The organism is Methylobacterium sp. AC315, from assembly GCF_979253755.1.
In genome coordinates, this window is record NZ_CEEDEA010000001.1 from 59,361 (window position 1) to 114,210 (window position 54,850).

The following is a 54,850-nucleotide window of genomic DNA, read 5'->3' on the forward strand; positions in this document are numbered from 1 at the left end:
TCATTACGGTGAGGAGCGGCGCTCGCGGGCCGTGGCCCGGACCATCCACGAGGCCCGCCGCCGCGGCCGGATCGAGACCACCGCCCAGCTCGCCGAGCTGGTCGCCAGCGTGGTGTGGGTCGAGCCCGGCAGCCACATCCATCCCGCGACCCGGACCTTCCAGGGCCTCCGGATCGCCGTGAACGACGAACTCGGCGAGTTGGTGCGGGCGCTCCACGCCGCCGAGCGGGTCCTGGCCCCGGGCGGACGGCTCGCGGTGGTGACGTTCCATTCCCTCGAGGATCGGATCGTCAAGCAGTTCTTCGCCGCCCGCAGCGGCCGGGCCGCCCAGGGCTCGCGGCACCTGCCGGTCGGCCAAGCGGAGACGATCCGCAGCTTCCGCCTCGTCACCAAGGGTCCGGTCCTGCCGGGCGAGGCCGAGATCGCCCGCAACCCGCGCGCCCGCTCGGCCAAGCTCCGGGCCGCGGAGCGCACCGAATCCGATCTGCCCGAACCGCTCGCGGCGCTCCACGCGCTCGCGAGCCTGCCAGACGCCGCCCGCGGGGGCCATCGCCGATGATCCGCCTGCTGAACCTCCTGGCGGTCGCCGGCCTCGTGGCCTCGGCGATCTACGCCTACTCGATCAAGTACGACACGCTCTACCAGGGCGGTCAGGTCTCGAAGCTGCAGACCGCCCTGCACAAGGAGCGGCAGGCGATCGCGGTGCTGCGCGCCGAGTGGCAGCTCCTGACCCGGCCGGACCGGCTCCAGGCCGCGGTGGACAAGCACCTCGCGCTGGAGCCGATCGGGACCAGCCACCTGGCCCGCCTGTCGGACCTGCCCGCCCGCCCGGAGCGCGGCGACGAGATCGGCCGGCTGCTCGCCGCGACCGCGACACCCAAGGACAAGGGCGGGATCGAGCCGCGCACCACCGGCTCGATCACCCGCACCGTCACCACGACCCGCACCCCGAATACCGCTTCGAGGTAATCACCCGTGTCCGAAGACGCCGACCAGATCAGAGACGCGGCTGCCGAGGCGCAGATCTCGGAGCACGCTGTGCGGGAGACCGACGCACCGGCCCACGAGGCGGCGCACTACGCCGTGTCGGAGCAGGATGCGTCGGCACTCGAGGCCGCCGCCCGGGCGCTGCACCCGGACATGCGTGCCGTCCGCGCCAAGGCGTTCGTGCGGAGCATGTTCCGGCTCGCCATCGAGCGCTCGCACATGCGCGTCGCTTTAGTCGGGCTGGTGTTCGTCGGGGTGTTCGGGACGATTTCGGCCAAGCTGCTGATGATGGCCGTGTTCGGCGATCCGCCGAGCCAGGAGCACCGGGTCGCGGCCGCGTCCTCGACGGCGTTCCGGCCCGACATCGTCGACCGCAACGGCGAGATCCTGGCCACCGACATCCGCACCGTCTCGGTCTTCGCCGAGCCCGGAAACATCTACGACAAGGACGAGGCGGTGGAGCTGCTGACCGCGGTCCTGCCGGAACTCAACGCCTCCGAGCTGCGCGCCAAGCTGTCCTCGCGCAAGGACAAGAAGGGCGCGGGCTTCGTCTGGGTGAAGCGCGAGCTCACTCCGAAGCAACAAGCCGAGGTCCACCGCCTGGGCATCCCCGGCATCGGCTTTCTGCCGGACCACAAGCGGGTCTACCCGAACGGTGTCGCCGCCGCCCACATCCTGGGCGCGACCAATCTCGACGGCGTCGGCATCGCCGGCATGGAGAAGTACATCGACTCGACCGGCCTCCAGGCGCTCAACAGCTTCGGGCTGGTCAGCAAGCAGGCCGACCTGAAGCCGGTGCAGCTGTCCATCGATCTGCGCGCCCAGTTCGCCGTGCGCGACGAGCTGGCCTGGGGCATCGACCACTTCAAGGCCAAGGCCGGCGCCTCGATGATCCTCGACGTCAAGACCGGCGAGGTCATCGCGCTGGTCTCGATGCCGGACTTTGACCCGAACGACCCGAAGGACGCGCTCTCGCCCGACCGCATCAACCGCATGAATGTCGGCGTCTACGAGATGGGCTCGACCTTCAAGGCGATGACGCTGGCCATGGCCCTCGATTCCGGCAAGTACAACGTCAACTCGACCTTCGACACCCGCGGCGGCGTGCTGAACTGGGGCCGGCAGAAGATCCACGAGTATCACGGCACCAACCGGGTCATCACCATGCCGGAAGTGTTCACGCACTCGTCGAACATCGGCTCGGCCAAGATGGCGCTCGGCGTCGGCGTGCCCGGCCACAAGGCCTTCCTGAAGAAGATGGGCCTGCTCGACCGGCTCCGCACCGAGCTGCCCGAGAGCGCCGCCCCGATCGTCCCATCCCGCTGGACCGAGATCAACACGATCACGATCGCATTCGGCCACGGCATCGCGGTGGCACCGATCCAGGCCGCGGCCGCGGTCGCGGCCATCGCCAACGGTGGCGACCTGATCACCCCGACCTTCCTGAAGGCGGCGCCCGAAGACAAGGCCCGCGCCACGCACGTCCTCTCCGGCCAGACCTCCGAGGCGATGCGCTACATCATGCGCCTCAACGCGGCCGAGGGCTCTGCCAAGAAGGCGGCGGTCCCGTACTACTTCGTCGGCGGCAAGACCGGCACGGCCGAGAAGGTGATCGGCGGGCGGTACATCCACAACCGCCTCTTCACCACCTTCATGGCGGCGGCGCCGATGAACGACCCGAAATACCTCTTCATCACCATCATGGACGAGCCACAGGGCCTGCCGGAATCGGGCGGCTACGCCACGGCGGCGTGGAACTCGGGCGTCGTCACCGGCAAGGTGATCGAGCGGGTCGCCCCGATCCTGGGGTTGCCGCCGCAATTCGAGCCGCCGGTGCGACCGTTCCCCCAGATGGTCAAGCTCAATGCCTACCACATCAACCAGTTGGGCGGCCCATGATGGTGCTGCTATGATCGCCCGGCTTGCGGACCTTTTCCCGGAGATCGCCGGCCCATCCGCCGACCAGACCGTGTCGGCGTTGACCGCCGACAGCCGGCAGGTCGCGCCGGGCGTCGTGTTCGTCGCGGTGCCCGGCACGAAGGCCGACGGCCGCCTGTTCGCCGCGCAGGCCGCCGCACGCGGCGCCGTCGCGGTGGCCGGGGAGGGGGACCGCCCCGCGGACCTGCCCGAGGCGGTCGCCTGGATCGCCGTGGCGGATGCCCGCCGCGCGCTGGCGCTCGCCGCCGCGCGACTTGCGGGTGCACAGCCCGCCACCGTCCTGGCGGTCACCGGCACCGCGGGGAAAAGTTCGGTTGCCGACTTCGTCCGTCAGATCCTGTCCCGGCTCGGCCGCGACGCCGCGAGCCTCGGCACCGTCGGGATCGTCACCGATCGCGGTGCGGAATACGGCTCGCTGACGACCCCTGACCCGGTGACGCTGCACCAGACCCTGGCCAGGCTCACCCGCGAGGGCGTCACGGACCTCGCCATGGAAGCGTCCTCCCATGGGATCGAGCAACGCCGCCTCGACGGCGTGCGTCTCGCGGCAGCCGGCTTCACCAATCTCGGCCGCGACCACCTCGATTATCACGCCAGCATCGAGGAGTACCTGGCGGCCAAGCTGCACCTGTTCACCGACTTGCTGCCGCAAGGCTGCCCGGCGATCGTCAACGCCGACGGCGCCTATGCCGAGCGGGTGATCGCGGCGGCTGAGGGCGCAGGGCGGTCGGTACGCACGGTCGGACGGGCGGGAACGGATATCCGCCTCGTCTCAACGGGGACCGACGGCTTCACCCAGGCGATCACGCTTCTGCATGAGGGTGTGACCCGCACGGTGCGCCTTCCTCTCGTCGGCGACTTCCAGGTCGAGAACGCCCTGGTGGCGGCCGGCCTGGCACTCGCGACCCCGGCCGGCGCCGCCGACCCGGACGGCGTGTTCGCGGCCCTCAGCCACCTCACCGGCGTACCCGGCCGGATGGAGCGGATCGGCGAGGCGGGGGGCGGCCTGTGCCTGGTCGACTATGCCCACAAGCCCGAGGCACTAGAGAGCGTGCTGACCGCGTTGCGGCCGTTCGCGTCCGGCCGGCTCATGGTGGTGTTCGGCTGCGGCGGCGACCGCGACCGGGGCAAGCGCCCGCTGATGGGGGCGATCGCAGAGCGCCTGGCGGATGTCGTGATCGTCACCGACGACAATCCCCGCACAGAGGAACCCCACGCGATCCGGCGGGCGATCCTGGCGGCGGCGCCCAATGCGGAAGAAATCGGCGACCGGGCCGAGGCGATTGGCTCGGCCGTGCGGCGGCTCGGACCCGGCGACGTGCTGGTCGTCGCCGGCAAAGGCCATGAAACCGGCCAGATCGTGGGAGATCGGACGCTGCCGTTCTCGGACCACGAGGTCCTGCGCGCCGCCATCGCCGAGGCCGCACGCTGATGGCGCGGCCAGATGGTGACCGGGGGCTGACATGACTGCACTCTGGACCCGCGACGAACTCGAAACCGCCACAGGCGGGCGCTTGCTCGGCGAAGGGCGCCCGATCGGCGGCGCGTCGATCGACACCCGCACGCTGCAGCCGGGCGACCTGTTCTTCGCCATCAGAGGCGAAGCGCGCGACGGCCACGACTTCGTCGCGAGCGCCCTCGGGCGCGGCGCCGGCGCCGCCGTGGTCAGCGAGGCCCGCGCCACGGATCTGACCGCCCACGGCCCGGTGCTGGCGGTCCCGGAATCGGGGGCGGACCCGGTCCTGACCGCCATGACCCGTCTGGGCGAAGCCGCCCGGGCGCGCACCGACGCAAAGGTCGTGGCGGTGACCGGCTCAGTCGGCAAGACCGGGACCAAGGAGGCCCTTCGCCACGTGCTGGCGGGGCAGGGCGAGACCCACGCCTCGGCAGCCTCCTACAACAACCATTGGGGCGTGCCCCTTACGCTCGCCCGGATGCCGCGTGCCACCCGCTACGGCGTGTTCGAGATCGGCATGAACCACCCGGCCGAGATCGTGCCGCTGACCGCCCAGGTCCGGCCCGACATCGCGCTGATCACCACGGTCGAGCCGGTGCATATCGAGCATTTCGCCTCGGTCGCAGCCATCGCGGACGCCAAGGGCGAGATCTTCTCCGGCATCGAACCCGGCGGCGTGGCGATCATCAATCGCGACGGCGAGCATTACGACCGCTTGATCGCCCATGCGCGGGCGTCGCGCGCGGGCCGGGTCGTCAGCTTCGGCGAGCATCCGGACGCGGACGTGCGCGCCCAGACCATCGTGCTGCGCCCCGACCTGTCGGTGGTCGACGCCGTCGTGATGGGGCAGCCCGTCACCTACAAGCTCGGAACCGCCGGGCGGCATGCGGCGCTGAACTCGCTGGGCGTGATGGCGGTGGTCCACGTGCTCGGCGCCGATCTCGCAGAGGCGGCCCTGGCGCTCGCCGGGTTGAGTCCGCCAGTTGGGCGCGGCGAGCGCACCGCCCTCGAGATCGACGGCGGCACCGCCTACCTGGTCGATGAGAGCTACAACGCCAACCCGGCTTCGGTCCGAGCCGCGATCGCGACGCTCGCCGGCATCGAGACCGGCCCGCGCGGCCGCCGCATCGCGGTGCTGGGCGACATGCTGGAACTCGGCGCGACCTCCCACGACCTGCATCGCGGCCTCGCCGAGGCGATCGAGGCCGCCCGGATCGACCTGGTCTTCGCCTCCGGGCCGCTGATGCGCCACCTGTTCGAAGCGCTGCCGGTGAGCCGCCGCGGCGGCGTCGCCGACACCGCAGCCGACTTGATCGAGCCGCTGACCCGCAACCTCCGGTCCGGCGATGCCGTGATGGTCAAGGGATCGAACGGCAGCCGCATGGGGCGGATTGTCGATGTGCTGAAAGCCCGCTACGCGGTCGACCCGGCGCGGCGCGGAATGGCCGCCGCCCCGTGATCCGTCCGTGATCCGCCCCATGATCGGCACGCCCGAGCGTTCGCGACGATCGGTGCCGCTCCCCGAAACCCGCGCCTGAACAAAGGGGCCGAGCGCCCGGATGCTGTACCTTCTCTCGGAACTGAGCGGCACGTTCTCGCCGCTCAACGTCTTCCGCTACATCACTTTCCGCACCGGCGGCGCGCTGTTCACGGCGGGCCTGTTCGTGTTCTGGTTCGGGCCGTGGATCATCTCCCTTCTGCGCCTGCGCCAGGGCAAGGGCCAGCCGATCCGGGAGGACGGGCCGCAGACGCACCTGCTGACCAAGCGCGGCACGCCGACCATGGGCGGGCTGATGATCCTGGCTGGCGCCGTCGTGGCGATCCTGCTCTGGGCCAACCCGCGCAATCACTACGTGTGGGTGACCCTGACCGTCACCCTCGGCTTCGGGGCGATCGGCTTCTATGACGACTACCTCAAGGTGACGAAGCAGTCGCACAAGGGCTTTTCCGGCAAGTTCCGGCTGTCGCTGGAAGCGATGATCGCCATCGCGGCGTGCACGATCGTCTCCGTCTATTCGCCGGCCGCCCTGCAGAACCAGCTCGCCTTTCCCGTGTTCAAGGACGCGCTGCTGAATCTCGGCTGGTTCTACGCCCTGTTCGGCGCCTTCGTGATCGTCGGCGCCGGCAACGCCGTGAACATGACCGATGGCCTCGACGGCCTGGCGATCGTGCCGGTGATGATTGCGTGCGGCACCTTCGGAATCATCGCGTATCTCGTCGGCAACTCGTTCACCGCGAGCTATCTCCAGGTGAACTATGTCCGCGACAGCGGCGAACTCGCAGTCGTCTGCGGCGCAGTGATCGGCGCCGGCCTCGGCTTCCTCTGGTTCAACGCGCCGCCCGCCCAGATCTTCATGGGCGACACCGGCTCGCTGGCGCTGGGCGGCCTACTCGGCACCATCGCGGTGGCGACCAAGCACGAGATCGTCCTGGCCATCGTCGGCGGCCTGTTCGTCCTGGAAATGATGTCGGTGATCATCCAGGTCGCGTCGTTCAAGCTCACCGGCAAGCGCGTCTTCCGGATGGCGCCGATCCACCACCATTTCGAGCAGAAGGGCTGGAAAGAGCCGCAGGTCGTGATCCGGTTCTGGATCATCGCGGTCATCCTGGCGCTCGCGGGCCTCGCGACCCTGAAGCTGCGCTGAGAAATTGTGCTAGACTATGTACCACTACGGCCGATCCCAATCGGGCCCTCATCCTGAGGTGCGGCCGCGAAGCGGGCGCCTCGAAGGAGCCCTCCAGCCGGCCGCGTGACCCCTGGAGGGCTCCTTCGAGGCCCGCTGGCGCAGGCACCTCAGGATGAGGGGGGTTGGGTGGGATCGGCGATGTTTCCACGTTGAATTGAGTTTCCCATGACACCCGTCACCGTCTTCGCGGGCCAGAAGGTCGCTCTGTTCGGGCTCGGCGGCTCGGGGCTGGCCACGGCCAACGCGCTGAAGGCCGGCGGCGCCGAGGTGATCGCCTGGGACGACAACGCCGACAGCGTGGCGCGCGCGCAGGATGCGGGCCTGGGCACACAGGATCTGCGCGAGGCCGACTGGTCCGACTTCATGGCCCTGGTGCTCAGCCCCGGCGTGCCGCTGACCCATCCGGAGCCACACTGGACCGTCCGGCTCGCCCGCGAGGCCGGGGTCGAGATCATCGGTGATATCGAGCTGTTCTGCCGGGAGCGCCGGGCGCAGTCGCCCGAGGCGCCGTTGGTGGCGATCACCGGCACCAACGGCAAGTCGACCACCACGGCGCTGATCGCCCACGTGCTCGCGCAAGCCGGGCGCGACGTGCAGATGGGCGGCAACATCGGCACCGCGATCCTGTCGCTGGCGCCGCCGGATGCCGGCCGCGTCCACGTGATCGAGATGTCGTCGTTTCAGATCGACCTGACCCCGGGTCTCGACCCCACGGTCGGGGTGCTGATGAACATCACGCCGGACCATCTCGACCGCCACGGCACCATGGAGCAGTACGCCGCCATCAAGGAGCGCCTGATCGCCGGCGCCGGACTGGCGGTGGTCGGGATCGACGACGGCCCGAGCCGGGCGATCGCCGAGCGGCGCGCCGGTGACCTCGTGCGGGTCCACGTACCCGCCGGCGACGCGCTCTGCGCCGACGCCGTGACGGTGCGCGACGGCATCGTCCGCGATCCCGACGGGACGGCTTTGGCCGACGTCAACGGCATCGGGTCGCTGCGCGGTGCCCACAACTGGCAGAACGCGGCGGTGGCGGTGGCGGTGGCCCGGGCGCTCGGGCTGACGCCCGAGGCGATCCAGGCCGGCCTGTCCTCGTTCCCGGGGCTGCCGCACCGGATGGAGGAGGTCGGGCGGCGCGGCGCCGTGCTGTTCGTCAACGATTCCAAGGCGACCAACGCGGATTCCACCGAGAAGGCGCTGACCGCTTTCCGGGACATCCACTGGATCCTCGGCGGCAAGGCCAAGGAGGGCGGCATCTTCCCGCTGGTGCCGTATTTCCAGCGGGTCGCCCATGCCTACCTGATCGGCGCGGCCTCGGACGCCTTCGCGGCCACCCTGGAAGGGGTCGTGCCCTACACGCGCTGCGAGACCCTCGACGTCGCGGTCCCCAGGGCCGCCGAGAACGCCGCCGCTTCGGGCGCCCCGGAGCCGGTGGTGCTGCTCTCGCCAGCCTGCGCCTCCTACGACCAGTTCCGCAACTTCGAGATCCGCGGTGACAGGTTCCGGGCGTTGGTGCAGGCGCTGCCCTGAGGGCATCGATCAGCAGGGTTTCGAAAGGTCGGGTACCGTTTGCGAGTGCGGAGCCCCACCGAAGGGATGAGCCCTTTGTAAACCCGGTCCGGGTCGGTCAGCGCGCCAACACCCTGGCGGCGTCCCGCGTGGTCGCCACCGCCTCGGAGACGTCGGCCACGGCTTGCGCGATCGCCCCGATATTGCCGGTTATCGCCGTGACCGCGCCGGCGGCACTCTGCATGCTCTCGGCGAGGTCGCGGGTTACCGCGCTCTGCTCTTCAATGGCCGCTGCGGTGGACACCACGGTCTCGCGCATCACCGAGACCGAGGCCCCGATCGAGCCGAGCGCGACGACGACCTCCTGCGAGACCTGCTGGACGCTGGCGATCTCACTGTTGATCTGCCCGGTGGCGCGGGCCGCTTGGTCGGCGAGCGCCTTCACCTCGCTTGCCACCACTGCGAAGCCGCGGCCGGCCTCGCCGGCTCGCGCTGCCTCGATGGTGGCGTTGAGCGCCAGCAGGTTGATCTGGCCGGCGATGCTCTGGATCAGGCCGACGATGCTGGACATCGCAGTCGCGCTGTCGGCGAGCCTCTTGGTGTGGCCGTCCGCCTCGCGCACGCAGGTATAGGCGGTATCGGTGGCGCCCTGAGAGCGCACGATGCTCTGGGACATCTCGGCGACGGAGGCGGCGAGTTCCTCGGCCGCCGCCGCCACGGTCTGGACATTGCCGGAGGTCGAGTCCGCCGCCGAGGAGGCCAGGCGGGCGGCATCCGTGGAATGCAGGACCGCGTGCTCGATTGCGCCGAAATTGGTGTCGATCAGCCTGCGGAGGTCGGCCAGCAGGCGGACCTGATCGGTGATGTCGGTGGCGAACTTCACCACCTTGTAGGGTCGGCCCCCGGCGTCGAGGATCGGGTTGTAGGACGCCTGAATCCAGATCTCCCGACCGTCCTTGCCGAGGCGGCGGAACTGCGCGGCCTGATAGGTACCGTTGCGCAAAGCCGCCCAGAACGCCCGGTAGGCCTCGCTGTCCCGGTAGCCCGCCTCGACGAACAGGCTGTGGTGCTGCCCGACCACCTCGTCGCGGCCGTAGCCCATCGCGGTAAGGAAGTTGTCGTTGGCTTCGAGGACCATGCCATCGAGGTCGAAGGCGATCACCGCCTGGACCTTGTGGATCGCGGCGATCTGACCGGCGCGGTCGGCCTCCTCGGTGCGCTGCCGGGTGATGTCGGTGGCGAACTTCACCACCTTGTAGGGCCGGCCACGGGCGTCGAGCATCGGGTTGTAGGACGCCTGGATCCAGATCGGCCGCCCGCCGCGGCCGACCCGACGGAACTGGCCGGATTCGAACCCGCCGCCGCGCAGGCGCTCCCAGAACGCCCGGTAATCCGCCGAATCACGATATTCCGGGTCCACGAACAGGCTGTGATGCTGCCCGACCACCTCCGGCAGGGTGTATCCGACCGCGTCGAGGAAATTGCCGTTCGCCGACAGGATGCGGCCGTCGAGATCGAACTCGATGAGCCCCTGGACGCGGTCGAGGGCCGCCAGCTTGGCCTGCGCTTCACGGACCTTCAGAGCAGCGAACATCTCGAACCGACTTCTGCTGTGCGGATCGGGCCTGGCAAAGCGGCGCATGCAACACGCCGGTCTCCGATCCTGGTGGGGATACACCTCCAAGTTGCACAACGAGAATTAACATTCGATGACATCGTCCACAGTATACCTCGGACGAATACGGTACTTCTTCCGCGCTGGGGAATCCCGGGCCGCACCAGGCTCAGCCGGCCATAAGGCTCCGTTTACCATTCCCCCACAGGATCGACTCGACCGACGCGGACCGGCCTCCGCGCGGCCTGGAGTCGTTGCCCGGCATGATCTCACGCGCGGAACGCACACCCCTCACCGACTGGTGGTGGACGGTGGACCGCGGGCTGCTCGCGGCGCTGTTCGCGCTGATGGTGGCCGGCCTAGTCTTCCTGATGGGCGGCGGCCCACCGGTCGCCGAGCGCATCGGCCTGCCGACCTTCTACTTCCTCAACCGGCAGGCGCTATACCTTGCGCCAACCATCCTGCTGATCTGCGCCGTGTCATTCCTGTCCCTGCGCGGGGTCCGGCGGTTGGCGCTGGTCACCTGGATCTGCGGCGTCGCGCTCTGCCTGCTCGCCGGCAAGTTCGGCCCGGAGATCAAGGGCGCGCATCGCTGGATCCAGTTCGGACCGATCGGCCTGCAGCCGTCGGAATTCGTCAAGCCGGCCTTCGTGGTCGTGGCGGCCTGGGCCTTCTCGGAGGGCGCGCAACGCCGCGACATGCCGGGCGGCTTCCTGGCGATGCTGCTCCTGCCGATCACCATCGTGCCGCTGCTGCTGCAGCCCGATTTCGGCCAGACCATGCTGATCACCATGGTGTGGTGCGCGCTGTTCTTCGTCGCCGGCCTGCACCTGATCTGGGTCGCGCTGCTCGGCGTGCTCGGGCTCGGCGGCGTGTTCGCGGCCTACCTGTTCTTCCATCACGTCCGCGAGCGCTTCAACAAGTTCCTCGACCGCGATTCCGGCGGCGGCTTCCAGGATTTCTGGTCGCGGGAATCGTTCCGCTCGGGCGGCTGGTTCGGCACCGGCCCGGGGGAGGGGGTGGCCAAGCGGCACCTACCGGACGCACATACCGACTTCATCTTCTCCGTAACGGGCGAGGAATTCGGCGTGATCGTCTGCCTGTGCCTCGTCGGCCTGTTCGCTTTCATCGTGCTGCGCGGCCTCAAGCTCGCCCGGCGCACAGACGACACCTTCTCGCGCCTTGCGATCACCGGGCTGACCACCCTGTTCGGGCTCCAGGCCTGCATCAACATGGCGGTGAACACCCAGCTGATGCCGGCCAAGGGCATGACCCTGCCGTTCGTCTCCTTCGGCGGCTCGTCGATGATCTCCCTGGCGCTCGGCACGGGCTTTCTGGTTGCGCTGACCCGCAAACGCCCACGCACCGTCCTGCTCAGCCAGAAGCCACCCGGCACCGCCTCGGCCACCGTCGCCGGAGTGATGCGATGACGGTCTTCACACCCACGATCCTGCTCTGCGCGGGCGGCACCGGCGGCCACCTGTTCCCGGCCGAGAGTCTCGCCCACGCCCTGCGCGCCCGCGGCATCCGAGTGGCGCTCGCCACAGACGCCCGGGTCGACGCGATCTCGGGCGAGTTCCCGGCCTCGGAGGTGATCACGATCGCCTCGGCGACACCCTCGGGCCGCTCGCCCCTGAAGCGGGCCGGTGCCGTGCTGACGCTCGGCCGCGGCTTCGGCATCGCCGCCCGGGAGATCCGGCGGATCAACCCGGCCGCAATCGTCGGCTTCGGCGGCTACCCGACCGTACCGCCGGTCCTCGCCGGCCAGATCCTGCGGGTGCCGACGGTGCTGCACGAGCAGAACGCCGTGATGGGCCGGGCCAACGCCTTCCTGGCGCGGGGCGCGCGGACCATCGCCACCGGCTTCAAGGATGTCCGCGGCGTGCCCGACAAGGCGCGCGCCCCCCGCATCCACACCGGCAACCCGCTCCGCCCGGCGGTGATCGAGGCGGCCAAGGTTCCATACCCGCCGCTCGGCGACCGCGATGCCCTCCGGCTCCTGGTGTTCGGCGGCAGCCAGGGCGCCCGGGTCATGGGCGAGGTCGTGCCCGAGGCGATCGAGCGCCTGCCCGCCGACCTGCGCGGCCGCCTGCACCTCGTCCAGCAGGTCCGGCCAGAGGACTTGACCGCGGTGCAGAACCGCTACCTCGCCCTCGGACTCGCCGGGCTCGAGGCCGCTCCGTTCTTCAAGGATCTGCCGGCCCGGATGGCGGCGAGCCACCTCGTGGTCTCGCGATCGGGCGCCTCCACCGTGTCGGAGCTCGCGGCGATCGGCCGGCCCTCGATCCTGGTGCCGCTGCCCGGCTCCCTCGATCAGGACCAGGCCGCCAACGCCGCGACCCTCGACGCGATCGGCGCGGCGCTCGCCCTGAAGCAGACCGCGTTCACACCGGATCGCCTCGCGGCCGAGCTGGTCGCCTGCTTCGAGACGCCGGCAAAATTGACCGCGGCGGCCGATGCGGCCAGAAGCGCCGGCATTCACGATGCCGCCGAGCGGTTGGCCGAGGTCGTCATCGAGACGGCCACCCGTGGGTAGCAATGGGGTTTCCGAAGGGCTCAGCCCTCTGGCGGGGTATCGGGGCGAAGCCCGACGGCGGGGCTCCACCCTGCACCCGCAAAAGGTCCCAGACCTTTTGAAACCATGACGTTACGGAAGGCACGAAACAGATGAAGCTGCCCGACAAGCTCGGCCCCATCCACTTCATCGGCATCGGCGGCATCGGCATGTCCGGCATCGCCGAGGTGATGAGCAACCTCGGCTACACGGTCCAGGGCTCCGACGCCTCGGACAACGCCAACGTCCGCCGGCTGGCCGAGAAGGGAATCCGCACCTTCGTCGGCCACCAGGCCGAGAACGTGGACGCGGCCGCCCTGGTGGTGGTCTCGACCGCGATCCGCCGGGACAACCCGGAGCTGCAGGCCGCCCGCGAGCGCCGGCTGCCCGTGGTCCGGCGCGCCGAGATGCTGGCCGAGCTGATGCGCTTCAAGTCCTGCGTCGCCATCGCGGGCACCCACGGCAAGACCACCACGACCTCGCTGGTCGCGACTCTGCTCGACGCCGGCAGCCTGGACCCGACCGTGATCAACGGCGGCATCATCAACGCCTACGGGACCAACGCCCGCATGGGCGAGGGCGACTGGATGGTGGTGGAGGCCGACGAGTCCGACGGGACCTTCCTCAAGCTGCCCGCCGATGTCGCCATCGTCACCAACATCGACCCTGAGCATCTCGACCATTTCGGTTCGTTCGAGGCGGTGAAGGACGCGTTCCGGCGCTTCATCGACAACATCCCGTTCTACGGCTTCGCGGTGATGTGCACCGATCATCCGGTGGTGCAGGACATGGTCGGCCACATCGAGGACCGGCGCATCATCACGTACGGCGAGAATCCCCAGGCCGACGTGCGCCTGCTGGATGTGGATCTGAAGGGCGGCCAGAGCCGCTTCCGCGTGATGATCCGAGACCGGCGTCCGGGCTTCCGCATGGAGATGGAAGATCTCGTCCTGCCGATGCCGGGCAAGCACAACGCGCTGAACGCCACCGCGGCGCTCGCCGTCGCCAACGAGCTCGGCGTCTCGCACGACGCCATCCGTCGGGCGCTGGCGGGCTTCGGCGGGGTCAAGCGTCGCTTCACCCGCACCGGCGAGTGGAACGGCGCCACGATCTTCGACGATTACGGGCACCATCCGGTGGAGATCAAGGCGGTGCTCAAGGCGGCCCGTGCCTCAACCGACGGCAACGTCATCGCGGTGGTGCAGCCGCACCGCTACACCCGCCTCGCCTCGCTGTTCGACGATTTCTGCACCTGCTTCAACGACGCCGACACCGTGATCGTCGCCCCGGTCTACACGGCCGGCGAGTCGCCGATCGAAGGCGCCGACCGGGACGCGCTCGTCGCGGGCCTGCGCTCCCGCGGCCACCGCGACGCCCGCCCCCTGGAGCGGCCCGAGGAGCTGGCCGGCATCGTGGCCGAACTCGCCAAGCCCACCGACTACGTCGTGTGCCTCGGCGCCGGCACCATCACGCAATGGGCCTACGCGCTGCCGGGCGAACTCGCCGCGCGGGGGAAGTGAGCGGGATGGGCGTCGATCAGGCTGAGTCCGGCATGAGGTCTTCGACATCGATGTCGAGCGCCCGTGCCAGCCGTTCGTAGACGGCAGGATCGGCCGTGCCCGCGCCAGTTTCGAGATCGATGAGTTTCACCTCGGGCACCGACCCGTCGCGCGACAGCACCGCAATCGTCATGCCCCGCCGGGCACGCCAGAACGCCAGGGGACACGGTGCCGCGCGCAGGGCTTCGAGATCGGCCTCGTCCAGAAGCTCGTTCTCGCCGCCGTCCAGGCGCCGCTGCGACTCGTCGATGACGCGTGCGTCGAGGGTGTCTTCCGCCAGCTCGCGCAACCGCTCGAGTCTCGCCTCCGGCAGGATCACGATGGCTTCTCCGGAGGGCGTCCGGGTTCTGACGATGGTCACGGGCAGCATCCTAGCCCTAGATCGAGCCGCGCGGGCCGACGGCGTGGACAATGATCCGATCCGCCTCGGTCGTGAAGACCGCACGCCAATCCCCGACTCGCAATCGGTACCGCTCTCCTGCGCCTTTCAGTGCCTCCACGTTGGTGGCGAGGCTGTCGGGATCCTGCGCATAGAGTTGAAGCTTCTGCCGGGTCAGGTCTTCGGTCGGCTTCGGCATCCGATTGAGGCTACGGGCGGCCGCACGGGTGAAGCTCAGGCTTCTGCCGGTATCGTTCGCCATCCCGCCCCGATTCCCTCAAGCGAGCCGGTTGATCCGGTCCAAAGCTTAGCATGACCGCATCGCTCCACGATCGAATCCGCGCCGCCGCGCCGGCCCTGCGCGGGCGCCTGCTGGCCGACCAGCCGCTGGCCGACCTCACCTGGTTCCGCGTCGGTGGCCCGGCGGAGGTGCTGTTCACCCCGGCGGACGAGGAGGATCTCGCGCACCTCCTCGCAGCCCTGGAGCCCGACGTGCCGGTCACGGTGATCGGCCTCGGCTCCAACCTGATCGTCCGCGACGGCGGGGTGCCGGGCGTGGTCATCCGGCTCGGCGGCAAGGCGTTCGGCGGGATCGCGATCGACGGCGACGCCCTGCAGGTCGGTACCGCCGTTCCGGACATGCGCCTCGCGAAGGCGGCGGCCGAGGCCGGGCTCGACGGGCTCGCGTTCTACCGGGGCATTCCGGGCTCGATCGGGGGCGCCCTGCGGATGAATGCGGGTGCCCATGGCGGCGAGACCACGGACGTCCTGGTCGAGGCGCACGGCGTCGACAGGAGCGGAGCGCTACGCCGCTTCAGCCACGCCGAGATGGGTTTTTCCTACCGGCATTCCGACGCGCCCGAGGACGTCGTTTTTACTCGTGCGTTGTTGCGCGGAACACCCGGGGACCGCACCGCGATCGAGGCCGAGATGGAGCGGGTCACCGCGGCCCGCGAGGCCGCGCAACCGATCCGCGAGCGCACCGGCGGCTCGACCTTCGCCAATCCGGAGGGCGGCAAGGATCCGACGATGAAGGCCTGGCAACTCGTCGATGCCGCCGGCTGCCGCGGCCTGACGCGGGGCGGTGCCCAGGTCTCGCCGATGCATTGCAACTTCCTGATCAACACCGGTGGCGCCACCGCTGCCGATATCGAGGGGCTGGGCGAGGAGGTCCGGCGTCGGGTGCGGGAGACCAGCGGTGTCGCTCTGCGCTGGGAGATCCGGCGGATCGGCGTGGCCTCTGAGCCGGTAAGCCAGTAAGTTGTAAGTCGCGGCGAGGAACCGATGCGATGCCGGACACGAGCGCCCGCACCGCCTACTCGAAGATGTCGGTGACGAGTCAGACCGTGCTGCCCGCAGAGGTGCGCGAGCGCCTCGCCCTCGGACCCGGTGATCGCGTGCGCTACCGGATCACGCCGGAGGGTATCCAGATCGACAAGGCTCCCCCGGCGGGCGAGGATCCGTTCGTGGCGTTCACACAATGGGGCGGCGCCATCGACGACGAAGATTATGCCGACCGCTAACGCCTTGGATTTCCCCGCCGGCTCGGTCGTGGTTGTCCCGTTACCCTCTTCGGACCGGCTGGCCGAGAAGCGGCACCCCGCCGTCGTCGTCTCTGGAGCCGCGGTGGCGCGGGCCGGTTATGTTTGGATCGCGATGATCACGAGCGCCCGAAACGCCGGCATGGCCGGCGACATCCCGATCGCGGATCTCGGTGCGGCCGGGCTCGGCGTCGCCTCCACGGTCCGCCTCTTCAAGATCGCCTGCATCGAACCCGGCCGCGTCCTTCGCGGCATCGGCGATCTGCCACCGGTCACCGCGAAGGCGGTCTTTGCCGCGATCCATGACTGGGTCGGCCCAGCGTGACTCGATCCTCGACCCAGACTTCCCCGGAGCCCACCATGTCCAAGCACGTCGCCGTCCTCCTGGGCGGCACCTCCGCCGAGCGCGAGGTCTCGCTCAGCTCCGGCGCGGCCTGCGCCACAGCGCTCGAAGGGGAGGGGTACCGGGTCACCCGGGTCGATGTCGGGCCGGACATCGCTTCGGTGCTCACCGAGTTGCGGCCGGACGTGGCCTTCAACGCCCTGCACGGCCCAGACGGGGAGGACGGCACGATCCAGGGCCTGCTGGAGATCCTGAAGATTCCGTACACCCATTCGGGCGTGCTCGCCTCGGCGCTCGCCATGAACAAGGAGCGGGCAAAGACGGTGCTGCACGCCGCCGGCGTGGACGTGCCGGCGGGTCGGATCGTTAACCGCTTCGAGGCCGCGAAAAACCACCCCCTGCCGCCGCCCTACGTGGTCAAGCCGATCGCGGAGGGCTCGTCCGTGGGGGTCATCATCGTCCGCGACGGCCGGTCGCACCCGCCTCAGATCCTCGCCTCCGAGGACTGGACCTTCGGCGAGCAAGTCCTTGCAGAACCTTACATAGCGGGTCGCGAACTCACCTGCGGGGTGATGGGCGACAAGGCACTCGGGGTGATCGAGGTGAAGGCCGCCACGGGGGACTGGTACGACTACGACGCGAAGTACGCTCCGGGGGGCTCGGTGCACGTGCTGCCGGCCGAACTTAAACCAAATGTTTACCAGCGTGTCCAAGAGTTGTCGTTAACGGCGCATCAAGCACTGGGCTGCCGGGGCGTCAGCCGTGCCGACCTTCGCTACGACGACACACCGGGTGGAACCGGTTTGCTCGTCGTGCTGGAGGTCAACACGCAACCCGGCATGACCCAGACGAGCCTTGTGCCGGAGATGGCGGCCCATGCGGGTCTTGGTTTCGGTGAGCTCGTCCGATGGATGGTGGAGGACGCTTCTCTGAATCGCTGAGCGGCGGTGACGCGGCCGGTCGAAGCCTTCCCGCGCGCCTCGTCGGCGCCGCGTTGGACCGGCTCACCGGACGCGCTCCCAACCGCTCTCTCTCGGTGCGCCGGTCCCGCAAGGGCCAGCTCCTGAGTGAGCGCTTGCCCCGCGGCGTCGGTACCGTGGGCGTCTCCGTGTCCCTCGCTGCCGTGGCCTTCGCCGGCTTCGTGGCGAGCGGGCGCTACGAGTCCTTCGTTGCCGAGCAGGGCCGCCCCCTGGACATCGCCGCACGGGTCCTCGGCTTCGGCGTCGAGCGCGTGACCATCTCGGGCATCTCCCGGATGTACGAGCGCGAGGTGCTATCGGCGGCCGGCATCGACTGGCGCTCCTCGGTCCCGTTCCTGGACGTCGTGGCGGTGCGCGAGAAGCTGCTCGCCGTGCCGCTGATCGCCCAGGCTTCGGTCCGCAAGATCTATCCGAACGAGATCGCGATCACCCAGGTCGAGCGCGAGCCCGCTGCCCTCTGGCAGAAGAACGGCGAGATCAACGTGATCGCCGCCGACGGGACCGTGATCGACGCGATGCGGGACGACCGCTACGCCAGCCTGCCGCTCGTGGTCGGCGACGACGCCAACAACAAGCTGCCCGAATATCTCGCCCTCATCGCCGCCGCCGGTCCGCTCTCCGAGCGGATCAAGGCCGGGACCTACGTCTCGGGCCGGCGCTGGACTCTCAAGCTCGACGGCGTGGACGTGCGCCTGCCCGAGATCGATCCGGCCGCGGCGCTCGCCCGCCTCGTCCGGTTCGAGCGCGAGGCCGGCCTGCTCGAAAAGGACATCATCGCGGTGGATCTGCGCATGCCCGACCGCCTGGTGGTGCGCCTGACCGAGGAGGCCGCCGCCGCCCGTGCGGAAGCCCAGAAGGCGAAGAAGAAGGGCGCAGCCAGCTGATGCCCTCAACCGCGATCTCCGCCCGTCCCGCCTTCTGCGTCCGGTAGTGTCAATGCACAGCCAACACGGCCTCACGCCGCGCCTGAAGCCGCTCTCCGCCCGGCGCTCGACCACCCTGTCGGTGCTCGATATCGGCACCAGCAAGGTCGTCTGCCTCATCGCCGAGCTGCAGCCGGCCGAGGCGCTCTCGACCCTGCGCGGCCGGACGCACCTCGCCCGCATCATCGGCATCGGCCACCAGCGCTCGCTGGGGCTGAAGGGCGGGGCGATCGTCGATCTCGCCGCCGCCGAGGGTGCGATCCGCCAGGCGGTCCACGCCGCCGAGCGGATGGCCAAAGTCGAGGTCCAGTCGGTCATCGTCAACATGTCGGGCGGCCGGCTCGCCTCGCAGCATTTCCAGGCCCGGGTGAACACCCGCTCCGGCACCGTCACCGGCAGCGATGTCGAGCGGGTGCTGGAGACGGCGAGCGCCCACGGCGTCAGCCCCGGCCGGGCCGTGCTTCATGCGCTGCCCACCGGCTACGCACTGGACGGGCAGGGCGCAGTGATCGATCCGTCGGGCATGATCGGGGAGGCCCTCGGGGTCGACCTGCATGTCGTGACGAGCGAGCTCGCCGCCGCCCGCAACGTCATGCTGGCGGTCGAGCATTGCCATCTCGGGGTCGAGGCGGTGATCGCGACGCCCTACGCCGCCGGGCTCTCGGCCCTGGTGGACGACGAGGCGGAGATGGGCGTGTGCGTCGTCGACATGGGCGGCGGCACGACCAGCGTCGGAGTGTTCTCGGGCGGCCACCTCGTCCACGTGGACGCGGTGGCGGTCGGCGGGCACCACGTCACCATGGATATCGCCCGGGGGCTCTCCACCCGCATGGCCGCGGCCGAGCGGCTGAAGACCCTCTACGGCTCGGCCCTCTCCACCCCGTCCGACGATCGCGACATGATCGCCGTGCACGGGGTCGGCGAGGACGAGGGCGAGGCCCCGGCCCACATCCCGCGCTCGCAGCTGGTGCGGATCATCAAGCCGCGGGTCGAGGAGGTGGTCGAACTGGTCCGCGACCGCCTGCGGGATGCCGGCTTTGCGGCCCAGGCCGGACGCCGGGTGGTGCTGACGGGGGGCGCCAGCCAGCTCGTCGGCCTGCCGGAGGTCGCCCGGCGCGTCCTCCAGGGTCAGGTCCGCATCGGCCGGCCGCTGGGGATCCGCGGCCTGCCCGAGGCGGCCAAGGGACCGGCCTTCTCGGCCGCCGTCGGCCTGCTGGTCTACCCGCAGGTGGCGCACGCCGAGCACTTCGAGCCGCGGGGGCACGGCGCCTTCGCGGCCACGGGATCGGACCGGTACATCAGCCGGGTCGGGCGCTGGCTCCGAGAGAGCTTCTAGAGTTTCACCGCCGCCTTCACGGGCGGGGGATCGAAAAAATATCGGCGCCGCAGCGCCGCACGGAAAGCAGAGTAAGCGAGAGGCTCGACACCATGGCCATTACCCTCCAGGCGCCGGACATCCGGGAACTCAAGCCCCGCATCACCGTCTTCGGTGTCGGCGGCGCAGGCGGCAACGCAGTCAACAACATGATCGAGTCGGGGCTGCTCGGCTGCGAGTTCGTGGTCGCCAACACCGACGCGCAGGCGCTCACCTCCTCGAAGGCGGAGCGGGTGATCCAGATGGGCCTGGGCGTGACCCAGGGCCTCGGCGCCGGCTCACACCCGGAGGTCGGCTCGGCCGCCGCCGACGAGGTGATCGACGAGATCCGGGACCAGCTCTCGGGCGCCCACATGTGCTTCATCACCGCCGGCATGGGCGGCGGCACCGGAACCGGCGCCGCGCCGGTCATCGCGCGGACTGCCCGCGACATGGGCATCCTCACGGTCGGCGTTGTCACCAAGCCGTTCCAGTTCGAGGGGGTGCGCCGCATGCGCACCGCGGAGAGCGGCATCCAGGAGTTGCAGGCCGCGGTCGACACCCTGATCGTGATCCCGAACCAGAACCTGTTCCGGGTCGCCAACGAGAAGACCACCTTCGCCGACGCCTTCGCGATGGCCGACCAGGTGCTCTACTCGGGCGTCGCCTGCATCACCGACCTGATGGTCAAGGAAGGCCTGATCAACCTCGACTTCGCCGACGTCCGGGCGATCATGCGCGGCATGGGCAAGGCCATGATGGGCACCGGCGAGGCGTCGGGCGAGAAGCGCGCCAACCGCGCCGCCGAGGCAGCCATCGCCAACCCGCTCCTCGACGACGTCTCCATGAAGGGCGCCCGCGGCCTGCTGATCTCGATCACCGGCGGCTCCGACCTGACCCTGTACGAGCTCGACGAGGCCGCCACCCGCATCCGCGAGGAGGTCGATCAGGACGCCAACATCATCCTGGGCGCCACCTTCGACGAGAGCCTCGACGGCATTATCCGGGTGTCTGTCGTCGCCACCGGCATCGAGCCGCTGCTGATCTCGGCCAACTCGCCGAACAACCCGGCGATCGCCGAGACCGAGCAGCGTATCGCCGAAGTCGCCGAGCGCCTGCGGGCCGAGGCCCGTGCCCGCGCGACCTCGCCGATTCCGAGCATCCGCACGGACTCGATCGCCCAGGCCCCCATACAGCATCAGGCGCCGGCCGCCCCGCAGCCGGCTCCCGAGATGCGCGCCGAGACCCGCTTCGAGGCTCCCGCTCCGGTCGCCCGCGACGAGGTCGTCCTCGCCCCGTCCCAGCCGCGGGCCGCCGCGCCGTTCGTCCCGGCCCCCGCCCAGCAGCAGGCCGAGCCGGCTCCGCAGTTCCAGGCCGGCCCGTTCGTCCCGCCGCGTCCGGCCGCCCCCGCGGCCGCGCCGCTCGCCCGCGCCCCGCGCATGCCGCAGATCCACGAGCTGCCGCCGATCGCCCAGAACCAGATCCTGGCGAACCGGGCCGCCGAGGAAGCCGCACCGGAATCCAAGCGGACCTCGCTGCTGCGCCGCCTCGCCACCGTCGGCTTCGGCGGACGGCGCGAAGACATGGACGGCGTGCCTGCTCCCCGGGCCGCCGGCCCGGTGGCGCCGCAGCCCCACCAGGGTCAGCAGCATATGGCCCAGCCCCAGCTGGCGCAGCCCCAGCTGAACCAGCCCCAGCTGAACCAGCCCCACGTGCCGGCGGCCCCGCGCGCTCCGCTTCCGGCGGCGCCGCAATACCGGCCGGCGCAGGGCGGCCTCGATGCCCAGGGACGCGTTGCGCCCCAGTCCCGGATGATGGACGACGATCAGCTCGAGATTCCGGCCTTCCTCCGCCGTCAGGCGAACTGAACGCGCGAGGCGCGCGATGACGAAAGAGGGGCCGGCGGGAAACCGCTGGCCCTTCGCGCTGCAGCGAAGCAACCCTTGGTTGCGAAGAACAAGGACTGGGGTCTCAGCGGGGTTAACGATTGAGTCGCTATCCCCAGGCGCGTGATGCATACACGCCACAGAACGGCCACCGGTTAGCCACGCATTAACCAAGCTTTAAGCCTTTGTGCCGTCAGCTTTTTAACCGCTCCCAACAGCAAGCGTGTCTGTAACAGAGCGTAAGAATCCGTGATTTGGCTGCCCTGTGCGGTGCAGCTATAGACACTTCCAGACCAATGAGACGCGCTCCGGGACACAACCTGATAGCGCGGGTAGGGGCTTCAAGCAGCGGACGGATCGGACAGTTTCCTCACCATCCCTGGTCGGGATGGCGGACCTGATCGCGGCCGGGGGCTAATGAATGCGAACGCATAAACAGACGACCCTGAAGGGGCCGGTAACGCTCTCGGGAGTCGGGGTCCATTCCGGGAACCCGGCCGAGATCACCATCCGCCCAGCTCCGGCCAATCACGGCATCGCGTTTCTTCGGACCAGCACCACCCACGGCAACGACCGCCTGATCAAGGCCCATCACGCCCTGGTCTCCGCCACCGAACTCTGCACCGTCATCGGTGACGTCGAGACCGGTGCCGTCGCCACCATCGAGCATCTGATGTCGGCCCTCTACGGACTGGGTGTCGACAACGCCCTGGTCGAGATCGACGGGCCGGAGATGCCGATCCTCGACGGTTCAGCCCTCCAATTCGTACAGGCCATCGACACGGCTGGGATCGCCTCCTGCGGCACCCCGCGCCGCTGGCTGAAGATCCTGCGCCACGTCCGCATCGAGACCGGCCGTGCCTTCGCCGAGCTGCGCCCGATCGACCGGGGCTTCCGCCTCGATGTGGAGATCGATTTCGACAGCCCGGTGATCGGCCGCTCGCGCAAGGCGATGGACCTGTCTTCCGCCACCTACCGCCGGGAGATCGCCGGCGCCCGCACCTTCGGGATGATGAAGGATGTGGAGCGCTACTGGAAGGCCGGGTTCGCGCTGGGCGCGTCGCTGGAGAACACCGTCGCGGTCGGCGAGACGGCGGTTGTCAATCCCGAGGGTCTGCGCTTTCCGGACGAGTTCGTCCGCCACAAGATCCTCGATGCGGTCGGCGACCTCGCGCTGGCCGGCCTGCCGATCCAGGGCGCCTACCGCTCCTATTGCGGCGGCCACCGGATGAATGTCGGGGTGCTCTCTGCCCTCTTCGCCGACCGGTCCAACTACGCCATCATCGAGGCGCAGGGCTCGCGCCGCGAAGCCGTCCTGTCGGAACTCGGCGTCGGCCTCGGCATCGCCGCCTTCGCGGGCGATCTCTGAGCCCAAGTCTGTGACCTGCGGGACACAGCTGGCAACCGATACGGTCTGCCGCGGCCTTGCCGCTTTCGTGCCCGAATCAAGCGTCAGGGTTTAACGGTCCGTGAACGACGGGCACGGCCCGGTCGGGCCGGATCCATTCACGCGATGGCACGACGGCGCGGGACGTGCGCCGGTCCCGGGAAAGAGCGCCAGATGCCTGTCACCATTCGTCATCGCCGGGCGGCTGCCTTCATGGCGCCCTTCGTGGCCGTTCTCGGCCTGGGCCTCGGCGGCTGCGACTTCGACCCGACCAACCTCTTCGCCGAAAAGTACAAGCCCGAAGTCGTGCCGGATGTCCCCGCGGACAAGCTCTACAGCGAAGGCTTGGCCAAGCTGGAGGACAGCGACTACGAGGGCGCGGTCAAGAAATTCGACAGTCTCGACAAGCAGTACCAGTATTCCGAGTGGTCCCGGAAGGCGCTGCTCATGACGGCCTACGCCAATTACGAGGGCCAGAAGTACGACGACGCGATCAGCGCGGCGAAGCGGTACCTGCAGCGCCACCCGGCCAGTAAGGATGCTGCCTACGCGCAGTATCTGATGGCGATGTCGAACTACAAGCAGATCCCGGACGTGACCCGCGACCAGGACCGCTCCGAGAAGGCGCTGGTCGCCCTGCAGGAGCTGGTCCAGAAGTACCCGACGTCCGAGTACTCGACCGATGCCCGCTCGAAGATCCAGATCACCCGCGACCAGCTCGCCGGCAAGGAGATGGAGGTCGGCCGTTATTACCTGGAGCGGCGCAACTTCCCGGCCGCGATCAACCGGTTCCGCGACGTCGTTGCCAAGTACCAGACCACCCGCCATGCGGAAGAGGCGCTGGAGCGCCTGACCGAGGCGTACTGGGCGCTCGGGATTACCCAGGAGGCGCAGAACTCCGCGGCGGTGCTGGGGCACAACTTCCCGGACAGCCCCTGGTACAAGGATGCGCACGCGCTCCTGGCCAAGGGCGGCCTCGAGCCCCGCGAGGAGAAGACCTCGTTCCTGTCCAAGATCTACCGGACCGTGACGGGCAAGACCGCCTCGGCCGAGTGACCGATCCGGCAGGCTTCGGCCTGCCGCCGGCGGGCTTCGGCTTGCCTCAAGACGCCCCAGGGCCCGGAGCCGCCGCTCCGGGCCTTTCTCGTCGGCGCGGCCCCGCGGCATCGCAATTGGGGCGCGACGCATTTTTGGGGTGAATCCGCGCCGCGGCGGCCTTATGTCTGCGGTCCCGCCCTCAGGAATCCCCGCCGCCGCATGCTGGCGCAGCTCGCGATCCGCGACATCGTTCTGATCGACAGGCTCGAACTGAATTTCCGGACAGGCCTCAGCGTCCTGACCGGGGAGACGGGTGCGGGCAAATCGATCCTGCTCGATGCCTTCGCCCTGGCCCTCGGCGGCCGCGGCGACGGTCGACTCGTGCGCCATGGGGAGCCGCAGGGCGGCGTCACCGCGGTGTTCGATCTCCCCCTTGATCATCCGGCCCGCCGGATCGCGGCCGAGGCCGAGATCGACACCGAGGGCGACCTGATCCTGCGCCGGACCCAGATGGCCGACGGCCGTACCCGTGCCTTCGTCAACGACCAGCCGGTGGGCGTGCAGGTTCTACGGGCGATCGGCGCTGCGCTCGTGGAAATCCACGGCCAGCACGACGACCGCGCGCTGGCCGACCCGGCCTCCCACCGGGCGATCCTCGATGCCTTCGGGGGCCTCCAATCCCAGCTTGGCAAGGTTGCGACGGCCGCCAAGGCCGTGCGCACGGCGCGCTCGGAACTTGCCGAGCACCGGGCTCGCATCGAGGCGGCCCGCAAGGAGGCCGACTTCCTGCGCCACGCCGTGGAGGAACTCGCCACGTTGGCGCCCCAGCACGGCGAGGAGGCCCAGCTCGCCGAACGCCGCAGCGTCATGCAGCAATCGGAGAAGGTCGCCCGCGAGCTGAACGAGGCGCTCGACGCCGTCGGCGGACCGCATTCCGGCGTGCCGCACATATCGGCCGCCCTGCGCAAGCTGGAGCGCCGGGCCGGACAGCTCCCGGCCCTGATCGATCCCTGCGTCAACGCCCTAGACGCCGCCATGGTCGCCCTCGACGAGGCACGCGCGGTCCTGGACGCCGCTGTCACGGAAACCGAGTTCGACCCGCGCGACCTGGAGCGAGCGGAGGAGCGGCTCTTTGCGCTGCGTGCCGCCTCTCGGAAATACGACGTTCCAGCCGACGACCTCGCCGCCCTGGCGGAGCGCTACGCCGGCGAGGTTGCGAGCCTCGATGCCGGTGAGGCGGCCCTGGAGGGCCTGGAGCAAGCAAGGGCGAAGGCCGAATCGCAATACGCGGAGGCGGCCGAGAAGCTCAGTGCCGGGCGCCGGAAGGCGGCCAAGCACTTGGATGCGGCCGTGAAGGCCGAGTTGCCGCCGCTGAAGCTGGAACGCGCCCGGTTCATCACCGAGATCGTCACCGACCCGGAGGCGCGCGATCCCGCCGGCATCGACCGGGTCGAGTTCTGGGCGCAGACCAACCCCGGCACGAAACCCGGCCCGATGATGAAGGTCGCCTCCGGCGGCGAGTTGTCGCGTTTCATGCTCGCCCTGAAAGTCGTGCTCGCCGACAAGGGCTCCGCCCCGACCCTGATCTTCGACGAGATCGACACCGGGGTCGGGGGCGCGGTGGCCGACGCGATCGGCCTGCGCCTCGCCCGGCTCGCCGCCACCGTCCAGGTGGTGGCCGTGACCCACGCCCCCCAGGTCGCGGCCCGCGCGAGCACACATTTCCTGATCGCCAAGGCCCCCGTGAAGGGCGCCGGCCGGGTCGCGACCCGGGTGGCGAGCCTACCGGTGGCGGAGCGCCGCGAGGAGATCGCGCGGATGCTGGCCGGCGCCACGGTGACCGACGAGGCCCGTGCTGCGGCGGCCAAGCTTCTGCAAGGCGCGGATGCATGAACGCGCAACAACCTTAACCGTTAGTTGCGCGTAACGTTTTGTTAACCATTCCTGGCGAGACTGATCCCATCCCGGGACCGTGGTTCAGGAGCACGCGGTTGAAGGGCGGGAGGAAAACATGAAGCCGTCCATCGTCGCGTCCGAGGGGCGCGGGCATTCGGGTCGGGCCCTCAAGCAGGCGATCGACACGCACCAGCTCGGGCTGACGCTCCGCACGGTCTATGAAGGCAGCGTCGACACGCAGCCGATCACCGACACGCACGTGGAACTGCTCCTGCGCTTGCGTCAGAAGGAGCGGGAGCTGCGCCGGGTCGGCTGAAGCCGCGCCCCGACCGGACCCGTATTAGCCCGAACCAAGATTGCTTTCGCCCGGCGCTACCAGCGCCGCGAGCCGGGCCGCCGACGGTACTCCGCCGCCCGGATCTGCGTCAGAATCCTGTCGAGATCCACCAGAAGTTCGACCTCCTCGTGGCGCGCCTGAGCGATCGCCTCGGCGTCGGTGCCGTAGCGCTGACGGGCCTGAGCCAGGGTCAGCGCGCGCTCTACGGCCTCGCGGTCGGCGTGCAGGGCAAGCCATGCCGCATCGGGACCTTCCTGTGCGTCGGTCCCCTGATCATCCACGATCCGACTGCCTTCCTGGTCTCACGGGCAGCACCGCCGAGATGCCGCCACCGGGCTTGAACGCGCCAGCGCGCCAAACCGTGCCTTCGTCTCTGCGGCGCGATGTCATGCCGATGTCATCTCCCTGTCGTAACGCCCGGCCCATCGGGCGGCCGGCGCCGGGTCTCTTGGAAGACCGGCCGCACAGCTCTGCCGCGGGCATGGGCTTGCCGGCGGAGAGGCGCAGGCTCTCGCCCGACGGCAATGGAGATACCCTTGAGACCCTTTGCTTACGCGCTCGCCGTCGGCCTCGCCACGGTTCAGCTGGCGTCCGCGGCACTCGCTGCCGACATCACGGGAGCCGGTGCCACCTTCCCGTTCCCGGTCTACTCGAAGTGGGCCGAAGCCTACCGCAAGGAGACCGGCTCCGGACTGAATTACCAGTCCATCGGCTCCGGCGGCGGCATCAAGCAGATTCAGGCCAAGACCGTTGATTTCGGCGCCACCGACGCGCCACTCAAGGGCGAGCAGCTGGCCAAGGATGGCCTCGTCCAGTTCCCCACCGTGATGGGCGGTGTCGTGCCGGTGGTGAACATCGCCGGCCTCGAGCCCGGGAAGCTGAAGCTCACCGGCGACATCCTGGCGGACATCTACGCCGGCAAGATCTCCAAGTGGAGCGACCCGCGGATCGCGAAGCTCAACGACGGCGTGAAGCTCCCGGACGCCACCATCACCCCGGTCTACCGGTCGGACGCCTCGGGCACGACCAACATCTTCACCACCTACCTGTCCCAGGCGTCCGAGACCTGGAAGAAGGAATACGGCGCGGCCACGACGATCTCCTGGCCGGTCGGGCAGGGCGGCAAGGGCAACGAGGGCGTGACCGCCACCGTCAAGCAGGTGCCGAACGCCATCGGCTACGTCGAATCCGCCTACGCCAAGCAGAACAAGCTCGCTTACGCCCTGCTGCAGAACAAGGCCGGCAAGTATCCGCAGCCGGACGACAAGGCGTTCCAGGCCGCCGCCGCCAGCGCCGATTGGAAGTCGGCCCCGGGCTTCGGTATCTCGCTGACCAACCAGCCGGGCGACGATGCGTGGCCGATCACGGCGGCGACCTTCATCCTGGTCCACAAGGAATCGGCCGATGCAGCCAAGGCCGCAGATACGCTGAAGTTCTTCGATTGGGCCTATAAGAACGGCGATAAGCTCGCCTCAGACCTCGATTACGTGCCGCTGCCGGATAACGTCGTCGCTCTGATCCACGAAGAGTGGAAAACCGTGAAGGGCAAGGACGGTAAGCCCGTCTTCAACATGTGAGTGAGATGGGGAGGGGGTCGCGGCCCCCTCCCTCGCATCGCGGCCCGCACCGCGCTACCACGCCTCCCTTCGCAGAGAATCGCGGATGTCCGCTTTGACCGAGACGATTGCCCTCGCCCGACCTCGCGCCGCCGCCGCGCGCAAGGGACCGAGCCGGAACCTCGACACCCTGTTCCGGGTCTGCTCCTACGGCGCGGCCCTGTTCGTGCTCGTGGTGCTCGCCGGAATCCTGGGCTCGATCCTCTACGGCGGCTGGCCCGCCTTCCGGGAATTCGGGTTCGCCTTCCTGACCTCCAGCGCCTGGAACGTCGGGACGGAGCAGTACGGCTCCCTGGTCGCCGTCATCGGGACCGTGGCCTCCGCCACGCTGGCACTCCTGATCGGCGTCCCGGTCTCCCTGGGGATCGCCGTCTACCTTACGCAGCTCTGCCCAGGCTGGGCCCGCAAGCCAGTGGCGATGACGATCGAGCTGCTCGCCGCGGTGCCGAGCATCATCTACGGCATGTGGGGCCTGTTCGTGTTCGCGCCGCTCTTCGCGCGCTTCGTCCAGATCCCGGTATCGAACATCGTCGAGGGCCTGCCGATCGTCGGCACGCTGTTCTACGCCCGGGTCCCGTCCGGGGTCGGCGTGTTCACCGCCGGCATCATCCTGGCGATCATGATCGTGCCGTTCATCGCCTCGATCGCCCGCGACATGCTCGACCAGATCCCGACCGTTCTGCGCGAGAGCGCCTACGGCATCGGCTGCACGACCTGGGAGGTGGTCCGCCACGTGCTGGTGCCGCAGGCTTCCGTCTCGATCATCGGCGCGATCATGCTCGGCCTCGGCCGCGCCCTCGGCGAGACGATGGCGGTGACTTTCGTGATCGGCAACGCCAACCGCCTCTCAGCCTCGATCTTCGACCCGAGCTCGACCATCGCATCGCGCATCGCCAACGAGTTCAACGAGGCCGACGGTCTCCAGCTCAACGCCCTGATGGCCCTGGGCTGCATCCTCTTCATCATCACCTTCGTGGTGCTCATCATCGCCCGGCTGCTGACGCGCCGCGTCAAAGCTGCCTGAGGAGGGCTCTCGATGGACGCGTCCAACCCCATGGCCTTCAACACCGCCGCGCCGCGCCGCTCCGGACGGGTCCGCCCCAGCCGGCGGATCGCCGACCGCGTGCTGCGCACCGCCTGCCTGGTCGCCACGATCGTGGGCGCCGTGGTGCTCGGCTCGATCCTGCTGATGCTGATCATCCAGGGCGTGCAGGGCTTCACGCCCGCCATGTTCATGCACCCGACCCCGGGCCCCGGCTCCGAGGGCGGCGGCATCGCCAACGCGATCCTGGGTAGCCTGGTGCTCACCGGGATCGGGATAACGATCGCGACGCCGGTCGGCGTCATGGCCGGGACCTACCTGGCCGAGTACGGCCGGTTCTCGAAGATCGCCGGGCTGATCCGCTTCCTCAACGACATCCTGCTCTCGGCGCCGTCGATCCTGATCGGCCTGTTCGTCTACACCCTGATGGTGCGGCCGATGGGGACCTATTCTGGCTGGGCCGGCGGCGTGGCGCTCGCCATCATCGCCGTGCCCGTGATCGTACGCACCACCGAGGACATGATGCGCCTGGTGCCCGGCACCCTGCGCGAGGCCGGGGCCGCTCTCGGGGCCCCACCCTCGACGGTGATCATCAGCGTCACCTGGCGGGCGGCCTCGGCCGGCATCGTCACGGGGATCATCCTGGCGCTGGCCCGCATCGCCGGCGAGACCGCGCCGCTCCTGTTCACCGCGCTCAACAACAATTCGTGGTTCTCGCCCGACCTCATGGGCGGCGTCGCGAACCTTCCGGTCATGATCTACCAGTTCGCCCTCTCACCCTATCCGAACTGGCAGAGCCTCGCCTGGGCCGGGGCGCTCCTCATCACCGCGACGATCCTGGTGCTGTCGATCATCGCCCGTCTCGTCATCAAGCCGCAGATGTCGCGCTAAGACCCTTCTCGAGGACACGACGATGAACGCCGCTTCCGCGATCCCCACGGTCGATCTCACCCGCAACCACGCCAACGAGGGCGGTGCGGTCCGGATCGCCGTGAAGGGTCTGAACTTCTACTACGGCAGCTTCCACGGGCTGAAGAACGTGGACATCAACTTCCACGACCGCCAGGTCACGGCCCTGATCGGGCCGTCCGGCTGCGGCAAGTCCACGCTGCTGCGCTGCTTCAACCGGATCTACAGCCTCTACCCGGAGCAGCGGGCCGAAGGTCAGATCATGCTCGACGGCGAGAACATCCTCGACCCGTCCGTCGACCTGAACGACCTGCGCTCGCGGATCGGCATGGTCTTCCAGAAGCCCACCCCGTTCCCGATGTCGATCTACGACAACGTGGCCTTCGGGCTGCGCCTCTACGAGAAGCTGCCGAAATCCGAACTCGACGGGCGGGTGGAGCAGTCCCTGCGCAAGGCCGCCCTCTGGGACGAGGTGAAGGACAAGCTGCGCCAGGCGGGCACCGGGCTCTCCGGCGGCCAGCAGCAGCGCCTGTGCATCGCCCGCACCGTGGCCCAGAGCCCGGAGGTGATCCTGTTCGACGAGCCGACCTCGGCGCTCGACCCGATCTCCACGGGCCGCATCGAGGAACTGATCGAGCAGCTGCGCGACGAGTTCACCATCGTGATCGTCACGCACAACATGCAGCAGGCTGCCCGCATCTCGCAGTTCACCGCCTTCATGTACCTGGGTGAATTGATCGAGTTCGGCCCCACCAACCGCATGTTCATGAACCCTGTGGAGCAGCGGACCCAGGATTACATCACCGGGCGGTTCGGTTAAGCCAATCGCGGAAGTTTCGCGGAAGAGTTGATGACCGGATCGGCACATGTTTGCGCGTCGATCTCAAGACGCGGAGCCGCGCCCGATCGGAATTCGACCGGGCGCTACTCCGAGGCATGTTGCGTTGACCTGGGAACATCGGCCTATTCCGGTTGTTTTTGTCGCGTGCCGAAATCTGCTCCGCTCCGCATCATGACGTGAACTATCCAAGGGACTGGGTACCGGGAAACGTACAACGGTATCCGTGATCGCAGCGGCGGGTTTCCGCCAGACCTCGCGGATCAAGGTTTGCGGGACGCCATCGAAGGATCCACCATGCCCGGCCATATCGTCAGTTCCTACGACACCGACCTGGATGACCTGCGTCGCTCAATTTCCGAGATGGGCGGCGTCGCCGAGAAGATGGCCGCCGAGGCGACCGATGCCCTCGTCCGCCGGGACGATACGCTCGCCCAGGCGGTGATCCTCGCCGACAAGCGCCTCGATGCGCTCCAGCGTGACATCGAAGAGCGGGCAGTGCTGCTCATCGCCCGGCGTCAGCCGCTGGCGATCGACCTGCGCGAGACCATCTCGGCAATCCGCGTGTCCGGCGATCTGGAGCGGATCGGCGACCTCGCCAAGAACGTCGCCAAGCGGGTCGTCGCGATCTCCGATCAGGCGCCTGCGCAGAAGATCGTGCTCGGCGTGCGCCACATGAGCGACCTCGCGGAAGCTCAGCTCAAGGATATCCTCGACGCCTATGCCAGCCGCGACATCAAGGCGGCCTACGATGTCTGGGAGCGGGATGGCGAGATCGATGCCCTGTACAATTCGCTGTTCCGCGAGCTCCTCACCTACATGATGGAGGATCCGCGCAACATCTCGTTCTGCACGCATCTGCTCTTCTGCGCGAAGAACGTCGAACGCATCGGCGACCACACTACCAATATCGCCGAGACGATCCATTACCTCGCCACCGGTGAGACGCTGGCGGGCGAGCGGCCGAAGAACGACGCGTCGAACTACGCGACGGTCGGGCCTGCCGCCACGGCCCCGTGACATGCGGTTCGCGGTTCCTCCGCAGCGCGCACTCCCACCTGCGGGACAAAGCCCCGGTGGGAGTGCGCGTGGGTTGAGGAATCGCGGCCCCTGCCGCACCATCGGCGCGTCCGGGCCCTCCGGCGCGGTTGATTCGATGCGTGCCGAATTCGGAACAGGTTATCGAACGTGAGCATGCAAGTCCTGATCGTCGAGGACGAGGAGGCGCTGACTACCCTGCTGCGCTACAACCTGGAGGCCGAAGGATTCCTGGTGGATTCGGCCAGTCGCGGTGACGACGCCGAACTGCTCCTGGCCGAGCGCACGCCCGATCTGGTCCTGCTCGACTGGATGCTGCCCGGCCTCTCGGGCATCGAGTTGTGCCGCCGCATCCGGGCCCGACGCGAGACCGAGCGTCTGCCGGTGATCATGCTCACCGCCCGCGGCGAGGAAGGCGACCGGGTCCGCGGGCTCGGGACCGGCGCCGACGACTACATCGTCAAGCCGTTCTCGGTGCCGGAACTGCTGGCCCGCGTTCGGGCGCTGCTGCGTCGGGCCAAGCCGGCCCACGTCGCCGACCGTCTGGCGGCGGGCGACATCGAGCTCGACCGCTCCGGCCACCGGGTCCGGCGCGCCGGCGAGGAACTCCATCTCGGGCCAACCGAATTCAGGCTGCTCGAATTCCTGATGCTGGCGCCGGGCCGGGTTTTTTCCCGTGAACAGCTCCTCGACGGGGTCTGGGGCCACGACGTCTACATCGACGAGCGCACCGTGGACGTGCATGTCGGGCGGCTGCGTAAGGCGCTCAACGCCCCCCGGCAGGCCGACCCGATCCGCACCGTGCGGGGCTCGGGATACGCCTTCGACGAGACGTTTTCCCTCGAAGCCTGAAGACCTCCAGCCCGTCGGGGCGGAACGGCGCGCCTGCCTCCTCGGTCAGCGTGCCAGCGCTGCGCTCTTACCGGAGGCGGCCGGTACCGCCTTCAAGGCCGCCAGCACCGTTCCCTCGGTGAGGATCTGCGGCAGCACCTGTGCCTCCCCAGTGCCCGTGTAGAGCAGGTACAGCGGGACGCCGCTGCGCCCATGCGCCTCCAGCAAGCGGGTGATCTCGGGGTTCTGGTTGGTCCAGTCGCCCTTCAGGTAGGTCACACCCCGATCCTTCATGGCGGCCCGCACGGCCTTCGTGGACAACGAGGTCGTCTCGTTGACCGCGCATGTGATGCACCAGGCGGCGGTCATGTTCACGAAGACCGGCCGCCGCGCGTTCACCAAGGCGTCGAGACGCGCCTGCGTGAAGGGCTCGACGCCCTCTGCGGCGGCCTGGGCGACGGGCACGGCCCGGTCGCGATCGAGGGTCAGGGTCAGTGCCCCGACGGCGACGACCGTCAGCAGCGCGACGCCCTGGACGACGGGTCCGACCCGCGAAGCGGCGACGCGCCCGTGCTCCCAGGCCCAGGCCGCGAAGCCCACCAGCACGAGGCCGATCAGCCCCACCAGAAGCCCCTGCGGGCCGACCTGCTGGGCCAGGACCCAGATCAGCCACGCCACCGTTGCGTAGACCGGGAAAGCCAGAACCTGCTTCAGGGTTTCCATCCAGGCGCCCGGCCGCGGCAGCGCCCGCAGCGCCGGCGGCCACAGGGTCAGCGCCAGGAAGGGCAGGGCGAGGCCCAAGCCCAGGCTTGCGAACACCGCGAGCGCGACGCCGGCGCTCTGGGTCAGCGCGAAGCCCACGGCCGAGCCCATGAACGGTGCCGTGCAGGGGGTCGCCACCAGGGTCGCGAGAACGCCCGTGAAGAAAGAGCCGCTGAGACCCGAGCGCCGGGCGAGCCCGTCGCCGATGGCGGTGAGCCGACCGCCGACATGGACAACCCCCGACAGGCTCAGGCCCATGGCGAGCAGCAGATAGGCGAGCCCGGCCACCACGGCCGGCGATTGCAGCTGGAAGCCCCAGCCGATCGCGGCCCCGCCGCCCTTGAGGGCGAGCAGCAAGCCTGCAAGGCCTAGGAAGCTCGCCATCACCCCAGCCGTGTAGGCGAGGCCGTGCAGGCGCACGCGCGCCGCGCTCTCGCCGGCATGCCGGACGAGGCCGAGCACTTTGATCGACAGGACGGGAAAGACGCAGGGCATCAGGTTGAGGATCAGCCCGCCCAGGAAGGCCAGGCCCGCCGCGGTCGCCAGGGTCAGCGCGTCGAAGGCCGGGGCGACCGGTTGGGCTGCGGCGGAGGCCTCGGGTGCAGCCACTGGGACCGGTGCAACCGGCTCGTCCCCGTACGCGAAGGCCAGGCGATGCGTTTCGGCGCCGGTCGTCTCCTCCACGGTGAGCACGCCCGGCAGGGCGGCCGGTGCCGGGTCCGTCGGGGTGCTCCGCGCGAGGGTGAGGTGCAGGCCGGATGCGTCGACGCGCATCACCTGGACGGCGGCGTTGTCGATGGCGGTCTCGGAATAGGGGAAGAACGATGCGGCCTTGATAGACTCGGGCTTTAGGCCGGCCGCGGCGAAGTCGAGTTGCAGCGTGTCGCCCTGACTCGAGAGTTGCAGCGGCCAGAGCGCAGGGGCGGGCAATGCGGTGCGAGCCCGCTCGAACAGGGCAGCCTGCCCGGCATCTGGCCGGGGCTCGCCCACCGGCAGGGTCAAGGCGAGGTCGGCGGAGCCCGGGACGCATTCGGTCTCGCAGACCAGGTAGGTCAGCTTGGCCTGGATCCGCACCGGATCGGCCGGGTCGAGGCTCGGCGGCGGCGTGACCGGCACGAGCAGGGTGACCTCGCCCTCGTAGCCGTAGTTCATCAGCGTCGCGATCGCGATGCGCTCGGGGGCGGGCCACCGGATCGCGCCGGCGTTGAAGCCCGCCGGCAAGGTCCAGGTCACTTCGGGGGGCAGACCGGAATCGCCCGGGTTGCGCCAGTAGACGTGCCAGCCCGGCTTCACCTGCATCCGCACCGCCAGGGTGAACGGCTGCGCCCCGGCCACCGCGATCGGCTCGGCCACGAGGCTCGACCGCACCAAGTCGGGTGGCGTGCGGAAGCCTTGCGCTGACGCGGCCGACAGGCTTGCGGTAAGGGCCAGGACAAGGAATGCGAGGCGGCGGATCATGCTGTCCCTTCGCGCGCGGGTCGGCCGCGGTTTCACCCGCGTCATCTCCGAGACGCAGGCGGGTCGTCTCGTGACGGGCCTTATAGCGCGCCGGTTCGGGCCCTGTCCTGCGCTCCAGCCCATGAGCCATCGGCCACGACGCCGCTGAGGCGCTCAGCGGGGCTCGAACAGGATGAGGGAGAGGACGACCCTTCACTGAGTTCGTGGAGCTCGCGCTGTTCGGCGTGCTCGGCGATGACGCGCAGCGTTTCGCCGGCCGTCTAGAGAGCGTTGCGTATCGCCAAGCCGACGTCGCACAGCTTGTCACCGTCGAGCGGGCCGGTGGCGTCGTCGGAGACGATCAGCTGGACCCGCCGGACATCGTCACCATCCGATCCTTGCGTGTGGCCGAGGCGCACGTTCTGCACCGGGGCGCACTCGAAGGCGCCCGGATCAGAGCGCCAGCGGCGCGGTGGCGCGGTCCAACCAGCCGCGGGTTCCGGCATCGACGAGCGGCGCCAGGGTGTCGCGCACCCGGGTGTGGTAGGCGTCGATCCAGGCCCGCTCTTCCGGCTCGAGCAGGTCCGGGCGGATCAGCCGCCGATCGTAGGGTGCGAGCGTCAGGGTCTCGAAGCCGAGCATCGGGCGTTCGCCTTCAGGGATCTCACGGGGCTCGACGAGGACGAGGTTTTCGATCCGGATGCCGTAGGCGCCCGGGGCGTAGTAGCCCGGCTCGTTCGACAGGATCATGCCGGGCTCCAGCGCCACGGTCCCGGTCTTAGCGATGCGCTGCGGACCCTCATGCACCGACAGGAAGGCGCCGACGCCATGACCGGTGCCGTGGTCGAAATCGAGCCCGGCCTGCCACAGCGGAGCGCGGGCGAACGCGTCGATCTGGGCGCCGGTCGTGCCCTTTGGGAACACCGCCCGGGCGATGGCGATATGTCCCTTCAGCACCCGGGTGAAGCGGTCGCGCATCGCATCCGTCGGCGCGCCGACCGCGACCGTCCGGGTGATGTCGGTGGTGCCGTCCGGGTATTGAGCCCCGGAATCGATCAGGAACAGCTCGCCGGCCCGCACGGTCCGGTCGCTGGTGCGCGTAACCCGGTAATGCACGATCGCCCCGTTCGGGCCGGAGCCCGAGATTGTCGGGAACGACACGTCGCGCAGGTCGCCGCCGGCCGCGCGGAAATCCTCCAGGGCCTCCACGGCGGCAATCTCGCTCAAGCCCCCCGTGGCGGCGGCGCCGTCGAGCCAAGCCAGGAAGCGCACGACGCTGGCGCCGTCGCGGGTGTGAGCGGCGCGCGCGCCGGCGATCTCGGCGGTGTTCTTGACCGCCTTCATGCCGGTGATCGGGTCCTTGCCGATATCGGCGGTCCCGCCCGCGGCCTCGATCTTCTCCTTCAGGGCCACGGCGCCCGTCGCGGCATCGACCCGCACGCGCACACCGCTGAGCGAGCCGAGCCCGTCATCGAGGTCGGCTCGCGACAGGATCTCGGCGACCGGCGCCAGCGCCGTGCGCAGGGCCGGATCGACCTTGGGCGAGACCAGGAACAGCCGCGCCCGCCCTTCGCGTGGCAGGATCGCGTAGCCCAGCGCCAGCGGCGTATGGCCGACATCGGAGCCGCGCAGGTTGAACGCCCAGGCGAGATTGTGCGGGTCGGAGATCACCAGGGCATCGCAGCCGCCCTCAGCCAGGGCCGTGCGCACACGGGTGAGCTTGTCGGCGACCGACTCACCCGCGAACGCCTCGGGATGGGGAACCACCGGCCCGGCCGGCGGCTTCGGACGGCCGGCCCAGACGGCGTCGACGAGGTTCGGCATGGGCCCTAGCGATCCGCCGGCCTTGACCGCGGCCCGTTCCAGGCGGGCGACGCCGTCCGGCGTGTGCAGCCAGGGATCATAGCCGAGAACCTGATCGCGCTTGAGGTTGTCGGCGATCCAGGCCTCCGCGGTCGATTCGGCCAGCGGCACCACGGTGACGATCCCGGTATCGACCTGCTCCGGCGCCTGCAGGGTGTAGCGCCCATCGACGACCAGGGCCGCCGACTCGATCAGGATCAGGGCGGTTCCGGCCGAGCCCGTGAAGCCGGTGAGCCAGGCCAGCCGCTCCGCGTCGGCCGGCACGTACTCCGACTGGTGCTCGTCGGCCCGGGGCACCACGAAACCATCGACGGCGGTCTCGCGCAGGGCCGCGCGCAAGGCCTCGATCCGCTCCACGCCCTTGCGATGGCTCGGATCGTCGAAGGTCTGGAACCGGTGGCGGGGCGGACTTGGCTCTGTCATGCGCGGACCCTATCGCCGGGCGGTCCCTCGTCGCAACCGGGCGGAATCGACGCGTGGACCGCGCGCAGCGCGGTTTTTCGAGCCATCCGCCCACCTTTCGGATGATGCTCGCGGGCGTAACCTATGGTTTAGAGTCGCGCGCAATCTTATCACGCCAGATCTTTGCCCTATCTCCCAGGTCATGCCACGCCGCGTCTTCTACCGAATCAGCGACAGAGCCGACGGTCTCTTCGACGCCATCACCACGATCGAGCCGGATACGGTGATCCGGCGCGACGGCTTCGCTTCGCTTGCGGAGGCGGAGGAGTGGGTCGAGGGTCTGCGCGTCCTGATGGCTGCGCTCGGCGCCCCGGTCGCACACGCGGACGATGCGGAAAGCCCGGTCGTCGAGGCGTTGTCGGAAGGATCGACGGGGCCTGGACGGCTCCGGACCGCGCGTTAGTACACGGACGGTTTGGGATTCCCGGCGGTACGACGGAATCAGGCGTCGGCGATCGGCAGATCCGGGGCTTTGCCGGATGGCACGCCATCATAACCCTCGAGCCAGGCGATGCGGTCGGGTGAGTCGGCCGGATAGGGACAGGAATCCTTGGGACGGCCCCGGGCCCGGGCCTGCGCGCCCTCGGTGATGGGATCGGACGGCGGATTGGGGCGCGGCGTCTGGCTCATGCCCGGGCAATGCGCGGCCCGGGTCCCGGTTCAGCGCCGGGGCCGCTTCGCCGCACCGCCGCGGGCCAGCACCAAGGCGACCCAGCCCTCGATCAAGCCGCTTCTCACGAGATGGAAGCCCTGGTGGCGGTAGGCTGAGAGCACACCCGCCACGTCACGCTCGATCAGGCCTGACAGGACCAGCACGCCCGCAGGCGCGACCACGCGCGACAGGGTCGGAGCGAGGCGGCGCAGGGGCCGCGCGAGGATGTTGGCGAAGACGAGGTCGAAGTGCCGCGTCCGGTCCGCGAGCCGGTGGCGTACGCCGGGACCCTCGTAGAGTTTGAGATAGGGCCCAAGGCCGTTGAGGCGGGCGTTCTCCCGGGCGGTCCGGACCGCCTCGCCGTCGAGGTCGCCCGCCACAACCGGCTGCCGCAAAACCTTGGCGGCCGCGAAGGCCAGGATTCCGGTTCCGGTGCCCACATCCAGCACATGCGCCGGACGCCGTCGCTTCAACTCCGAGACCAGCGCCCGCAGGCAGCCGAGGGTCGTACCGTGATGGCCCGTGCCGAACGCCAGGGCCGCCTCGATCTCGATCGGCAGATCGTTGCCGCGCACCGCGTCGCGGTCATGTGCGCCGTGCACGAGGAAGCGGCCGGCCCGGACCGGCTTCAGCCCCTCCAGGGAGGTGCGGACCCAATCCTGCTGCTCGATGGTGCGGAACTCGGCGACGTCGGCCTCGTCTCCGATCACCGGGCGGATCAGGTCGCGGACGTACGCCTCGTCCGGCGCGTCGGCGAAGTAGGCCTCGAGCCGCCAGGTGAAGCCATCCGCATCCTCGAACGCCGCCACGGCGGTCTCGGTGGGATCGAACATCTCGCCCAGCAGATCCGTCATGGCCCGGGCCGACCGCTCATCGGTCGTCAGGCGCAGGATGTGAGTCGGGCGGTGGGGCGGCAGACCTTCGAGCATGGTGCCGGGCTGTAGCCCCGGAGCGCGCCGCATTACAGGGGCAGATGCGAAAAAACCGTATCCGACGCTACGATCTCATCGCGTCGGAGACCAGGATTGCCGATTTGTTGCTGCTTCGACACATCTGACAATCACCGGACAGAAATCGATTTAAATCAGTTTCCGCGCAGGATTTCGCTGATTACAACAGTCTCGGCTTTCCCAAGGCCAGACCCTCAACTCTGGCGCGCCGCGCTTCGTGAGCCGGCGCGCCCGTTTTGACAGATGACAGCGTCGCCATGAACTCACCCCTGCTCGTCAGCGTCGCCGTCACGCTCGCGACGACCCTTGTGGCCACGCTGTGGGCCATCCTGGTCGCGGCCGGGATGGGTCCGGTGCCCGAGGGCGAGCAGCACGAGCGGCGCGACATTCGGACCTGGTGAGACGGAGCGCGCAGCTGGATTCGCAGCGGATCGCGCCCAGGAATGCGGCACGGTGTCTAAGCGTTAACCACAGAATCCATGGATCGCCCGCGGAACTGGCGACGTGTGCCGACGTTTTTGCCAGCTTTCGCCAGACGCGTGACCAAGCAGGGTGCGTACAGCGTGACCAAGTCCAGGCGTTCCGGACCGCGCAGCCCCGCCATCGTCAACGATGGGGCTGTCCCTCCCTCACCCCGTGAACGGATCTTCGGCGGGCCGGCGCCGGACGGCCCGCTTCCAGGTCATCTCCTGGTCCTGCTGAGCCGGCTGCACCGGGCCGAGGCGGCGCCACGGGAGCGCCGGGACACACCGCGCGGCTGAACGGCGCTTGGCCCGCCGGGGCACCGCATTTAAGGTCCCGGGCGCAGGCGGCCGGTTCACGGGGCCCGCCACGGGATCCCCGAGCCGATGCGACCCACAAGACGGATCTTGACGCTCATCGCCGTGCTGGCCGTCGTCCCGGTTGCCGGGACGGCGAGGGCCGCCGATCCGGTGGTCGTCTTCGCCGCGGCGAGCCTGAAGAACGCGCTGGACGACGCGGCGGCAGGCTGGACGAAGGAAACCGGCACGATCACCCGGATCTCGTATGCCGGCTCGAATGCCCTGGCCAAGCAGATCGAGGCGGGGGCGCCGGCCGACCTGTTCATTTCAGCCGACCAGGCCTGGATGGACTACGCCGAGAAGGCCGGCAGCTTGAAGCCCGACACGCGCGTCGATCTCCTGCGCAACGCCCTGGTGCTGATCGCGTCCGGGCCGAAAGAGGGCGGGTCCGACCCGGAGGTCGCCCTGGCGCCGGATCTCGGTTCTACGCTCACCCGGATCCTCAACGGTGGCAAGCTGGCGATGGCGACCATCGACGCCGTCCCGGCCGGCAAGTATGGCAAGGCCGCCCTCGAGAAGCTCGGGGCCTGGGACGCCGTGAAGGGGCAGGTTGCCCAGGCCGAGAACGTGCGCGCGGCGCTGCTGCTGGTGGCCCGCGGCGAGGCGCCGCTGGGCATCGTCTACGCCACGGACGCGGCCGCCGAGCCGGGCGTCCACGTGGTCGCGACCTTCCCGTCCGACAGCCATCCGCCGATCGTCTATCCAGCCGCACTGATCAAGGATTCGCGCAACCCCGATGCCGCCACCCTGCTGGCGTATCTGCGCGGCCCGGCGGCAAGGGCCTCCTTCGAGCGCCAGGGCTTCAGGGTGGTGGGCAAGCCTGGCGCGAGCCGGTAGCCGTCCGCGCCCGCGGCCGTGTTCGGCCTCCCCCCCGACGCCTGGAACGCCGTCACGTTGAGCCTGCGGGTGGCCAGCGTGGCGACCCTCGCGAGCCTGCTGCCGGGGCTCGCGGTGGCGTGGCTGCTGGCGCGACGCCGGTTCCCCGGGCGTGCGCTGCTCGACGGTCTGGTCCACCTTCCGCTGATCCTGCCGCCGGTGGTGACCGGATACCTGCTGCTGCTGGCGCTCGGCCGGCGCGGCTTCCTCGGCAGCGCCCTTGCGGAGATCGGCATCGTCTTCGCCTTCCGCTGGACCGGGGCGGCACTCGCCTGCGCGGTGATGGGGTTCCCCCTGATGGTGCGGGCGATGCGGCTGTCGATCGAGGCGGTCGATCCCAGGCTCGAGCAGGCGGCCGGCACCCTCGGGGCGAGCCCGCTCGCGGTATTCCTCACCGTCACGCTGCCCCTCAGCCTGCCGGGCTGCATCGCGGGTGCCGTGCTGGCCTTCGCCAAGGCGATGGGCGAGTTCGGGGCGACGATCACCTTCGTGTCAAACATCCCCGGGGAGACCCAGACCCTGCCCTCGGCGATCTACACGCTGACCCAGGTCCCGGGCGGGGAGGGGCCGGCGCTGCGCCTCACCCTGATCTCGGTCGCCCTGTCGGTGGCGGCCCTGCTGGTTTCGGAGTTCCTGGCGTCCCGCGCCGCGCGCCGGTTGCAGGCGGGCTGATGGCGGGACGCCCCACCGTCGCCCGATGCGACCGCCGCTCAGGCGTACGCGTAGGGACCACCCCGCTCCAACGCCGCGGCGTAGGCCGGGCGGGCATGGATGCGCGCGAGCCAGGCCGTGACCCGCGGCCCGGTCCCGGTTCCGCGGGCCGCGAAGGCCTCCAGCGGGAAGCTCATCATGATGTCGGCCGCGGTGAACTCCGCGCCGCAGAAGAACGGCCTGTCGGCAAGCTCCCCCTCCCAGAACGCCGCGTGCCGCCGCAGATCCGGATCGACGAAACTCTTGAGCACCGTGTCGGCGATCCCGCGGACCAGGGGCCGCAAGGCCCAGGGACTCTGCGGAGCCAAGCGACCGAAGACCAACTTCAGCAGCAGCGGCGGCATGGCCGAGCCCTCGGCGTAGTGCAGCCAATAGGTGTAGCGCGCGCGCTCGGGCGTTCCCGGAGCGGGCACCAGGGCGCCGCCGGCCCGGTCGGTCAGGTAGGTGACGATGGCGCCGGTCTCGGCCACCACCGTTTCGTCCTCCGTGATGATCGGCGCCTTGCCCAGGGGATGGATAGCGATGAGGTCCGGGGGCGCCCGCATGGTTTGCGGATCCCGATCGTACCGCTTCACCGTATAGGGGAGGGCAAGTTCCTCCAGCAGCCACAGCACGCGCTGCGAACGGCTGTTCTCGAGGTGGTGGACCGTGATCATCGTGGAGGCTCCGTGGCGGGTGCCAACGCGCCGCGCCGCCGCCCGTGCCACGGCGGGTATGCGCCATGAGCATCGCCGTCGACGTCCAGCTCCGGCGGGGCGCCTTCGCGCTCGATGCGGCGTTCACGGCGGGCCCGGGACTGACCGCTTTGTTCGGGCGCTCGGGATCGGGGAAGACGACGCTGATCGACCTGATCGCCGGGCTGGCCCGGCCGGATCGCGGCCGGATCGACGCCGGCGGGGCGACGCTGGTCGATACCGCGGCGGGCATCTTCCTGCCGCCCCACCGGCGGCGGGTCGGTGTGGTGTTCCAGGACGCGCGGCTGTTCCCGCATCTCAGCGTGCGGAGCAATCTCGGCTACGGTCGCGTGTTCGGGCGCCGGCCCGCCGACCCGGCCGGCTTCGCGGCGGTGACCGAGATGCTGGGGATCGGCCACCTCCTCGACCGCCGCCCCGCCGGCCTGTCGGGGGGCGAGCGCCAGCGGGTGGCGATCGGGCGGGCGCTGCTCGCCAAGCCGCGCTTGCTGCTGATGGACGAACCACTGGCGGCCCTCGATGAGGCCCGGAAGGCCGAGATCCTCCCGTATATCGAGCGCCTGCGTGACGAGGCCGGCGTGCCGGTCGTCTACGTCAGCCACGCGGTGGCCGAGGTGGCACGGCTCGCGACCACGGTGATCGTGCTGGAGGAGGGGAGCGTGGCCGCGTCCGGTCCCGCCGAGGCGATTCTGCGCCGGGCCGATCTGGTGCCTGTCCACGAGGCGGAAGCCGGCGCGCTCCTCGACATGGTCGTAGAGGGGACTGATCCGGAGACCGGGCTGACCCGCCTGACCGGCACGGCCGGTCAGCTGCTGGTACCCGGCCTGGCGGCGCGCCCGCCCGGAACGCGGCTGCGCGTGCGGATCCCGGCCCGTGACGTGCTGGTGGCGACCGAGCGGCCCCGGGGCCTGAGCGCCCGCAATATCCTCCCCGGCCAGGTCGCGACCGTGACCATGAGCGGCGCCGAGGTCGCGGTGGAGATCGATTGCAACGGCGCACTGGTGGCCGCGCGGGTCACCGCGGCGGCATACCGCGAACTGGGGTTAACCCCCGGACGCCCCGTTCACGTCGTGATCAAAAGTGCAGCGTTCGACCCGTCGGGAATTGGAACGCTGCGACCGACGGTAGAAATCTAATCGACCGTATTCGCCTGGAAACACTGGAATTCGGATGGTGATCACAACCTTTGATTAGAGGATCGATGCCACCATGGGTTGTGCAGCCGCCGCGGCGGCTCGGCACCCGGAGGGCGTTTCGATGGGCTGGGTCCAGAGGCTTCGGTGTGGCGGTCGGCCCGGTCTGGCCTGCCGGAGCGGCAGTTCGGCGGTGGAGTTCGCGCTCGTCGCGCCGCTGCTGCTGATGCTGTTTGCCGGCATTACCGCCTTCGGCATTTGTCTGGGCGCCATCCACAACCTGCGCCAGATTGCGGCCGAGGCGGCCCGCGCCTCCATCGCGGGCGTCACAGACGTCGAGCGCGCGACCCTGGCGCAGACCATGGTGAACCGCAGCCTCAGCGGCGGCGCGATGTTCCGACCTGAGACCATCAAGGTCCTGGTCGGCCCCGATCCGAGCGATGCCACGCTCTACACGGTCACCGTCACGCTGGACGCCAACGCACTGGGGATCAACGTCTTCTCCAAGCTGATCCCGATGCTGCCCAGCGTCCTGCGCAGCAGCATCAGCGTCCGGAAGGGCGGCCTGTGAGCCGATGGCCGGTGGCCAACCAGGCGCGGCGCTTCGGCCGGGCCCGGGGTGGCAATGTGGTGATCCTTGTGGCGCTCGGCAGTTCCCTGCTGATGGGCGCCGGCGCCGTCGGGATCGATCTCGGCCAGGTGTTCCAGGCCCGCCGCAAGGCGCAGGGCGCGGCCGACATCGCCGCGATGCTCGCCGCCGTGGACCCGGCCAAGGCGGACACCGTGGCGCGCCGTTCGCTGGGTGACAACGGCTACGGCACCGCGCAGGCGACGGTGGCGACCGGCGGTTACGACGCCAGCGCGCCCAACGTCGCTCCCGGCAGCCGGTTCAACCCCGGCGTGAGCCCGGCCAACGCCGTGCGGGTCGGGCTCGCGACCACGGTCCCGGTGACCTTCGGCCGGGCGATCGGGCTGCCCGGCAGCGTGCCGATCCGGGTCACCGGCACGGCGGCCAGCGCGCAATTCGCGGCCTTCACGATTGGCTCGGGCACCTTGGGCCTCAGCGGCGGGATCGCCAACGCCGTCCTCGGAGCCCTGCTCGGGGCCAAGCTGACGCTGGGCGTGAGCGATTACAACGCGTTGGCCAGCGCCAAGGTCGACGGCCTGCGCGTCCTCGACGCACTGGCGGCAAGCCTCAACCTGCAGGCGGCCAACTACACCGATATCGTGAAGGCCAACGCCAGCGTCGGGCAGATCCTGATGGCGATCCGGGTTGCCGCGCAGGGCAGTTCTGCCACCGTTGCGGCCCTCTCGAGCATCCTCAACGCGCTGCCGAACGCCGGCAACCTCGTGCCGCTCGGCCAAGTCGATGCGCTGGGCGACGTGGCGGCCCTCGCCCCCGGACGCGGCTTGGCCGGCCCGTCCTTGCAGGTGATGGACATCCTGGCCGCCACCGCGTCCCTGGCCAACGGCCAGAACCAGGTGGCGATCGATCTCGGCGCCACCGTGCCGGGGCTGCTCTCGACCCGGCTGACCCTGGCGATCGGCGAACGCCGCCGCAGCTCCGGCTGGGTCCGGCCGGGAAGCCCGAACGCCACGGTAAAGACGGCCCAGACCCGGCTACTGATCGAGGCCACGGTCTCGGCCCCGCTCGGTCTCGGAACCGTCTATCTGCCGGTCTATGCCGAGGTTGCGTCCGCCCAGGGGACGCTGCGCACGCTCACCTGCTCGGGAGCCAACGGCGGACGCCAGGCCACCATCGAGGTGCAGACCGGCGTCGCGACCCTGGCGATCGCGGCGGTGAACCGGGCTTCGATCAACGGGGGCACCACAAGCCCGGACCTGTCGCAGCCGGCCGTGCTGATTGGGCTGCCGCTGATCAATATCGGCGGCCGGACAGTCACCAATATCGGCGCGACGACTCAGACGCTGACCTTCACGGAGGCCGATATCGCTAACAACACCGTACGCACCGTGTCGTCCGGCAATATCGCGCAATCGCTGACCGGCAGCCTGCTGAGCAATCTCAGCCTGAACCTGAACGGCTTCGGCCTGACCCCGCTGCTCCAGACCTCGCTGGCCACGACGCTCAGCCTCGCCGCTGCGCCCCTCGATCTGGTGCTCGATCAGGTCCTGCGCAGCCTCGGCGTGCGGATCGGCTACGCGGATGTCGAGATGGACGGTACCCTCTGCAGCCAGGCCGTACTGGTGCAGTGACGATCAGGAGTGACGGCGAACCGCGTAGCGGTAGCGGCGCCCCTGCTCATCGAGCAGTTCGCTGTCCGAGCCTTCCTGCCAGACGACCTCGTCCTCCGGCGCCTTGGCGTTCGTGAGTGTCGCGCCGCGGACGATGTCGAGGTTCAGGCCGAAGCCGTAATTGGTCGCCGCGGCCTCGGTGATCGCGGCCGAGATGTCGGCCTCGTCGGGCAGGCAGGCGAACAGCACGCCGTCGGCAATCGCGAGGGTATAGGTTTGCACGGAGGGGCTCCGGGGATCGACACGAGTGGGGGCCGGCACGCGAGCGCTCCAACCTAGGAGGCCCGCTCGGAACGAGAAGCGCGTTCTCTGAAATGCTGCATTGCAACATGGGGAGAGCGTTGCTCACCACAAGGTGCCGAGCCCCGGGCTCTCAGCGGGCCAGATGCGCGTCCGGGAGCCGGGCCATCGCGCCGATCATCGTCTTGGCTTCCGGAGCACCCGGGGCCGTGAGGTGCTGGGCTTGCAACGTGCCGTCGATCCGCTGAAGACCGGCCTCGATCCCGGCTGCACGCATTCCGCGGTGACGGCGTAGGCTTCCGCAAGCCCGGAAAAATCCCCTCATCTTCCCCTAAATCATCACACCGTCGCCCGGGGCAGGGAGGCCGGGCATTCCGGCTCCACGACGACGGTGGCCGGCGCGGTTCCGTCGCCGACCAGGGCATCCGCCACGGCGTCGGGCGAGATCGCGGCCTCGGTGGTGGTTCCGCCGGGCTCGGCGGTGATCCTTGCGGTCTCGCGGCGCGGTGGGGTGTCGGCGCCGGCATGCTCGTCGGCGACCCGGGCGACCGCGTCCGCGGTGATCAGCCCAATCCCGGCCGCGTGCTCCGCCATGGCGACGCTGTCGGCGGCGAGCACGAGGCTGGAGCCCGCCCGGGCCACGGCGCCGGCCAGCCGGACGATCTCCTCGACCCGGGTGGCACCGTTGGAGACGTTGCGGATGTAGACCGCCAGCACCCGCCCGGGATGCTCCTCGACGATCTGCGCATAGACCTCCGGATCGTGCTGGCCGCTGTCGCCGATCAGCACGAAAGGCAGGTCGCGGTAGAGCGACAGCATGTGCCGGATCAGCGCCTGCTTGTGGTCGGTGGCCCGGCGCGGCAGCGGGTGCGTCCAGGACAGGCCCCATTCCCGCAGGAACAGCACCGGGCCAATGGGGATGCCGTGCCGCTGGAAGAACTCCGACAGCATCTCGTAGAGGCCCCAGGGCGCACGGGAGACGTAGAGCATCGGGTTGCCCTCGGCTCCGCCGGCACCCGCGTGCAGGGCCCGGTACAGGGCGGCGACACCCGGGAACGCAACCCGGCTGTCGGCATCCTCCACAAACAGCCGCCAGAGCATCTTCAGTTTGTTGGCGACGCCGGTGTGCATCACCGTGTCGTCGATGTCGCTGATCACCACGCAGCGGCAGCCGTCTGGCGGGATGAACACCGCGCCCTCGGCGGGGATCGGTGTCGTATCTTCGAGGACGAGGTCCACCGGATGCCATGCGCCAGGCTGCCCCGGCAGGTCGCGCGGTTGGAGACGCAGGCGGAAATAGCCATCGCGGTCGGTCTCGACCCGGGTCGCGTCCCCGCCGAACCGGGCCGTGATCGCAGCGCCCGCCACCGTGCGCCGGGCGATGCGGCGGCGCAGGTCGCGCCACTGGGCCCTGAAGGAATCCGGGTCCTCTCCGGGGATGCCGGGCGATTGCCGGAACACCCGGCCGATCATGAAGATCTCATCGCGCGAGCCGTAGCCGCGATAAGGCTCGACCACGAGCCCGCCGAGGCCGGCGCCGCCGTGCCCCTGGGCGCGACGGACCGGGCGGGTGAGGACCCGCAGCGCCTTGGTGGCGCCGCGGCGAACCCGTGAAGCCATGGGGCCGGTCTCCGTCGAGCGGCTCAGGCTTGCGGCAATTCGGGGGTCAGCCCCATCGCGTCGAGCCCCTCCTCCAGGAGGTCGCCGGCATCGGGCGCTCCCAGCAATTCCTTCACGGCGCCTTCGCCCGCGGCCTCGCGCTCGCGGGCGAAGCGGACCGCCTCGCCCCACTCCTCCGGCTCCATGTCGCCGCGGCCGACATACAGGAGGGCGAGCAGTTCGGCCCGGGCGTCGTCGTCGAGGCCCGCGATGGCGCCGCGGACCTCGGATTCCGTTGCGTCGTCGGTGCCCGAGATGAGTACGTCGGTGGAGCCGTCATCGATCGGGTTCGAGCCCGAATCCGGATCGGTGTTGCCCTCCTTCACCTCGATGGCGCGCAGCCGCAGAACGATGTCGGTGACGGTCTCGACGGCGATATCCATGCGCTGGTCTCCGGACGCTGACTGGGTCGGACGTTTCCGCCCTCAAGCCGCGACAACGGGCGAGTGGCCGCCGGGTTCGCCTCGCCGAACGCGACAGGTGCGACGCCGGCCCCGGCATGCGTGGTCCACGCCACTTTCCGCTTGCCGGACCATAGGCTAGAGGCTGCCGATCCTTTCCAACAACCCGAATGACAGCGGCGATAGACGTGACATCTTTGAACGCCGCCGCGACGACGCCTGCCGATACCGTGGATTGTCAGTCTAACAACCACGACAAGCCCTGGTGTTTGCCGTCGCGGACCGCGGCGCTGCTCGGTGCCCTGGTGCTCGGCTTCGTCGCAGCACCGCCTCCGGCCGAGGCTCGGGCCGCCGAGGCCAGCGCGCCGAGCTGCTACGTGACCGGGGGCGGCGGCCTGGAGATCTGCCGCGACGGGACCGAGGCAGAGGGCGTGCTGATCGCGCCGGCGCCCTGCGCATTCGTGCGCGGCGTCCAGATCCTGCGGCTGCCGCGCGCGGAGACGCCGGGGCCGCTGCAGATGATCTTTCAGGGCCAGAGCCCGCTGGCGTCGCGCCGGCGGGACGAGCCCTGCCCGGAGCGGCGCGCCACCGACAGCCGCGACGGTGGGTCCCTTCGCACCGGGCGCAGCCCGGAGGCGCTGGCCACGACGCTGCCGCCCTCGGCCGACCGGTTCTGGGTCGATCTCCCCGAGGAGCGTGCGCGGGGCCGCGGCTGGTCCGAGCCACTTCCGACCGCCGAGGGTATCGGCCCCCGCGACCCGATCGCGGTCTCGGGCCGCGATTGGGCCGGGGAGGCCTACAGCTACGTCTTCCTGCTCGGGCAGGAGCGGGTGAATGTCGGCGGCGACCCGGAACCCGAGTCGGCGGGCCGGCGGCGCGGGCGCCGCAAATCCGCGCGGGACGAGGCCGCCGACCAGCCGGCCGACATCAGGCGACGGGTGCAGATCGCGGCCCGCACCCTCGACTTCCAGACCTTCGAGATCCGCACGCGCAGCCCGGACGGCTACGGGCTGGCCTGGACGCCGTTCACCCCCGGCGGTCGCGGCACGCCGCCGACCCCCGCCCCGGTGGCCGACGAGGCCGGCAAGCCGATCGCCTCGTCCTGCCCGGCGCCGGCCTTCGAGACCCACGGGCTCGCGGGCTCGATTAGCGTGGTCGACCGCACCTACCACTACGTCTACACGGACGTACTGCCCGAGGATTGCGGGCTCGCCCCCGAGAAGCGCCGCACAGCGCTCTACCTGCGCACCTCGAAGGACCTCTCGGCCGCGAAGGTTTGGTCGGCGGCGAAAAGTCTCGCCGGGCCGCTGCCGCCCGGGAGCCTCGTCCGGGTAGCGCGCGCCAAGGGCATGCAGCGCTGGGCAGTGTCCTACACCTGCCAACGCCCGGCCAACGCCCCGGGGGGGCCCGTGGCCGATATCTGCCTGCAATACACGCCCGACATGAACCTCGACGGGATCGGGGCACTCACCCTCTACGCTGACCCGGTGGCGGCCGGCCGCTCGCCGGCTTATCTCGGGCTCCGCTCAGGGGGCGACGGCACCGGCCGCTACGACCGCAGCGCGCATTTCTGGATGACGGATGCGCAGGGCAATCTCGACACCCCGGCGATCTATCCGGGCAAGGCCGGGTTCCTGACTTGGCTCGACCGGCTGGCACCGACGGCCTCAGGTCGCGACGCCTCGACCCTGTACGGGCGGCCGGTCTACTGGGCGACGTGGACGGTGCGCCGGATCGGCGCGCAATAACCCGAACGAGACGCTATATGGGCGGCCTTCCTGCCGCCCGAGTCGTGCCTCTTGGAACCGATGGACACCCATATCGACCTGTGGTTCGCCGCGAGCATCGTGGTGATCTCACTGCTGCTCTCGGCCTTCTTTGCGGGCGCCGAGACCGCTTTCACGGCCGCCTCCCGGGCGCGGATGCACGCCCTCGAACAGTCGGGCGACCCGCGGGCGGCGATCGTCAACCGCATCCTGGCGATCCGGGAGCGCTTCATCGGCGCGATGCTGATCGGCTACAACATCGTAGCGATCGGCGCCTCGGCCTTCACCACCAGCGTGCTCACCGCCCTGTTCGGCAAGAACGGCGTGATCTACGCGACCGTCGGCATGTCGGTGCTGGTCATCGTCTTCGCCGAGGTACTGCCGAAGACGCTGGCCATCTCCAAGCCCGACAAGGCGGCCCTGCTGATGGCCCGGCCGGTAGCCTTCGCGGTCGCCATCATGGGCCCGGCGGCGATCTCCATCGAGCACTTGGTTCGGCTGATGCTGAAGCCGTTCGGCATCACCATCGGCGAGCACCAGTCGATCCTCACCGCCTCCGAGGAGCTGCGTGGGCAGGTGGCGCTGATGCACCGGGAGGGTGGCGTCGCCAAGGCCGAGCGCGACATGCTCGGCGGTCTGCTCGACCTATCGAACCTGTCGGTCTCGGACGTGATGGTCCACCGCACCAAGATGCGGGCGATCGACGCCGACCAGCCCTCCGAGGACATCGTCCGGGCGGTGCTGGCCTCGCCCTATACCCGCATGCCCCTCTGGCGCGGCACGCTCGAAAACATCGTGGGCGTGCTCCACGCCAAGGATCTGCTGCGGGCCCTCGACGCGGCGGGCGGCGACGCCTCGGGGCTGAAGGTCGAGGCCCTGGCGCTGGAGACCTGGTTCGTGCCGGGAACGACGTCGCTGCGCGCCCAGCTCAAGGCGTTCCTGACCAAGAAGACCCACTTCGCCCTGGTGGTCGACGAGTACGGCGAGGTCATGGGCCTCGTGACCCTGGAGGACATCCTGGAGGAGATCGTCGGAGAGATCGCCGACGAGCACGATGTCACCGTCTCGGGCGTGCGCCCGCAGGGCGACGGATCGGTCAATGTCGATGGCGGCGTCCCGATTCGCGACCTCAACCGGGCGATGGACTGGAACCTGCCCGACGACGAGGCCACCACCATCGCGGGCCTGGTCATCCACGAAGCCCGGACCATCCCCGACCAGGGCACCGCCTTCAACTTTCACGGATTCCGCTTCCAAGTGATCCGAAAGGCCAAGAACCGGATCACCACCCTGCGGATCACGCCGTTGACCGCCACGGGCATCCAGACCACCGCGCAGGCGGAGGCTCAGCGCGACCCGGTGTGAGGGGTCGTCGGAGGCATTCGATGAACACGCCTCCGCCGACAGCGGGGGAATCGAACGAACGACCAAGCCGTCGCCGCGTCATCCCGGGCCCGCCTGCGGCGCCCCGGGATGACGCGGCGGGTCACGGAAGCGCCGCTGCGAGGATCCCGGCGTCGCACGACAAGCGGGACAGGTCGCGCCAAACACCTCGATAAGGCTCGGTTCAGACCCTTAGCCTACCGCCTCCAGCCCCTCGGAGCGGATCCAGTCGCGGGTGCGGTCGAGCGCCCGGCCGAGCCGGTCGAACAGCGCGTCGATCTCGTCGGGGCTGATGATCAGCGGCGGGCAGACGGCGACCCGGTCGCCGGTGAGCGCCCGCACGATCAGGCCCTCGGCCTGCGCGAAGGCGACGCAGCGGGCGGCCACACCGGCCTTAGGCTCGTACTGGCGCTTGCTGGCCTTGTCGGCGACGATCTCCAGCCCGCCGATCAGCCCGATGCCGCCGGCCTCGCCGACGATGTCGTGCTCGGCCAGCGCCGAGAGCCGGCGCTGGAAGTGCGGCGCCTTCTCGGCCGCGCCCTCGATCACCCGGTCGCGCCGGTAGATCTCGATCGCCTTCAGCGCCACCGCGGCCGCGACGGGATGTCCGGAATAGGTGGTGCCGTGCCCGAAGGTGCCGAGCTTCTCGCTCTGGCCGATCATCGCCTCGTAGAGCGGCTCGTCGATGCTGACGCCGCCGAGCGGCATGTAGGCGGAGGTCAGTGCCTTGGCGAAGGAGATCGAATCGGGCCGGATCCCCAGCGCCTCGCTGCCGAACCATGTGCCGAGCCGGCCGAAGCCGCAGATCACCTCGTCGGCGATGAGCCGGACCTCGTATTTCGCCAGCACCGCCTGGATCGCCGCAAAGTAGCCGCGCGGCGGCACGATCGCCCCGCCGGCGCCCATCACCGGCTCGGCTATGAAGGCCGCGACCGTCTCGGGGCCCTCGCGCAGGATCGTCTGCTCCAACTCGTCGGCGAGGCGGGCCGAGTAAGCGTCCTCGGTCTCGCCCAGCTGGGCGCCCCGGTAGAAATGCGGGCAAGCGACGTGCAGGAAACCGGGCAGCGGCAGGTCCCAGTCGGCGTGGTTCGCCGTGAGGCCGGTCATCGAGGCGCTGGCGACGGTGACGCCGTGATAGCCCTTCTGCCGCGCGATGATCTTCTTCTTCTTCGGCCGGCCCACCGCGTTGTTGTAGTACCAGGTCAGCTTCACCTGCGTGTCGTTCGCTTCCGACCCGGACGATGTGAAAAAGATCTTCGAGGTCGGGACCGGCATCAGCTCCTTGAGGGTCTCGGCCAACTCGATCCCCGGATCGTGGCTGCGACCGGAGAACAGGTGGGTGAAGGGCAGCCGGCCCATCTGGACCCGGGCCGCCTCCACCAGTTCCGCATTCGAGTAGCCCAGCGCGGTGCACCACAGCCCCGACATGCCCTCGATGTAGGACCGGCCCTCCGTGTCGTAGACGTGGACGCCGTCGCCGCGCTCCAGGACCAGCGGGCCGGTATGTCGGTGAGCCGACAGGTTGGTGTAGGGGTGGAGCAGGGTTTCGACGTCGCGGGTCGCGAGATTCGAGAGCATCGTTTGCACCGTCCTCATGCCCAGGGGATCCGCCACACTACCGACCCGATGCCCGTGCAGGTAGTCCCGCGGCCCTGCGCCCGGCCTTTGCCGGATGCATGCCCCCGTGTTTGACCCGCGCGACGCACGATTCATGCTCACTTCCGGTCCTTCACCCGTCCTCGCGCCCGAAACCTTCGTGGCGCAGCCGGCCCCAGGCCGCGCCTGCGGCGCCTGCACCCTGTGCTGCAAGGTTTACGACGTGCCGGCGGTGGAGAGCGTCGCGGGCCAGTGGTGCCGCCATACCAAGGCCGGCCAGGGCTGCGCGATCCACGCGACGCGCCCCGACCATTGCCGGGCGTTCCACTGCCTCTGGATGACCGAGAGCTGGCTGGGCCCGGAATGGAAGCCCGACCGCGCCAAGATGGTGCTTACCCTGGACCCCCTGTCCCGCAACATGAACGTGCAGGTCGATCCCGGCCAAGCGAACGTCTGGCGGCGGGAGCCCTATTACGGCCAGCTCAAGCGCTGGGCAGCGGCCTCGGTGCCCCTCCGGCGCCACGTGCTGGTGCACGTCAACAAGACCACCACGGTCGTCCTGCCCGACCGCGACGTCAGCCTCGGGGTGGTGGGGCCGGACGAGCGGATCGTCTCGCACGATCGGATGACCCCGCAAGGTCCGAGCTTCGACGTGCAGAAGGTGAAGGCCGCGTAACACCCTTGCGGCATCCGGCCATTTGCCCGACTGATCGGGCATGACGACGATCCACGATTTCACCGTGCCGGCGGCGGACGGCAGCCCTTATCCCCTCGCGCAACATCGCGGCGAGGTCCTGCTCATCGTCAACACCGCGTCGCGCTGCGGCTTCACCCCGCAATATGCCGGGCTGGAGGCCCTGTGGCGGGCCCATCGCGCCGAGGGTCTGACGGTATTGGGCTTCCCCTGCAACCAGTTCGGGGCCCAGGAGCCGGGAGACGCGGCCGAGATCGCGAGCTTCTGCGCGCTGACCTATGACGTCAGCTTCCCGGTGCTCGGCAAGGTCGCGGTGAACGGGACTGACGCCGACCCGCTGTTCGACCACCTGAAGCGGGCACGCTCGGGGCTGTTCGGCACCAGGGCGATCAAGTGGAATTTTACGAAATTCCTGATCGCGCGGAACGGCGAGGTGGTCGCCCGGTTCGCGCCGTCGGCCAAGCCCGCCTCGCTTGAGGGGAAGGTCCGGGCAGCGCTGGCGCAGCCGGCGGGGTGAGGATTTTCGAGACCGTTGCCGCCTTTCTGGGGTCTCGTCTCAAACCCGTATCCCGACGATATCTGCGTCCCTCACTCTGTCATCCCGAGTCGCTTCAGGCGAGCCCGAGATCCAAAGCCGCCTGTATTACAAAGGCTTGAGCCGTCGGCAGCTATCAATTTCGAGCTCCGTTTCGCGGCCCCGGGATGACAAGGGGGGTATCGAACACCTGGGACACTCTAAGATCCCAAGGCGCCTTGCATGTCTCCGGGATGGCGCAGCGGCCGGATTTGAACCCGGCCTCAGGCCGGGTCAGCCTCCGCGAGTGGTCGGGTCTCCCCCGCCAGCCGCAGCAGGCTCCGCAGGGGCGCGATCCGCGGCGGGCGCATCGCGTCGCGCAGGATGCCAACCAGGAATCGGGCCTCGGCGATCTTGTGCAGAGTGGTATCCGCGGCGCCGGCGATCAGGGCCTGCCGCTCCAGCCGTGACAGGGCCGCGAACAGCGCCTCGCGCACCGACGCGTCGTCGGAAGACTGCTTGTCGGAAAGCAGCGCCGTCAGTTCGCCTTCGAAACGACTGTCTTGGCAAGGATCGACGCGCATGGATGGTCCAAAGGCTGGAATATCCGGACTCTAAGTCACTCTTCGCAGCCTGTCAGCCGGTTCTGCGCCCTGGTGGCAGCGAGTCCGGGCATGTTGCGCAAGCGCATCTGCGCAATCCACCCGGGCCCTCCCTCAGACGCTGGCGATCAGTTCGGCCGCGGCCTCGAACTCCGCCCGGCGGATCGCCAGCCGCGCCTCGGCCTCAGCATCCCGGCCCCAGACGGCGGCTTGATAGGTCTCGTCCACGTGGGCTGCATCCCAGGCCTCGGCCGGGCTGAGGCGGCCGCGCAGGACTGCGAGCGCGATCAGCAGCGAGCCGGTCAGCGTGGTCAGCGTGTGCAGGCCGGCCAGCCGGAACGGGCTCTCCACCGCGGCGACCGCCTCGGATAGCGACCGGACCGTGTCGGGCGGCTGCTCGACATGCATCACGCCCTCGCTGAGGATCACGCGGGCGCCGAAGGTGTCGCGAGCCCAATCGAGCACAGGGTCCCACGCGGCGGCCTGCGCCGAAACCAGACGCTCCGGATCTCCGGCGCGATACGCGATCAGGTCGGTGCCCGCATAGGCGCAGAGATCCTCCACCACGGCCGCGTGCCGCGGGGCGACACCGTCGATGCTGGTATTGGCGATCCGAGTCAGCGGCATCTTGGCCGGATCGATCACCGTGTCCTGCGCCGCCCATTCGGCCGCGACCTTTTCAGCCAGCGCCCGCGTGGGCAGGCTCAACGGATTGCGGGCGGGCGTGTTGGCCGGAC

The 54,850-nt window shown here is 69.6% G+C and carries 55 protein-coding genes (2 of these 55 only partly in view); 38 read left to right on the forward strand and 17 right to left on the reverse strand.

The window, feature by feature from the left end; genetic code table 11:
- The 7 genes from rsmH to murD form a co-directional block, all read left to right on the forward strand.
- Nucleotides 1–559, forward strand: partial view of a 16S rRNA (cytosine(1402)-N(4))-methyltransferase RsmH gene (rsmH, locus tag AC0IY0_RS00270; RefSeq protein ID WP_471762773.1) — the 3' portion only. The gene continues 509 nt to the left of window position 1, outside the view; 559 of the gene's 1,068 nt are visible here — the last part of the coding sequence; its start codon lies beyond the left edge, outside the window; its stop codon occupies nt 557–559.
- Complete coding sequence (gene ftsL / locus AC0IY0_RS00275) at nt 556–969, forward strand: cell division protein FtsL (RefSeq protein ID WP_147856841.1); 414 nt, start codon at nt 556–558, stop codon at nt 967–969. The genes rsmH and ftsL overlap by 4 nt, the downstream gene beginning before the upstream one ends.
- Before the next feature lie 6 nt (nt 970–975).
- Nucleotides 976–2,886, forward strand: a complete 1,911-nt coding sequence (locus AC0IY0_RS00280) for a peptidoglycan D,D-transpeptidase FtsI family protein (protein ID WP_147938130.1) — start codon at nt 976–978, stop codon at nt 2,884–2,886.
- Between the two features lie 10 nt (nt 2,887–2,896).
- Nucleotides 2,897–4,357 carry a UDP-N-acetylmuramoyl-L-alanyl-D-glutamate--2,6-diaminopimelate ligase gene (locus AC0IY0_RS00285; protein ID WP_471762775.1) on the forward strand — a complete coding sequence of 487 codons (1,461 nt, stop codon included), beginning with the start codon at nt 2,897–2,899 and terminating at the stop codon, nt 4,355–4,357.
- A 31-nt stretch (nt 4,358–4,388) separates the two neighbouring features.
- The gene (locus AC0IY0_RS00290; RefSeq protein WP_471762776.1) at nt 4,389–5,840 is read left to right on the forward strand and encodes a UDP-N-acetylmuramoylalanyl-D-glutamyl-2,6-diaminopimelate--D-alanyl-D-alanine ligase; all 1,452 of its coding nucleotides are present in this window, start codon (nt 4,389–4,391) and stop codon (nt 5,838–5,840) included.
- Nucleotides 5,841–5,940: 100 nt separating this feature from the next.
- Nucleotides 5,941–7,026, forward strand: coding sequence for a phospho-N-acetylmuramoyl-pentapeptide-transferase (gene mraY / locus AC0IY0_RS00295; RefSeq protein ID WP_147938133.1), 1,086 nt, complete (start codon nt 5,941–5,943; stop codon nt 7,024–7,026).
- 207 nt (nt 7,027–7,233) lie between these two features.
- Nucleotides 7,234–8,598: a UDP-N-acetylmuramoyl-L-alanine--D-glutamate ligase gene (gene murD / locus AC0IY0_RS00300; RefSeq protein ID WP_471762777.1), complete on the forward strand. Its 1,365-nt coding sequence runs from the start codon at nt 7,234–7,236 to the stop codon at nt 8,596–8,598.
- A gap of 97 nt (nt 8,599–8,695) precedes the next feature.
- Here murD and AC0IY0_RS00305 read toward each other — a convergent pair whose 3' ends face one another.
- Nucleotides 8,696–10,171, reverse strand: a complete 1,476-nt coding sequence (locus tag AC0IY0_RS00305; protein ID WP_147907440.1) for a methyl-accepting chemotaxis protein — start codon at nt 10,169–10,171, stop codon at nt 8,696–8,698.
- 284 nt (nt 10,172–10,455) lie between these two features.
- Here AC0IY0_RS00305 and AC0IY0_RS00310 point away from each other — a divergent pair, with 284 nt between their 5' ends.
- The 3 genes from AC0IY0_RS00310 to murC all read left to right on the forward strand — a co-directional run bounded on the left by AC0IY0_RS00310 (nt 10,456) and on the right by murC (nt 14,266).
- Nucleotides 10,456–11,622 carry an FtsW/RodA/SpoVE family cell cycle protein gene (locus AC0IY0_RS00310; protein ID WP_147907439.1) on the forward strand — a complete coding sequence of 389 codons (1,167 nt, stop codon included), beginning with the start codon at nt 10,456–10,458 and terminating at the stop codon, nt 11,620–11,622.
- Nucleotides 11,619–12,728 (forward strand): undecaprenyldiphospho-muramoylpentapeptide beta-N-acetylglucosaminyltransferase, encoded by a 1,110-nt coding sequence (gene murG / locus AC0IY0_RS00315; RefSeq protein WP_471762778.1) that lies wholly within the window; start codon nt 11,619–11,621, stop codon nt 12,726–12,728. Before AC0IY0_RS00310 ends, murG begins: the two co-directional genes overlap by 4 nt.
- 131 nt (nt 12,729–12,859) lie before the next feature.
- Entirely contained in the window at nt 12,860–14,266 is a 1,407-nt protein-coding gene (gene murC / locus AC0IY0_RS00320; RefSeq protein WP_147854203.1) for a UDP-N-acetylmuramate--L-alanine ligase, read from the forward strand.
- A 16-nt stretch (nt 14,267–14,282) separates the two neighbouring features.
- Here the strand turns inward: murC and AC0IY0_RS00325 are convergent, their stop codons facing one another.
- Both AC0IY0_RS00325 and AC0IY0_RS00330 read right to left on the reverse strand, forming a co-directional pair.
- Nucleotides 14,283–14,675, reverse strand: coding sequence for a transcriptional regulator (locus AC0IY0_RS00325; protein ID WP_246692382.1), 393 nt, complete (start codon nt 14,673–14,675; stop codon nt 14,283–14,285).
- 7 nt (nt 14,676–14,682) lie between these two features.
- Entirely contained in the window at nt 14,683–14,946 is a 264-nt protein-coding gene (locus AC0IY0_RS00330) for a type II toxin-antitoxin system RelE family toxin (RefSeq protein WP_471762780.1), read from the reverse strand.
- Nucleotides 14,947–14,996: 50 nt separating this feature from the next.
- On the opposite strand from AC0IY0_RS00330, the gene murB reads away from it, so the two are divergent.
- The 11 genes from murB (at nt 14,997) to AC0IY0_RS00385 (ending at nt 26,348) form a co-directional block, all read left to right on the forward strand.
- Nucleotides 14,997–15,944 carry a UDP-N-acetylmuramate dehydrogenase gene (gene murB / locus AC0IY0_RS00335; protein ID WP_147907436.1) on the forward strand — a complete coding sequence of 316 codons (948 nt, stop codon included), beginning with the start codon at nt 14,997–14,999 and terminating at the stop codon, nt 15,942–15,944.
- Between the two features lie 29 nt (nt 15,945–15,973).
- Nucleotides 15,974–16,207, forward strand: coding sequence for an AbrB/MazE/SpoVT family DNA-binding domain-containing protein (locus tag AC0IY0_RS00340; RefSeq protein ID WP_147907435.1), 234 nt, complete (start codon nt 15,974–15,976; stop codon nt 16,205–16,207).
- On the forward strand, nt 16,194–16,550 hold the full coding sequence (locus tag AC0IY0_RS00345) for a type II toxin-antitoxin system PemK/MazF family toxin (RefSeq protein ID WP_471762781.1): 357 nt from the start codon (nt 16,194–16,196) through the stop codon (nt 16,548–16,550). Before AC0IY0_RS00340 ends, AC0IY0_RS00345 begins: the two co-directional genes overlap by 14 nt.
- 35 nt (nt 16,551–16,585) lie before the next feature.
- A complete protein-coding gene (locus AC0IY0_RS00350) occupies nt 16,586–17,509 on the forward strand; it encodes a D-alanine--D-alanine ligase (protein WP_147938142.1) in 924 nt (307 codons plus the stop codon).
- The gene (locus AC0IY0_RS00355) at nt 17,476–18,432 is read left to right on the forward strand and encodes a cell division protein FtsQ/DivIB (protein WP_147907432.1); all 957 of its coding nucleotides are present in this window, start codon (nt 17,476–17,478) and stop codon (nt 18,430–18,432) included. The genes AC0IY0_RS00350 and AC0IY0_RS00355 overlap by 34 nt, the downstream gene beginning before the upstream one ends.
- A 52-nt stretch (nt 18,433–18,484) precedes the next feature.
- Nucleotides 18,485–19,807 carry a cell division protein FtsA gene (gene ftsA, locus AC0IY0_RS00360; RefSeq protein ID WP_147897292.1) on the forward strand — a complete coding sequence of 441 codons (1,323 nt, stop codon included), beginning with the start codon at nt 18,485–18,487 and terminating at the stop codon, nt 19,805–19,807.
- A 92-nt stretch (nt 19,808–19,899) separates the two neighbouring features.
- Nucleotides 19,900–21,693 (forward strand): cell division protein FtsZ, encoded by a 1,794-nt coding sequence (gene ftsZ, locus AC0IY0_RS00365; RefSeq protein WP_471762782.1) that lies wholly within the window; start codon nt 19,900–19,902, stop codon nt 21,691–21,693.
- A 439-nt stretch (nt 21,694–22,132) separates the two neighbouring features.
- A complete protein-coding gene (gene lpxC / locus AC0IY0_RS00370) occupies nt 22,133–23,080 on the forward strand; it encodes a UDP-3-O-acyl-N-acetylglucosamine deacetylase (protein ID WP_471762783.1) in 948 nt (315 codons plus the stop codon).
- Between the two features lie 192 nt (nt 23,081–23,272).
- Nucleotides 23,273–24,154 (forward strand): outer membrane protein assembly factor BamD, encoded by an 882-nt coding sequence (locus AC0IY0_RS00375; protein ID WP_147910065.1) that lies wholly within the window; start codon nt 23,273–23,275, stop codon nt 24,152–24,154.
- Nucleotides 24,155–24,355: 201 nt separating this feature from the next.
- The gene (gene recN / locus AC0IY0_RS00380) at nt 24,356–26,029 is read left to right on the forward strand and encodes a DNA repair protein RecN (protein ID WP_471762784.1); all 1,674 of its coding nucleotides are present in this window, start codon (nt 24,356–24,358) and stop codon (nt 26,027–26,029) included.
- A gap of 118 nt (nt 26,030–26,147) precedes the next feature.
- Nucleotides 26,148–26,348, forward strand: a complete 201-nt coding sequence (locus AC0IY0_RS00385) for a hypothetical protein (protein WP_147910067.1) — start codon at nt 26,148–26,150, stop codon at nt 26,346–26,348.
- A gap of 56 nt (nt 26,349–26,404) precedes the next feature.
- Here AC0IY0_RS00385 and AC0IY0_RS00390 read toward each other — a convergent pair whose 3' ends face one another.
- Complete coding sequence (locus AC0IY0_RS00390; protein ID WP_147910068.1) at nt 26,405–26,650, reverse strand: hypothetical protein; 246 nt, start codon at nt 26,648–26,650, stop codon at nt 26,405–26,407.
- 255 nt (nt 26,651–26,905) lie between these two features.
- On the opposite strand from AC0IY0_RS00390, the gene pstS reads away from it, so the two are divergent.
- The 6 genes from pstS to phoB all read left to right on the forward strand — a co-directional run bounded on the left by pstS (nt 26,906) and on the right by phoB (nt 32,664).
- The gene (pstS, locus tag AC0IY0_RS00395) at nt 26,906–27,946 is read left to right on the forward strand and encodes a phosphate ABC transporter substrate-binding protein PstS (protein WP_147910069.1); all 1,041 of its coding nucleotides are present in this window, start codon (nt 26,906–26,908) and stop codon (nt 27,944–27,946) included.
- 85 nt (nt 27,947–28,031) lie between these two features.
- A complete protein-coding gene (gene pstC, locus AC0IY0_RS00400) occupies nt 28,032–29,009 on the forward strand; it encodes a phosphate ABC transporter permease subunit PstC (protein ID WP_147910070.1) in 978 nt (325 codons plus the stop codon).
- Between the two features lie 12 nt (nt 29,010–29,021).
- The gene (gene pstA / locus AC0IY0_RS00405) at nt 29,022–29,918 is read left to right on the forward strand and encodes a phosphate ABC transporter permease PstA (protein ID WP_147910071.1); all 897 of its coding nucleotides are present in this window, start codon (nt 29,022–29,024) and stop codon (nt 29,916–29,918) included.
- Nucleotides 29,919–29,940: 22 nt separating this feature from the next.
- Nucleotides 29,941–30,756: a phosphate ABC transporter ATP-binding protein PstB gene (pstB, locus tag AC0IY0_RS00410; protein WP_147910072.1), complete on the forward strand. Its 816-nt coding sequence runs from the start codon at nt 29,941–29,943 to the stop codon at nt 30,754–30,756.
- A gap of 315 nt (nt 30,757–31,071) precedes the next feature.
- Nucleotides 31,072–31,794 (forward strand): phosphate signaling complex protein PhoU, encoded by a 723-nt coding sequence (gene phoU, locus AC0IY0_RS00415; protein WP_147910073.1) that lies wholly within the window; start codon nt 31,072–31,074, stop codon nt 31,792–31,794.
- Between the two features lie 174 nt (nt 31,795–31,968).
- Nucleotides 31,969–32,664, forward strand: a complete 696-nt coding sequence (phoB, locus tag AC0IY0_RS00420) for a phosphate regulon transcriptional regulator PhoB (RefSeq protein ID WP_147854464.1) — start codon at nt 31,969–31,971, stop codon at nt 32,662–32,664.
- Between the two features lie 45 nt (nt 32,665–32,709).
- Here the strand turns inward: phoB and AC0IY0_RS00425 are convergent, their stop codons facing one another.
- The 3 genes from AC0IY0_RS00425 to AC0IY0_RS00435 all read right to left on the reverse strand — a co-directional run bounded on the left by AC0IY0_RS00425 (nt 32,710) and on the right by AC0IY0_RS00435 (nt 37,128).
- On the reverse strand, nt 32,710–34,863 hold the full coding sequence (locus AC0IY0_RS00425; RefSeq protein ID WP_419830301.1) for a protein-disulfide reductase DsbD family protein: 2,154 nt from the start codon (nt 34,861–34,863) through the stop codon (nt 32,710–32,712).
- Nucleotides 34,864–35,123: 260 nt separating this feature from the next.
- Nucleotides 35,124–35,270, reverse strand: a complete 147-nt coding sequence (locus AC0IY0_RS00430; protein WP_471762787.1) for a hypothetical protein — start codon at nt 35,268–35,270, stop codon at nt 35,124–35,126.
- A 25-nt stretch (nt 35,271–35,295) separates the two neighbouring features.
- Nucleotides 35,296–37,128, reverse strand: coding sequence for an aminopeptidase P family protein (locus AC0IY0_RS00435; RefSeq protein WP_471762788.1), 1,833 nt, complete (start codon nt 37,126–37,128; stop codon nt 35,296–35,298).
- 181 nt (nt 37,129–37,309) lie between these two features.
- Here AC0IY0_RS00435 and AC0IY0_RS00440 point away from each other — a divergent pair, with 181 nt between their 5' ends.
- Nucleotides 37,310–37,570, forward strand: coding sequence for a hypothetical protein (locus AC0IY0_RS00440; RefSeq protein WP_419830299.1), 261 nt, complete (start codon nt 37,310–37,312; stop codon nt 37,568–37,570).
- A 38-nt stretch (nt 37,571–37,608) separates the two neighbouring features.
- Here AC0IY0_RS00440 and AC0IY0_RS00445 read toward each other — a convergent pair whose 3' ends face one another.
- Nucleotides 37,609–37,797, reverse strand: a complete 189-nt coding sequence (locus AC0IY0_RS00445; protein ID WP_147910076.1) for a ribosome modulation factor — start codon at nt 37,795–37,797, stop codon at nt 37,609–37,611.
- Between the two features lie 30 nt (nt 37,798–37,827).
- Nucleotides 37,828–38,748 (reverse strand): 50S ribosomal protein L11 methyltransferase, encoded by a 921-nt coding sequence (locus AC0IY0_RS00450; RefSeq protein WP_147938200.1) that lies wholly within the window; start codon nt 38,746–38,748, stop codon nt 37,828–37,830.
- 278 nt (nt 38,749–39,026) lie between these two features.
- Between AC0IY0_RS00450 and AC0IY0_RS00455 the strand changes: the two genes are divergently transcribed.
- The 3 genes from AC0IY0_RS00455 to modB all read left to right on the forward strand — a co-directional run bounded on the left by AC0IY0_RS00455 (nt 39,027) and on the right by modB (nt 41,138).
- Nucleotides 39,027–39,170 carry a hypothetical protein gene (locus AC0IY0_RS00455; protein ID WP_187193654.1) on the forward strand — a complete coding sequence of 48 codons (144 nt, stop codon included), beginning with the start codon at nt 39,027–39,029 and terminating at the stop codon, nt 39,168–39,170.
- 447 nt (nt 39,171–39,617) lie between these two features.
- On the forward strand, nt 39,618–40,427 hold the full coding sequence (gene modA, locus AC0IY0_RS00460) for a molybdate ABC transporter substrate-binding protein (RefSeq protein WP_147938149.1): 810 nt from the start codon (nt 39,618–39,620) through the stop codon (nt 40,425–40,427).
- Between the two features lie 18 nt (nt 40,428–40,445).
- Nucleotides 40,446–41,138: a molybdate ABC transporter permease subunit gene (modB, locus tag AC0IY0_RS00465; RefSeq protein ID WP_147910081.1), complete on the forward strand. Its 693-nt coding sequence runs from the start codon at nt 40,446–40,448 to the stop codon at nt 41,136–41,138.
- A gap of 38 nt (nt 41,139–41,176) precedes the next feature.
- Here modB and AC0IY0_RS00470 read toward each other — a convergent pair whose 3' ends face one another.
- The gene (locus AC0IY0_RS00470; RefSeq protein ID WP_419830297.1) at nt 41,177–41,833 is read right to left on the reverse strand and encodes a glutathione S-transferase; all 657 of its coding nucleotides are present in this window, start codon (nt 41,831–41,833) and stop codon (nt 41,177–41,179) included.
- 65 nt (nt 41,834–41,898) lie between these two features.
- On the opposite strand from AC0IY0_RS00470, the gene modC reads away from it, so the two are divergent.
- The 3 genes from modC to AC0IY0_RS00485 all read left to right on the forward strand — a co-directional run bounded on the left by modC (nt 41,899) and on the right by AC0IY0_RS00485 (nt 45,219).
- The gene (gene modC / locus AC0IY0_RS00475) at nt 41,899–43,005 is read left to right on the forward strand and encodes a molybdenum ABC transporter ATP-binding protein (protein ID WP_461231823.1); all 1,107 of its coding nucleotides are present in this window, start codon (nt 41,899–41,901) and stop codon (nt 43,003–43,005) included.
- 73 nt (nt 43,006–43,078) lie between these two features.
- A complete protein-coding gene (locus AC0IY0_RS00480; protein WP_246692381.1) occupies nt 43,079–43,573 on the forward strand; it encodes a TadE family protein in 495 nt (164 codons plus the stop codon).
- Nucleotides 43,570–45,219 carry a TadG family pilus assembly protein gene (locus AC0IY0_RS00485; RefSeq protein WP_419830295.1) on the forward strand — a complete coding sequence of 550 codons (1,650 nt, stop codon included), beginning with the start codon at nt 43,570–43,572 and terminating at the stop codon, nt 45,217–45,219. Before AC0IY0_RS00480 ends, AC0IY0_RS00485 begins: the two co-directional genes overlap by 4 nt.
- A gap of 3 nt (nt 45,220–45,222) precedes the next feature.
- Here AC0IY0_RS00485 and AC0IY0_RS00490 read toward each other — a convergent pair whose 3' ends face one another.
- The 4 genes from AC0IY0_RS00490 to AC0IY0_RS00505 form a co-directional block, all read right to left on the reverse strand.
- The gene (locus tag AC0IY0_RS00490) at nt 45,223–45,480 is read right to left on the reverse strand and encodes a hypothetical protein (protein ID WP_147910085.1); all 258 of its coding nucleotides are present in this window, start codon (nt 45,478–45,480) and stop codon (nt 45,223–45,225) included.
- Between the two features lie 151 nt (nt 45,481–45,631).
- Nucleotides 45,632–45,775, reverse strand: coding sequence for a hypothetical protein (locus AC0IY0_RS00495; RefSeq protein ID WP_187193653.1), 144 nt, complete (start codon nt 45,773–45,775; stop codon nt 45,632–45,634).
- A gap of 62 nt (nt 45,776–45,837) precedes the next feature.
- Complete coding sequence (locus AC0IY0_RS00500) at nt 45,838–47,118, reverse strand: App1 family protein (protein WP_471762790.1); 1,281 nt, start codon at nt 47,116–47,118, stop codon at nt 45,838–45,840.
- Between the two features lie 23 nt (nt 47,119–47,141).
- Complete coding sequence (locus tag AC0IY0_RS00505) at nt 47,142–47,540, reverse strand: DUF3775 domain-containing protein (protein ID WP_147910087.1); 399 nt, start codon at nt 47,538–47,540, stop codon at nt 47,142–47,144.
- A gap of 188 nt (nt 47,541–47,728) precedes the next feature.
- Here AC0IY0_RS00505 and AC0IY0_RS00510 point away from each other — a divergent pair, with 188 nt between their 5' ends.
- Nucleotides 47,729–49,306 (forward strand): hypothetical protein, encoded by a 1,578-nt coding sequence (locus AC0IY0_RS00510; RefSeq protein WP_471762791.1) that lies wholly within the window; start codon nt 47,729–47,731, stop codon nt 49,304–49,306.
- A gap of 60 nt (nt 49,307–49,366) precedes the next feature.
- Nucleotides 49,367–50,689, forward strand: a complete 1,323-nt coding sequence (locus tag AC0IY0_RS00515; RefSeq protein WP_147910089.1) for an HlyC/CorC family transporter — start codon at nt 49,367–49,369, stop codon at nt 50,687–50,689.
- Nucleotides 50,690–50,899: 210 nt separating this feature from the next.
- Here AC0IY0_RS00515 and AC0IY0_RS00520 read toward each other — a convergent pair whose 3' ends face one another.
- On the reverse strand, nt 50,900–52,285 hold the full coding sequence (locus AC0IY0_RS00520; RefSeq protein ID WP_471763014.1) for an aminotransferase: 1,386 nt from the start codon (nt 52,283–52,285) through the stop codon (nt 50,900–50,902).
- A 133-nt stretch (nt 52,286–52,418) separates the two neighbouring features.
- Here AC0IY0_RS00520 and AC0IY0_RS00525 point away from each other — a divergent pair, with 133 nt between their 5' ends.
- A complete protein-coding gene (locus tag AC0IY0_RS00525; protein ID WP_147910090.1) occupies nt 52,419–52,979 on the forward strand; it encodes a hypothetical protein in 561 nt (186 codons plus the stop codon).
- A 40-nt stretch (nt 52,980–53,019) separates the two neighbouring features.
- Nucleotides 53,020–53,514 (forward strand): glutathione peroxidase, encoded by a 495-nt coding sequence (locus AC0IY0_RS00530; protein ID WP_147910091.1) that lies wholly within the window; start codon nt 53,020–53,022, stop codon nt 53,512–53,514.
- Between the two features lie 281 nt (nt 53,515–53,795).
- On the opposite strand, the gene AC0IY0_RS00535 is transcribed toward AC0IY0_RS00530, so the two are convergent.
- Nucleotides 53,796–54,095: a hypothetical protein gene (locus AC0IY0_RS00535; protein WP_471762792.1), complete on the reverse strand. Its 300-nt coding sequence runs from the start codon at nt 54,093–54,095 to the stop codon at nt 53,796–53,798.
- Between the two features lie 132 nt (nt 54,096–54,227).
- A protein-coding gene (locus AC0IY0_RS00540; protein WP_471762793.1) for an ATP12 family chaperone protein crosses the window boundary here: on the reverse strand, nt 54,228–54,850 show its 3' portion. The gene runs 166 nt beyond the window's last position; the window shows 623 of its 789 coding nt (coding positions 167–789); its start codon lies beyond the right edge, outside the window; it ends in the stop codon at nt 54,228–54,230.

Bases quoted from the DNA above. Each gene is read 5' to 3' on its own strand.
- ftsL (WP_147856841.1), top strand. From the start codon at position 556: ATGATCCGCCTGCTGAACCTCCTGGCGGTCGCCGGCCTCGTGGCCTCG.
- AC0IY0_RS00285 (WP_471762775.1), top strand. From the start codon at position 2,897: ATGATCGCCCGGCTTGCGGACCTTTTCCCGGAGATCGCCGGCCCATCC.
- AC0IY0_RS00290 (WP_471762776.1), top strand. From the start codon at position 4,389: ATGACTGCACTCTGGACCCGCGACGAACTCGAAACCGCCACAGGCGGG.
- mraY (WP_147938133.1), top strand. From the start codon at position 5,941: ATGCTGTACCTTCTCTCGGAACTGAGCGGCACGTTCTCGCCGCTCAAC.
- murD (WP_471762777.1), top strand. From the start codon at position 7,234: ATGACACCCGTCACCGTCTTCGCGGGCCAGAAGGTCGCTCTGTTCGGG.
- AC0IY0_RS00305 (WP_147907440.1), bottom strand. From the start codon at position 10,171: ATGTTCGCTGCTCTGAAGGTCCGTGAAGCGCAGGCCAAGCTGGCGGCC.
- AC0IY0_RS00310 (WP_147907439.1), top strand. From the start codon at position 10,456: ATGATCTCACGCGCGGAACGCACACCCCTCACCGACTGGTGGTGGACG.
- murG (WP_471762778.1), top strand. From the start codon at position 11,619: ATGACGGTCTTCACACCCACGATCCTGCTCTGCGCGGGCGGCACCGGC.
- murC (WP_147854203.1), top strand. From the start codon at position 12,860: ATGAAGCTGCCCGACAAGCTCGGCCCCATCCACTTCATCGGCATCGGC.
- AC0IY0_RS00325 (WP_246692382.1), bottom strand. From the start codon at position 14,675: ATGCTGCCCGTGACCATCGTCAGAACCCGGACGCCCTCCGGAGAAGCC.
- AC0IY0_RS00330 (WP_471762780.1), bottom strand. From the start codon at position 14,946: ATGGCGAACGATACCGGCAGAAGCCTGAGCTTCACCCGTGCGGCCGCC.
- murB (WP_147907436.1), top strand. From the start codon at position 14,997: ATGACCGCATCGCTCCACGATCGAATCCGCGCCGCCGCGCCGGCCCTG.
- AC0IY0_RS00340 (WP_147907435.1), top strand. From the start codon at position 15,974: ATGCCGGACACGAGCGCCCGCACCGCCTACTCGAAGATGTCGGTGACG.
- AC0IY0_RS00345 (WP_471762781.1), top strand. From the start codon at position 16,194: ATGCCGACCGCTAACGCCTTGGATTTCCCCGCCGGCTCGGTCGTGGTT.
- AC0IY0_RS00350 (WP_147938142.1), top strand. From the start codon at position 16,586: ATGTCCAAGCACGTCGCCGTCCTCCTGGGCGGCACCTCCGCCGAGCGC.
- AC0IY0_RS00355 (WP_147907432.1), top strand. From the start codon at position 17,476: ATGGATGGTGGAGGACGCTTCTCTGAATCGCTGAGCGGCGGTGACGCG.
- ftsA (WP_147897292.1), top strand. From the start codon at position 18,485: ATGCACAGCCAACACGGCCTCACGCCGCGCCTGAAGCCGCTCTCCGCC.
- ftsZ (WP_471762782.1), top strand. From the start codon at position 19,900: ATGGCCATTACCCTCCAGGCGCCGGACATCCGGGAACTCAAGCCCCGC.
- lpxC (WP_471762783.1), top strand. From the start codon at position 22,133: ATGCGAACGCATAAACAGACGACCCTGAAGGGGCCGGTAACGCTCTCG.
- AC0IY0_RS00375 (WP_147910065.1), top strand. From the start codon at position 23,273: ATGCCTGTCACCATTCGTCATCGCCGGGCGGCTGCCTTCATGGCGCCC.
- recN (WP_471762784.1), top strand. From the start codon at position 24,356: ATGCTGGCGCAGCTCGCGATCCGCGACATCGTTCTGATCGACAGGCTC.
- AC0IY0_RS00385 (WP_147910067.1), top strand. From the start codon at position 26,148: ATGAAGCCGTCCATCGTCGCGTCCGAGGGGCGCGGGCATTCGGGTCGG.
- pstC (WP_147910070.1), top strand. From the start codon at position 28,032: ATGTCCGCTTTGACCGAGACGATTGCCCTCGCCCGACCTCGCGCCGCC.
- pstA (WP_147910071.1), top strand. From the start codon at position 29,022: ATGGACGCGTCCAACCCCATGGCCTTCAACACCGCCGCGCCGCGCCGC.
- pstB (WP_147910072.1), top strand. From the start codon at position 29,941: ATGAACGCCGCTTCCGCGATCCCCACGGTCGATCTCACCCGCAACCAC.
- phoU (WP_147910073.1), top strand. From the start codon at position 31,072: ATGCCCGGCCATATCGTCAGTTCCTACGACACCGACCTGGATGACCTG.
- phoB (WP_147854464.1), top strand. From the start codon at position 31,969: ATGCAAGTCCTGATCGTCGAGGACGAGGAGGCGCTGACTACCCTGCTG.
- AC0IY0_RS00425 (WP_419830301.1), bottom strand. From the start codon at position 34,863: ATGATCCGCCGCCTCGCATTCCTTGTCCTGGCCCTTACCGCAAGCCTG.
- AC0IY0_RS00435 (WP_471762788.1), bottom strand. From the start codon at position 37,128: ATGACAGAGCCAAGTCCGCCCCGCCACCGGTTCCAGACCTTCGACGAT.
- AC0IY0_RS00440 (WP_419830299.1), top strand. From the start codon at position 37,310: ATGCCACGCCGCGTCTTCTACCGAATCAGCGACAGAGCCGACGGTCTC.
- AC0IY0_RS00445 (WP_147910076.1), bottom strand. From the start codon at position 37,797: ATGAGCCAGACGCCGCGCCCCAATCCGCCGTCCGATCCCATCACCGAG.
- AC0IY0_RS00450 (WP_147938200.1), bottom strand. From the start codon at position 38,748: ATGCTCGAAGGTCTGCCGCCCCACCGCCCGACTCACATCCTGCGCCTG.
- AC0IY0_RS00455 (WP_187193654.1), top strand. From the start codon at position 39,027: ATGAACTCACCCCTGCTCGTCAGCGTCGCCGTCACGCTCGCGACGACC.
- modA (WP_147938149.1), top strand. From the start codon at position 39,618: ATGCGACCCACAAGACGGATCTTGACGCTCATCGCCGTGCTGGCCGTC.
- AC0IY0_RS00470 (WP_419830297.1), bottom strand. From the start codon at position 41,833: ATGATCACGGTCCACCACCTCGAGAACAGCCGTTCGCAGCGCGTGCTG.
- modC (WP_461231823.1), top strand. From the start codon at position 41,899: ATGAGCATCGCCGTCGACGTCCAGCTCCGGCGGGGCGCCTTCGCGCTC.
- AC0IY0_RS00480 (WP_246692381.1), top strand. From the start codon at position 43,079: ATGGGTTGTGCAGCCGCCGCGGCGGCTCGGCACCCGGAGGGCGTTTCG.
- AC0IY0_RS00495 (WP_187193653.1), bottom strand. From the start codon at position 45,775: ATGCGTGCAGCCGGGATCGAGGCCGGTCTTCAGCGGATCGACGGCACG.
- AC0IY0_RS00500 (WP_471762790.1), bottom strand. From the start codon at position 47,118: ATGGCTTCACGGGTTCGCCGCGGCGCCACCAAGGCGCTGCGGGTCCTC.
- AC0IY0_RS00505 (WP_147910087.1), bottom strand. From the start codon at position 47,540: ATGGATATCGCCGTCGAGACCGTCACCGACATCGTTCTGCGGCTGCGC.
- AC0IY0_RS00510 (WP_471762791.1), top strand. From the start codon at position 47,729: ATGACAGCGGCGATAGACGTGACATCTTTGAACGCCGCCGCGACGACG.
- AC0IY0_RS00515 (WP_147910089.1), top strand. From the start codon at position 49,367: ATGGACACCCATATCGACCTGTGGTTCGCCGCGAGCATCGTGGTGATC.
- AC0IY0_RS00520 (WP_471763014.1), bottom strand. From the start codon at position 52,285: ATGCTCTCGAATCTCGCGACCCGCGACGTCGAAACCCTGCTCCACCCC.
- AC0IY0_RS00525 (WP_147910090.1), top strand. From the start codon at position 52,419: ATGCTCACTTCCGGTCCTTCACCCGTCCTCGCGCCCGAAACCTTCGTG.
- AC0IY0_RS00530 (WP_147910091.1), top strand. From the start codon at position 53,020: ATGACGACGATCCACGATTTCACCGTGCCGGCGGCGGACGGCAGCCCT.
- AC0IY0_RS00535 (WP_471762792.1), bottom strand. From the start codon at position 54,095: ATGCGCGTCGATCCTTGCCAAGACAGTCGTTTCGAAGGCGAACTGACG.